This is a genomic window from Streptomyces sp. NPDC027663, assembly GCF_055566415.1.
This window is the reverse complement of record NZ_JBVHSK010000018.1, coordinates 95,593-150,235: the sequence shown is the minus strand read 5'-3', so window position 1 is coordinate 150,235 and position 54,643 is coordinate 95,593. Positions and strand designations below refer to the sequence as shown.

The window sequence follows — 54,643 nt, the reverse complement described above, 5'->3', positions numbered from 1 at the left end:
CGGTCACGCATCTGTGGGCAGAGGGGCCTGACGACGCATCCGCGCAGGCCCTGCTGGACGAGTGGTCGGCGGTCGTGGACAGCGCCGGCCGGTAACATCCGGCGGCTCGGAACGGCAAAAGCCGCTGCACGCGTGCGTGCCGGACAAGTGTCCCCCAAGGGGGCCTGTCCGGCACGCCGGTGGGGCCGTTCGGAGGTAGTGCTCGCGACATGCGACGATGTGCGGCATGCCGCAGCAACCCCCCGTTCGGAGCAGCCCCGCGCGGCCGCAGCGCCCGGACGCCTCCATGTCGTTGATCACCAACGTCATGGACCACAGCCTCGACGACGGGTACGCCGAGGCCGCCGCCCGGAAGAAGGCCCGGGGTGAGGGCGGTCTGCCGAAGACGCTCCGGGCGAAGCTGGGCCTGGCCGCAGGTCTCGTGCTCGCGGCGCTGGTGGTGACCGTCGGAGCGGCGCAGGCACGGGTGGCGGCGCCCGTCGTGGCCAAGGAGCGCCAGGAGCTGATCGACCGCATCGACGGCGAGACCGAGGACGCGGACAAGCTCGAGGGTACGGTCGACGAACTGCGCGACGACGTCGGCGCGCGCCAGCGGGCGGCCCTGAAGGCCAGCGGTGGCGGTGCCGAGGCGGACCTCGTGGGCCTGCTGTCGGGGGCCACCGCGGTGCACGGTCCCGGGGTGAAGCTCGTCGTGAACGACGCCAAGGAGGCCGGCGGCGGGGGTGGCGGCGGCCATCCGCGGGAGACCTCGGGGTTCTCCGACACCGGCCGGGTGCGTGACCGGGACATGCAGCGCGTGGTCAACGGGCTGTGGGCCTCGGGGGCCGAGGCGGTCTCCATCAACGGGCAGCGGCTGACCGCCCTGTCCGCGATCAGGGCCGCGGGTGACGCCATACTGGTCGACAACAGGCCACTGGTGCCGCCGTACACCGTGCTGGCGGTGGGCGACGGGGAGAGGCTGAGCACCAGGTTCCAGAACAGTGCCGACGGCCTGTATCTGCATGCTCTGGAAGAGAACTACGGCATCCGCGCCACCATCTCCGTGGAGGGCGACGTCCGGCTGCCCGCCGCACCCAGTGTGATCGTACGTACAGCACAGCCGAGCACTGAGAAGACCGAGAAGACTGAGAAGGGCACATCGTGATCGCCGTACTGGGCCTCGTCGTGGGAGTCGTGGCCGGCCTGTTGGTCCGGCCCGAGGTTCCGGCGGTCGTCGAGCCTTATCTGCCGATCGCCGTCGTCGCGGCGCTGGACGCCGTCTTCGGCGGTCTGCGTGCCATGCTGGACGGCATCTTCGACGACAAGGTCTTCGTGGTGTCGTTCCTGTCCAACGTGGTCGTGGCCGCGCTGATCGTCTTCCTGGGCGACAAGTTGGGCGTGGGCGCACAGCTGTCCACGGGTGTCGTCGTCGTCCTGGGCATCCGCATCTTCTCCAACGCCGCGGCGATCCGACGGCACGTCTTCCGGGCGTGACACCATGAGCGAGCAGAACGACCGCAACGGCCGGACCGACCAGCCCGAGAACCGGACCGACCAGCCCGAGAACAGGCTGCGCAGGGAACTGCCGGCCGAGGTGTCCCCGCCCGCGCCGGAAGCCGGGCAGACGGCCGGGGAGCAGGTCCAGCCGCCGCTGACCGGCCGGCAGCGGCTGGTCCAGGGCCTGTGGCCGCCCCGCTTCACGCGGGCCCAACTCATCGTCGCGCTGCTGCTGTTCGGCCTGGGCTTCGGCCTGGCCGTACAGGTGGCGTCCAACAGCGACACGGACAGTGCGCTGCGCGGCGCACGTCAGGAAGATCTTGTGCGCATCCTCGATGAACTGGATTCGCGAACTCAGCGTCTTGAGGACGAGAAGCAGGGACTCGAAAAGCAGCGTCAGGAGTTGCAGAGCAGCTCCGACCAAGCCGCGGAGGCGCGCAAGCAGACTGCCGAGAAGGAGAAGCAACTCGGCATCCTGGCGGGCACCGTGGGAGCGCAGGGTCCCGGCATCACCATGACGATCGAGGACACGAAGGGGACGGTCCAGGCGGACATGCTGCTCGACGCGATCCAGGAGTTGCGCGCGGCCGGCGCCGAGGCGATCCAGGTCAATGGGGTCCGGGTGGTGGCAGGCACCTACTTCACCGGCTCCGGCAAGTCTGTGAGCGTCGACGGGAACAAGATCAACGCCCCCTTTCGTTTCAAGGTCATCGGCAAGCCGCAGGACCTCGAACCGGCGCTGAACATCCCAGGAGGCGTGGTGCAGACCTTGGAGAAGGAGCAGGCCACGGTGGCCGTGGAGCGGTCGGACAAGATCGTCGTGGACGCCTTGCGACAGGCGAAGCGGCCTGACTACGCTCGGTCGTCCTCCCGGTGAACCGGCGGTGCATGGGGCCCGTCCGGCAGGGGCATGAGGTTGCGGGGGGTCGGCGCACCGAAGGGGTGGTGCGTGGTGGAAACTGTCTGGTGCATACGGACGTTGTGAGAGTGTCCGGCTCGGCCGGTGTAGGCAATCAGGGTTCGTCCTGCCCCACGGGCGGGTCTGTTTCGGTCAAGGGGAATCGCCCGTGAAGTTGTTTGCGAAGTTGTTCGGCAAGAGCGCGCGAGAGGGTAGCGACAACGCGACCGCTCGCCATCGCGCACAGCCTGACGCGGAGGGCCAGCGCCCGCTGTTCCGGGACCAGGTCGCTGGTCCGGGCGGTGACATTTCCGGTGGTCAGGGCGCGGCGTCTGTTGACCCTGCCCAGTCCGGAGGCATAGGTTTCGGGCAACCGTCAACCTCAGGTACGGGTGGAGGGTTTGCCTCCGGTCCGTACGCGTTCAACGCCCCGGCGGGGCAGCCGCGGCAGGAGGATCCGTCCATGTCGGTCCTGGTGTGTACGAGGTGCGGTAACCGGAATGCGGAGAGCGCCCGGTTCTGCTCCAACTGCGGGGCGCCGCTGCGCCCCGGGGTGGCGCCCGAGCGGGCCTCCGAGACGACGTCCACGATCTCGATCTCCGGCCTCGAGGCCTACGACTCCGAGGTCACCGGGCAGACGCAGATGCCGATGCTGTCGCCGGAGGCGCAGGCCGCGGTGGACGCGCTGCCGATGGGCTCGGCGCTGCTGGTGGTGCGCCGCGGGCCGAACTCGGGCAGCCGCTTCCTGCTGGACAGCGACCTGACCACGGCCGGCCGTCACCCGCAGAGCGACATCTTCCTGGACGACGTGACGGTCTCCCGGCGGCACGTGGAGTTCCGGCGCTCCCCGGACGGCTCCTTCACGGTGGCCGACGTGGGCAGCCTGAACGGCACGTACGTCAACCGCGAGCGCATCGATCAGGTCGCCCTGGCGAACGGTGACGAGGTGCAGATCGGTAAGTACCGGCTGGTGTTCTACGCCAGCCGGCAGGGCATCTGACCCGCCCCCGGACTGCGTCCGGGGGCACCCCCAGGGAAGGTCCATGCTTCAAACACCGAGCGGCGGTGCCGGAAGCGGTACCGCCGCCAGGGACAGTGGGCTGATGAGCATCGGCACGGTGCTGAACGTGCTGCGCGACGAGTTCCCCGAAGTCACCATCTCCAAGATCCGCTTCCTGGAGTCGGAGGGGCTCATCGAGCCGCAGCGGACCCCGTCGGGGTACCGGAAGTTCAGTGCCCGGGACGTCGAGCGCCTCGGCCACGTCCTGCGGATGCAGCGGGACCACTACCTGCCGCTCAAGGTGATCCGCGAGCACCTGGACGCCATGGAGCGGGGTGAGGCCGTCGCGCTGCCCCTGGTCGGGCGCCAGCGCAGCCCGGACGACGTGCCGGCGCCCGTGGAGGGGCCCACGGTGGCCAGAATCGGCAGGGCCGAGCTGCTGGCCGCCGCGGACATCGGCGAGGGTGAGCTGAAAGAGTGGGAGTCCTACGGGCTCGTCGCTCCCCTGGAGGACGGGGCGTACGACGCCGAGGCGGTCACCGTGGCCGCGCTCGTCGCCGAGCTGGGCCGGTTCGGGATCGAGCCGCGCCACCTTCGGGTGATGAAGGCCGCCGCCGACCGTGAGGCAGGGCTGGTCGACCAGGTGGTGGCCCCGCTCAAGCGCCACCGCAACCCGCAGACCAGGGCCTTGGCCGAGGCCCGTACGAAGGAACTGGCGGCGCTCACGGTGAAGCTGCACGCCGCTCTGGTGAAGACCGCTCTGGGCGTGCGGCTGCCCTGACCCGGAAGGTCCCGGAGCGGCCGGATCGGGCACCTGTTCCCGGCCCGACTACCCAAACGTCCCGACCACGGCCTAGGGTTGCTGTGTGAACGAGCTCGATGTCGTAGGTGTCCGGGTCGAAATGCCCTCCAACCAACCGATCGTGCTCCTGCGCGAAGTGGGGGGCGACCGTTACCTCCCCATCTGGATCGGGCCGGGGGAGGCTACGGCGATCGCCTTCGCCCAGCAGGGCATGGCCCCCGCGCGACCGCTGACCCACGACCTGTTCAAGGACGTGCTGGAGGCCGTCGGCCAGGAGCTGACCGAAGTGCGCATCACCGATCTGCGGGAAGGCGTCTTCTACGCGGAGCTGGTGTTCGCCAGCGGGGTCGAGGTCAGTGCCCGGCCCTCCGATGCCATAGCGCTGGCTTTGCGCACCGGAACGCCGATCTACGGCAGTGACACGGTGCTGGACGACGCGGGCATCGCCATTCCGGACGAGCAGGAGGACGAGGTGGAGAAGTTCCGCGAGTTCCTCGACCAGATCTCGCCCGAGGACTTCGGAACCAGCAGCCAGTGAGACGCCGGGCCGGCGCCGCCGCACCCGGCGTTCCGCCGGGACGCGGGCGGCTTCGCGCGGTCCGTTCCCCGGCAATTGCCTCCGGCCAGTGAGAGCGTCCTACGGCCCCCCGCCAGCGCATTCGGCTAGCCTTTCCCCGCGGTGGGACACGGGAAACCACTCCTAGGGTGATTATCACTCGGCGTGCCGAGTGTGGCGATCGTTGACGCACCCCTGGTGACTGCCTACCGTCGAGAAGGCAGGTCAAGGACGGAGGTCGGCGTGAGAACCAGCGGCGACGGTACGGCTGGGGGTGCCCCCGGACGCAGTTTGGGGGAGAGCGGTCCGTACCCGCCCCCGAGTTCTCGGCTGCGCTCGAGCGGGGGAGTCTCCCATCCCGGCGGCGCGGTCGATCGCGCCCCGCAGTTGCCGACAGCGGTGCCGAACGGCGGAGGGGTGGCGTCCATGACGTCCGAGGAGATCGGCTACCGCGGGCCCACCGCCTGCGCGGCTGCCGGCATCACCTACCGGCAGCTCGACTACTGGGCCCGCACCGGCCTCGTGGAGCCCAGTGTGCGGCCCGCCTACGGGTCCGGCACACAGCGTCTGTACAGCTTCCGGGACGTCGTCGTCCTGAAGATCGTGAAGCGCTTCCTGGACACCGGGGTGTCGCTGCAGAACATCCGCACGGCCGTCCAGCACCTCAGGGAACGCGGTTTCCGCGACCTGGAGCGGATGACGCTGATGAGCGACGGTGCCACGGTGTACGAGTGCACCTCGCCGGACGAGGTCCACGCCCTGCTCCAGGGCGGACAGGGCATCTTCGGGATCGCTGTCGGCGTGGTGTGGCGGGACGTGGAAAGCGCCCTCTCCCAGCTGCACGGCGAGCGCATCGACACCGGCGAGACCCTCGTCGGGCACAACCCCGCTGACGAGCTGGCGCGGCGCCGCAACCGGGCGGTCTGACCTCCGGAACCGCTGCGGCGCCCCGCGGCGCCACTGCATTGTCAGTGCCGTGGTGCAGCATCGGAGATGTGAGAAACGCGCCCACGATCCTGCATCTCGACATGGATGCCTTCTTCGCCTCGGTGGAGCAGGCATCCAAGCCGAGCCTGCGCGGCAAGGCGGTCGTCGTGGGCGGGCTCGGACCACGCGGGGTGGTGGCCACCGCGTCGTACGAGGCACGGGTGTTCGGGGTCCACTCGGCGATGCCCATGGCGCAGGCCCGCCGGCTCGCACCCAACGCCGCCTATCTGGTGCCGCGCTTCACCCTGTACCGGGAGATCAGCGAGCAGGTGATGGCGCTGCTGCGGGAGCTGTCACCGCTGGTGGAGCCGCTGAGCCTGGACGAGGCGTTCGTGGACCTGGAGGCCGGGGGGACGGCCTGGGACGAGGAGTCGGCGCGGCAGGCCGGGGTGCGGCTGCGCGCCGACATCCGGGCGGTCACCGGGCTCACCGGGTCGGTGGGGCTCGCCGCCTCCAAGATGCTCGCGAAGATCGCGTCGGAGCAGGCCAAGCCGGATGGCCTGGTGGTGATAGAACCGGGGACCGAGCGGGCGCTGCTGGGGCCGATGTCGGTGCGGACCCTGCCGGGGGTGGGGCCGGCCACCGGGGACCACCTGCGCAGGGCAGGGATCACCACGGTCGAGGAGCTGGCCGAGGCGGGCGAGGACGAACTGGTCCGGCTGCTGGGCAAGGCACACGGGCACGCCCTGTACGCGATGGCTCTGGCGCGGGACGAGCGGCCCGTGGTGGCCGAGCGGGAGGCCAAGTCCGTGTCGGTGGAGGACACGTACGACGTGGACATCCACGACCGGCTGCGGGTCGGTCTGGAGGTACAGCGGCTGGCCGACCGGTGCGTGCGGCGGCTGCGTGGGGCCGGGCTGTCCGGGCGCACCATAGTGCTGAAGGTGCGGCGGTACGACTTCTCGACGCTGACCCGCTCCGAGACGCTCCGGGGGCCCACGGACGATCCGGCGGTCATCCGGGAGGCGGCCGCGCGGTTGCTGGAAGCCGTGGACACCACCGGTGGGGTGCGGCTGCTCGGGGTGGGGGTGTCCGGGCTCGCCGACTACACGCAGGAGGACCTGTTCGCGCAGGCGGCCGGGGAGCGGGCCGCGGATCCGGCCGACGAGGCCGCGCCCGAGGCTCCGGTGGAGCGGCCGGAGCCGGCCGAGCGGCAGTGGCGGGCCGGGCAGGACGTGCGGCACGCCGAGTGGGGCGCTGGGTGGGTGCAGGGGAGCGGGCTGGGGCGGGTCACCGTGCGGTTCGAGACGCCGCAGTCCGAGCCGGGGCGTGTGCGGACGTTCTTCGTCGGCGATCCTGCGCTGGAGTCGGCTGAGCCGTTGCCGTTGGTTGCGGCTGCCGACCTCGCCCACCCACCCACCCGTCTCGGCCCGTCGAACAGTGACCGCCACGGGGCTCCGCCCCGGACCCCGGATGCCTCGGGCGGCCCCCGGGCGGCGGACGTCGACCACCGTCCGCCCGAGGACCGGACCGGGGACCCGGACCAGGAGACGGCCGAGGAGCAGGCCGCCCGCGTAAGGCGGACGGGTGCCGGGGCTGAGGTACCGGAGGAGGACCGAGAGACTGCCGAGGCTGAGGTCACAGACGGGGCCACGGGTCTGTGGAGGCGCCGGTCGCCTGCATAGGCCAGGGAACCGCGGAGGCGCCGGTGGCAGACGCGGGAGACGGGAGGCGGTGGGAGGGGAGGTTGTCGGTGGTGGGAGGGGAGGTTGTCGGTGGTGGGAGGGGAGGTTGTCGGTGGTGGGAGGGGAGGTTGTCGGTGGTGGCCGGGGGGGGGAGGGTCAGGATTCTTCGGAGCCGGCCAGTTTGCCGAAGTCGTGGTCAGGGACCGTGGGGGGTGAGGCCACGTCGAGGCCATAGTGGTGGTAGAGCTGGAGTTCCTGTTCGGGAGAGAGGTGGCGGCCCACGCCGAAGTCGGGGGCGTCCTTGATCAAGGCGCGGTCGAAGGGGACGTGGAGGGTGCCTTCGACGAGTTCGCTGGGTTCCAGAGGGACGAAGGCGTCCCGCGAGAACAGGCCGGTGCGTATGGCCGCCCACTCGGGCACGCCGGTCGCGTCGTCGAGATACACCTCGTCGATGGTGCCGATCTTGGTGCCATTGCGGTCGAACGCCTTGCGGCCGATCAGGTTGCGCGGATCGATGTCGGTCTGCACGGTCCCTCTCCCTCCACGTGGTCGCAACTCATCCGTAAGCACTACAAAAGAGCACATTCAAGGAGGCGGCCACTCGAGGGCCCGGGCGTTGACCTCGCTGGTAGGCTGACAGCGGCTGCTGACCCCGTGCGGGAGAGTCCTCCGATCACCTCGGAGGCGCCGAAGGAGCAAATCCTCCCCGGAATCTCTCAGGCTCACGTACCGCACGGACGAGGTCACTCTGGAAAGCAGAGCGGATGTCGACGGCTTCCGCTCTCACCGACGGTGAAAGCCGGCGCCCGCGGGTGTCCGGTGAAGCTCTCAGGTTGAGATGACAGAGGGGGAGGCCGTCGGGGTATCCGTACCGGGGTGCCCCTCGAAGGTCGCGTCAGACCAGGAGGCCTCCGCAATGACCGCCCATCGCACCCCGCTCTCCGAGCTCGAAGCGGGCATTCCGTTCGAGCAGCGCCACATCGGGCCCGACCAGGAGGCGCGGGCGAAGATGCTCGCCCAGGTCGGTTACGGCTCGCTCGACGAGCTGACCGCCGCCGCCGTCCCGGATGTGATCAAGAACGCCGACGCCCTCGACCTGCCGGGCGCCCGCACCGAGGCCGAGGTGCTCGCCGAGCTGCGCTCGCTCGCCGACCGCAACCAGGTCCTCGGCTCCATGATCGGTCTCGGTTACCACGGCACGTTCACGCCCCCGGTCATCCTGCGCAACGTCATGGAGAACCCGGCCTGGTACACGGCCTACACGCCGTACCAGCCGGAGATCTCCCAGGGGCGGCTCGAAGCCCTGCTGAACTTCCAGACCGTGGTCGCCGACCTCGCCGGTCTGCCCACCTCCGGTGCCTCGCTCCTGGACGAGGGCACGGCCGCGGCCGAGGCGATGGCGCTGTCCCGGCGCATGGGCAAGAACAAGAAGGGCCTGTTCCTGGTCGACGCGGACGCGCTGCCGCAGACCATCGCCGTCATCGAGACGCGAGCCGAGCCGACCGGCGTGGAGGTCGTCGTCGCCGACCTCAGCGACGGCATCCCGGCCGAGGTCGCCGAGCGCGAGATCAACGGTGTGCTGATCCAATACCCGGGCGCCTCCGGTGCCGTCCGGGACATCAAGCCGGTCATCGACCAGGCGCACGAGCTGGGTGCCCTGGTGACGGTCGCCGCCGATCTGCTGGCGCTGACCCTGCTGACCTCCCCGGGGGAGCTGGGTGCCGACATCGCCGTCGGTACGACCCAGCGCTTCGGTGTACCGATGGGCTTCGGCGGTCCGCACGCCGGTTACATGGCCGTGCACGAGAAGTTCGCCCGCAGCCTGCCCGGGCGGCTCGTCGGCGTCTCCGTCGACGCCGACGGGAACAAGGCGTACCGGCTCGCGCTGCAGACCCGTGAGCAGCACATCCGCCGGGAGAAGGCGACCAGCAACATCTGCACCGCGCAGGTGCTGCTCGCCGTGATGGCCGGCATGTACGCCGTCTACCACGGTGCGGAGGGCTTGCGGACCATCGCCCGCCGCACCCACCGCTATGCCACGATCCTCGCCGAGGGCCTGCGGGCCGGTGGCGTCGAGATCGTCCACGGCGCGTTCTTCGACACGGTCACCGCGCGCGTGCCCGGCAAGGCTGCCGAGGTCGTCGCCGCAGCGCGGGAGAACGGGGTCAACCTGCGGCTCGTCGATGCCGACCACGTCTCGGCGGCCTGCGACGAGACCACCAACCGGGCCCAGCTCGAAGCCGTCTTCGCCGCCTTCGGTGTCGAGGGTGACATCGAGGCGCTGGACGCGTCCGCCGCGGACACGCTGCCCGAGGCGCTGCTCCGCTCCGACGAGTACATGACCCACCCGGTCTTCCAGCAGCACCGTTCCGAGACCGCGATGCTGCGCTACCTGCGCAAGCTGGCCGACCGCGACTACGCGCTCGACCGCGGCATGATCCCGCTGGGCTCCTGCACGATGAAGCTCAACGCGACCACGGAGATGGAGCCGGTCACCTGGCCCGAGTTCGGCCAGCTGCACCCGTTCGCGCCCGCCGAGCAGGCCGAGGGCTACCTCACGCTCATCCATGAGCTGGAGGAACGTCTCGCCGAGGCCACCGGCTACGACAAGGTCTCCCTGCAGCCGAACGCCGGTTCGCAGGGCGAGCTGGCCGGTCTGCTGGCCGTCCGCGGCTACCACCGGGCCAACGGTGACGAGCAGCGCACCGTCTGCCTGATCCCGTCCTCCGCGCACGGCACCAACGCGGCCAGCGCCGTGATGGCCGGCATGAAGGTCGTCGTCGTGAAGACCGCCGAGGACGGCGAGATCGACGTCGAGGACCTGCGCGCGAAGATCGAGCAGTACCGCGACGAGCTGGCCGTGCTGATGATCACCTACCCGTCGACGCACGGTGTGTTCGAGGAGCACGTCGCCGACATCTGCGCCCAGGTGCACGACGCCGGCGGCCAGGTGTACGTCGACGGCGCCAACCTGAACGCCCTGGTCGGCCTGGCCAAGCCGGGCCACTTCGGCGGTGACGTCTCCCACCTGAACCTGCACAAGACGTTCTGCATCCCGCACGGCGGTGGCGGTCCGGGCGTCGGGCCGGTGGCCGTACGGTCGCACCTGGCGCCGTACCTGCCGAACCACCCGCTGCAGCCGGAGGCCGGCCCGGAGACGGGCGTCGGCCCGATCTCGGCGGCCCCCTGGGGCTCCGCGGGCATCCTGCCGATCTCGTGGGCGTACGTCCGCCTCATGGGCGGCGAAGGCCTGAAGCGCGCCACGCAGGTGGCCGTGCTGTCGGCGAACTACGTCGCCAAGCGCCTGGAGCCGCACTACCCGGTGCTCTACACCGGCCCCGGCGGCCTGGTCGCGCACGAGTGCATCATCGACCTGCGCCCGCTGACCAAGGCGACCGGCGTGAGCGTGGACGATGTGGCCAAGCGCCTGATCGACTACGGCTTCCACGCGCCGACCATGTCCTTCCCGGTGGCCGGCACGCTGATGATCGAACCGACCGAGTCCGAGGACATCACCGAGCTGGACCGGTTCTGCGACGCGATGATCGCCATCCGCGCGGAGATCGAGAAGGTCGGCGCGGGTGAGTGGCCCGCGGAGGACAACCCGCTGCGCAACGCCCCGCACACCGCCGCCGCGCTCGGTGATGAGTGGAAGCACGCCTACAGCCGCGAGGAGGCCGTCTTCCCGGCCGGTGTCTCGGCCGCCGACAAGTACTGGCCGCCGGTGCGCCGCATCGACCAGGCCTTCGGCGACCGCAACCTGGTGTGTTCCTGCCCGCCGCTGGACGCGTACGAGGACTGAGCGAAGCAGGGCTGAGGGCCCCGTCCGTGCCACGGACGGGGCCCTCAGCCGTTCCCGAAGCGCTGCGTTCCTGCTTCCTACACCGTCGCCAGGGACACCTCGGTCGCCTTGATCAGGGCGATGACGTCGGAGCCCACGAACAGGCCGAGGTCACCGGCCGCGTCCTTGGTGATCACGGCGGTGAGTTCGCCGCCTTCCATGGTGACCTTCACCGAGGCCATGGCCTCGCCGGTGGTGAGGTGGGTGATGGTGCCGGGGAGCTGGTTGCGGATCGACAGGCCCTCGACACGGCTGGTCGCGAGGGAGACCTCGGTCGACTTCACCAGCGCGCGGACGGTGGTGCCGGGAGCGAGGGCGAGCTGCTCGACGGCCTCCCGGGTGACGGCGGCCGTGAGCTCCCGGCCGCCGTCCAGCCGGACCTTGACAGTGGCCATGACTTCGCCGGGATGCACTTCGGTGATGGTGCCGGGGAGCTGGTTGCGGATGCTCAGGGTCATGGGCCCTCACCGTAGTGCGAGGAAAGGGTGAGGCCGGTACGCGCGGGTCCGGGTCGCTCCGGCTTTCGCCCGGAGCGGTGCATCCGGGTCTCTCCGGCTTTCGCCCGGAGTGGTGCAAGTGTTCCGGCGGCGCAGTTCGGCCGGGGGGACGGCGTCCCGTCGGGTCAGGGGCGGTCGATGTGCACGTTGGTGGACTTCACGCGCGCGGTGGCCTCCATGCCGACCTCCAGGCCCAGCTCCTCGACGGCTTCCCGGGTCAGCAGCGAGACCAGCCGGTGCGGGCCGGCCTGGATCTCCACCTGGGCGGCGACGTCACCGAGCTTGATGGCGGTGACGATGCCGGGGAAGGCGTTGCGGACGGAGGTGTGCGAGGCGTCCTCCTCGCCGGCACCTCCCTTGGCCAGCTCGACCGAGAACGCGGCGAGATCCCTGCCGTCGATGAGGCGCCGCCCGGAGTCGTCGCGGTGAGTGGCCACCCGGCCGGCGTCGGCCCAACGGCGGGCGGTGTCGGGGCTGACGCCGAGCAGCCGCGCGGCCTGGCCGATCGTGTAGGACTGCATGCCGGTCACGATAGGGCCATGCTCCGGGAACCGCGGACGCGGGGGCCGCGCAGCGGGCGCGTCTTCACCCGGTGTGCACCCGCGGTCGGCGCGCCGGGTCGGGTTCGGCCTCGCGGAGCACCTCGCGGGTGACCGGGGCGACCTCGCCCTGGCCGAAGAGGAAGAAGCGCAGGAAGTTGGCGAACGGGCTGCCCTCGGTCCACTCGAAGTAGATGTGCGGGGTGCAGCCCGTGACGTCACGGACGTGCAGGAGCAGCGCGGCGAGGGCGTTCGGGATGGAGGCGGACTCCAGGGTCAGTACCCGGTAGCGGCCGTGCATGACCTCGCCGCGTACGGTCAGGCCCGCCTCGAACTCGGACGGGTCGGTGACCGTGACCTCGACGAAGACGAAATCCTCCTGCTCCGGCATGTCGTTGTCGGCGCGGATCTGTTCGAGCTTGTCGCGGTACTCGGCCTTGTCGCGCCGGTCCGGCTCATTGGCGATGAACCGTATCTTCCGGCTGGCCATGTCCCGGATGAATCGTTCCGCCAACGGGTCGAGCGTCACACTGGTCACGCGCAGCTCGAAGGCCCGGGCCAGCCGGGACAGCAGGGAGACCATGATGATGCCCGCGATGAAGCAGGCACCGATCTTCACACCGTCCGGGCGCTCGATCACGTTCACCACGGTCGTGTAGAGGAACACCGCCGAGATGACCGCGAACGCGATGGTCCAGCCGCGCTGCCCCGCCTTGCGCGCGGCGATGGTCACCGCGATCGCGGCCGAGCTGATCAGCACCAGCACACCGGTCGCGTAGGCGCCGCCCTGCTTGTCGACATTGGCGTCGAAGATCCAGGTCACCAGGAACGCGATCAGCGTGAAGACGATGACCATCGGGCGTACCGCGCGCGCCCAGTGCGGTGCCATGCCGTACCGGGGGAGATAGCGCGGCATCAGGTTGAGCAGACCCGCCATGGCGGAGGCGCCCGCGAACCACAGGATGGCGATGGTCGCGACGTCGTACACCGTGCCGAAGATGTTGCCCAGGTACTCGTGCGCGAGGTAGGCGAGCGCACGGCCGTTGGCCTCGCCGCCCGTCTTGAACTCCTTCTCCGGGATCAGCAGCGTGGTGATGAAGCTGGTGGCGATCAGGAAGCAGCTCATGATGAGCGCGGCCGTGGTCAGGAGCTTCTTGGTGTCCCGGATCCGGCCTGCGGGCCGCTCGGCGGTGTCGCCGGGGTCGCCCTGGACGTGCGGCATGACGGCGACACCGGTCTCGAAGCCGGACAGGCCGAGGGCGAGTTTCGGGAAGACGATCAGCGCGACGCCGATCATCACGAAGACGTTCCCGTGCTCCGTGGTCAGGGCACTGCTCCAGTCGGTGATCACGTGCCCGGCCGTGGCGACGTGCCACAGGCCGACGATCACGACGACGAGGTTGAGCGCGAGGTAGATGCCGACCAGCGCGACCGCGACGCCGATCGCCTCCAGGAAGCCCTTGAGGAACACCGCGCCCAGCAGCGCCACGAGGAACAGCGTGATCAGCACCTGCTTGCCGTCCAGGGCTTCCGTCAGGTGCGGGTTCTCCACCAGGTGGGTGGAGGCGTCGGCGGCCGAGAGCGTGATGGTGATCAGGAAGTCGGTCGCCGCGAAGCCCAGCAGGGTGAGTACGAAGAGCTTGCCCTGCCAGAACGACAGCAGCCGTTCCAGCATCGCGATGGAACCCTCGCCGTGCGGGCTCTCGTCGGCCACCCGGCGGTAGACCGGCAGCGCGCCGGCCAGGGTCACGATGACGAGCACGATGGTCGCCACCGGGGAGAGCAGTCCGGCCGCCAGGGCCGCGATGCCCGGCTGGTATCCGAGGGTGGAGAAGTAGTCGACACCGGTCAGGCACATCACTCGCCACCAGCGCTGTCCCTGGTGCGCGGGCTCCGGCTCGGCGTGCGGTCCGGTGTGGCCACCGCCCTTGCCCATGTCGGACAGCCCCTCCAGCATCCAGGCGCGCAGGCGGCTGGTACTGGGAGGGCGCTCGGTCGTGGCCATCGGCGTGCTCCTCGTGATGCGGCTCAGCTCATTTCCGGCCATCACGCGGACGGCCGCACCAGCGTAAGCAGAGTGTGATGCAGGGGCCCATGGATCAGGCTGCCGGAGGCGTCAAGCTTGCGTTAAGAATGGCCCGGAAGGGGACAGGACGCATGAAGAAGCGGAGGCCAGGTGCGGTCGCCCCGAATGCGGGGCCGAACGGGTGACCCGGTGGGGCGCAGGGCATGTGCGCCGGCGGCGGACACCCAGCGTCATCGCGTTCGACCCGAGAGGTCGGCTCACGCCGGTCCCGATGCCCGGAACACGCCCAGGGCCGTCTCCCGGGGACGCCCAGGGCCGTCTCCCCGGGACCGTTCTCGAGGGGACGGCAGCGCTCTCCCGCCGTGGGCCCGCGGCGTCCCTCACAGCCCCCGCGTGTCGATGCGCATATGCCATGCGTTGCGGCGGTGGACGGAGAGCAGTTCGGACTCCAGCGGTGACGGGGGCACCGCCAGGACCGGGCACACGGCGTGGGCCAGGCAGTGCCGGGAGACCCGGCCCGAGAAGGCCCGCTGCAGTCCGCGCCGTCCCGCGCCCACGACCAGGACGTCGCTCTCCCGGTCGGCGGTCGCCACCAGCGCCCGGCCCGGTGCGCCACGGACGACGAAGGCACGCATCGGCACCCCCGGTCCCTCCGCCCCGAAGACCTCGTCCAGCACCGCGGCCAGCCGCTGCCTGGCCAGCCGTTGGCACTCCTCGACCAGCAGGCCGGGTCCGGGGGTGCGGCGTGCCGCGGGATCGCCGCCCGGCGGTTCCCAGGCCAGCACCGGCCACAGCTCGGCTCCCAGCCGGCGGGCCAGCGAGGTGGCCCGCCGCAAGGCGGTGACGCTGCCCAGGGAGCCGCTCACACCGACCACCACGCGCGCGAGCGCCGAGACGTCGTAACCGGACATGACTCCACCCGCTCCGCACGGGCACCGAGGGGGTGACTCCCGCAGGCGTGCCCGTATGCAAGGTCCTCGCTCTCTTCCATCCCACTCCTGCACCGGCGATTCGACCACCGGGACGGCGATGCCGCTGGTCGGGCGCCATGCCCGCGCCTCACTGCGCACCCGGCCGGCCGCGCTCGCGTCCCCCGCACCCGGTCCACGGCACCTTGAAGCTCCCCGCGCCCGCCTGGACGACCCGGCTCCGTCCCGCCGCGGTTCGGTCGGGAAACAGCCGTGCACCTGCACCGTCCCGCCGCGGTCGCCGGTGGGGGAGGCAGCGTGCTGCACGGCAGGGCGTACGGCATCCGTTCGGCGTCGTGATCGGTTCATGGTGCGACAAGGTGCTTGCTTCTCATGAGGGTCCGGGGCGGTTGCGCACCGCCATCCTGAGCGGATTCCGCGATGCCGTCGGGAAGTTGGAGCGCACCGGCGTCAACGGGCGAGGAAGCCCGAGGGCCTTCCGGTCGTCCCGGCCGCCGGAAGGCCCGCGCAGACGACAACGTCGGCACGTGCAGACGCAGTTGCAAGCCGCCACCTGTTGCCGGCTACGAATCGACCAGGAATGTGGGCCCGCCCTGGGCGGAAGGGAAGGTCAGCGGGCTGGTAAGCGATGGGTCGGCGCTCCGCTACCGTTCGCAATCGACCCGGGGTACGCGTCGGGGCCGGTGCGCACCGAGTGTGTGCGGCCGGCCCCTCAGGTCACTGTGCTCCGGTCAGGCGGCGGTCATCACCCTGTCCGTACCGAGCGGGCGGTGCGGAGCGATGATGCGGCCGTCGGGCAGCAGCTCACCGGTGTCCTCGAAGAGCAGGACGCCGTTGCACAGCAGGCTCCACCCCTGCTCCGGGTGGTGCGCCACGAGGCGGGCGGACTCCCGGTCGGCGGACTCGGCTGGCGGGCAGGGCGGCTGGTGCTGGCACATGGGCGGGATCTTTCGGTCTGTCGTGATCATGTCCGTCCCCCGTGGTGATTGAGTCGGTCTGAATCCAGTGTTGTCCTCCGCGGGACATTCCGCAGGGATTTCACAGCACCGCTTCTCACTGGTTCATGACGCGTCACCCGCGCGGACGGTTCAGTCCAACTGCACTGTCCCTTTGGGTGGTTTGCACTGACCGGAAAGGGCTAGTCCGGTCGGTGGGAGTCGGAAGAGATCCTTTGGCATATGCCACGCCGGGACGGTCCCGCTGTCCTCCATAAATGCCCGCGTACCCCGCTTCCCTTCCGGGCGGCGGGGTACGCGGGCATCCGTCAGGCAGGTGAGCCGAGCAGCGGGAGGGGAGTCGCCCGATGGGTCAGCACCGGGAGCAGCTCGGCGACCCGGAACGGACGGTGCGCCGGGATGCCGGGCGGCGCCGGGGCCAGCGGAACGAGCAGATCGGCGGCGGCCGGATGGCCCTCGGTGCCGTCGCCGCCGCACTCGCCGTGCAGCCACAGCGTCAGCATGTAGAGACCGGGCACGGACAGCAATCGTGCCTGGTACGACTGTTGCAGCGCCTCGGCCTGCTGCAGGGCTCGCTCGGTGGAGGCGACGTACGGGCCCTCGAAGAAGTGCGAGAAGGCCCAGCCGTCGGGCGTGAGCATGGTGTCTGCCGCGGCAACCGCCCGATCGCCGCAGCGGATCAGGAAGCGCCAGCCGGCCAGCCGCGTCGCGGTCATGCCTTGCGCGGTTATCCGGTCCAGGACGTGGACCGGCAGCGGGAGCTCTGGTGTCACGGGACCCTGCGCGGCGCGCAGGGAGGGAGTACGCGCCTCACGGACCGCGGTGGGGGAACCGAGGGCGGTGAGGACGGAGCGCAGGGCAGGCGCAGGGGCAGGGGGCACGTGCAGCGGCATGTGGGTCGCCTCTCATTTGACAGGCGCGGCGGCGCGAGAAGGGTGGGGCGGACGGCGCTGTCTGCTCACGGAAGGCCGGAGAGGTGGGGGCCCGGGTCGGGTGTGAACGAGGGTGAGGCTCGGTCTGCCGCCCGTCAACCGGGACGGCAGGAACGCGGCGGGAACCGGGACCTAGGGCGCCAACCTTCTGCCTTGTGGACGAAGTTTATACGACGCGTGTTCGGCCGATGTTTCGTCTATCCCATTCCGGGGGTCCCGGCAAGGCAGAATTCGGTCGTTGATTTGCGGGACTCATCCCGATTTCCGGGCAGGTGCCCCGCCGCTGACCTCGGTGTACGTGCCGGTAGCGGTCGGCCAAATGTCGTCGGCGTTTTTCACGAGGCTCGCGGGGCACCCGAAGATGCGAGGTGCGGCATGCCTCGTGAATGTGCCGCCGGGAACATTCCGACAGGGTAGCGGGCGGAGGGCTCGCGCGGGGACGTTATCGATCGCTTCGGCTGGGCATCATCCCACCTGACTTGGGAGCCCGGCGGCCGGATCGTCGGCCCGCCCATCCGAGGAGGGACACTTAGATGGGGGAGAAGGTCGTCGCAGGGCAGTTCGACCTGTCCGATCGCCAGCGTTACCGTGAAAAGCTCCAGAAGTGCCTCACGGGACTGGAGCGGCTGCTGCGCGAGAAGCGATTCGACCGTCCCAAGAACCTCATGGGAGTCGAGATCGAATTGAATCTCGCGGGGCCCGATGGTATGCCGAAAATGTTGAACGGGCAGGTACTGGAGCGCATCGCGAGCCGGGACTTCCAGACAGAGCTCGCCATGTTCAACCTGGAAGTCAACATCGCCCCGCACCGGCTGGGCGGCCGGGTATTCGACCGGCTCGCCGAAGAACTGCGCACCTCGCTCGCCTACGCCGACCGGAAAGCCGGCGAAGTCGACGCGGGCATCGTGATGATCGGCATCCTGCCCACGCTCGGCCGGGACGATCTGGTCTCCTCCAACCTCTCCGAGGTCGACCGCTACACCCTGCTCAACGACCAGATCGTCGCCGCCCGCGGAGAGGACTTCCGGCTCGACATCGACGGCGTGGAGCACCTGGAGTGCACCTCGAAGTCCATCGTGCCCGAGGCCGCCTGCACCTCCGTACAACTGCACCTGCAGGTCACCCCGGCCCGGTTCGCCGACGTGTGGAACGCGGCCCAGGTGGCGTGTGCCGCGCAGATCGCCGTCGGCGCGAACTCGCCGTTCCTCTTCGGTCACGAGCTGTGGCGGGAGTCCCGGCCCCCGCTGTTCCTGCAGTCCACCGACACCCGGCCGCCGGAGCTGCAGGCGCAGGGCGTGCGGCCACGCACCTGGTTCGGGGAGCGGTGGATCACCTCCGCGTACGAGCTGTTCGAGGAGAACCTGCGCTACTTCCCGGCCCTGCTGCCGATCTGTGACGCCGAGGAACCGCTCGAGGTGCTGGAGTCGGGCGGGGTGCCGCGCCTCGCCGAACTCGTCCTGCACAACGGCACGATCTACCGCTGGAACCGGCCGGTGTACGGCATCGCCGACGGCGTACCGCATCTCAGGGTGGAGAACCGGGTGCTGCCGGCCGGACCGACCATCACCGACGTGATCGCCAACGCGGCCTTCTACTACGGCCTCGTCCGGGCCCTCGCCGAGGAGTCCCGGCCGGTGTGGACCCGGCTGCCGTTCGCCGCGGCCGAGGCCAACTTCGACGCGGCGTGCCGGTACGGCATCGACGCGCGCTTCGTCTGGCCGCGGCGGGGCCGGTACGGCGGAACGGGCGAGGTCGACGCGGTCACGCTGGTGCGTGACGAGTTGCTGCCGCTCGCCTCGGCCGGGCTGGACGCGTGGGGTGTGGAGGCCGCCGACCGGGACCTCTACCTCGGGGTGATCGAGGAACGCTGCCGGCGCCGGGTCAACGGGGCGTCCTGGCAGGCGGCCACGTTCCATCGGGCACTGGAGCAGGGACTGTCCCGGGAAGCGGCGCTCGCGGCCACGACACGGCGGTACGCCGAGCTGATGCATGTGGGGGAGCCGGTGCATACGTGGCCGGTGGGGCTGCCGGAGCCGGCGCGGCTGGGCTGACACCCGGGTGACAACCGGGTGACCGAGCCCTGGGCGGGCTGAGCGGTGGGCCCAGGCTTGCGGGCCGCGGCCCTGGGCCCGTGGATGCCGGGCGTCGTGTGCTCGGTCCGTCCCGCGTGCCGTCCTTGTACGTCCTTCTGCGATCCTTGCCGGGCAAAGGCGGGCCAGGGCCCGTGAGCCGGTTGGAGGCAGGGGTACAGGTGGAGGCTGACTCGGTGGCCGATTCCGCGGCGCGGGAGCGTGACCCGCGGCGGATACTGCGGGACGAGACGCTGCTCGTGCTCGCGCTCTCGCTCGGGGCGAGCGGGGTGTCCGCCCTGATCAGTTTCATCGGCTCGGTCACCAAGCCGGGTGGTCTCAAGGACCAGGCAGCCACCCTCAACGCCTCGGCCGCGCCCGGCCGCCCCTGGCTGGACCTGGCCTGGCAGCTGTTCGGCATCGCCACCGCGCTGGTCCCCGTGGCCCTCGTCGCCCACCTGCTGCTGCGCGAGGGGACGGGCCTGCGGACGCTGGGCTTCGACCGCACCCGTCCCTGGTCCGACCTGGCCCGGGGAGCCGGCACCGCGGCCGTGATCGGCAGTACCGGCATCGCCTTCTACCTGGCCGCCCGTGGACTCGGCTTCAACCTCACCGTCGTACCCGAGGCCCTGCCGGACGTGTGGTGGAAGTACCCCGTGCTGATCCTCTCGGCGATGCAGAACGCGATCCTCGAAGAGGTGATCGTCGTCGGCTATCTGCTGCGCAGGCTGGGCCAGTTGGGCTGGACGCCGGGGACCGCACTGGTGGCCAGCGCGGTCCTGCGGGGCTCGTACCACCTCTATCAGGGCATCGGCGGCTTCATCGGCAACATGGTCATGGGCGTGGTGTTCGTCTGGCTGTACCGCCGCTGGGGCCGGGTCGGCCCCCTGGTCGTCGCCCACTCGCTGCTCGACATCGGCGCGTTCGTCGGCTACGCCCTCCTCGCAGGCAAGGTGGGCTGGCTGCCGACGGCCTGAAGAGGTCGCCTCGTGGCGAAGTGGGCCGGATGTGGGCCGCTTGAGCAGGACGCCTCGCGGCAAGGCAGGCCCGCTGCCGGCCGCTTGAGGAGGTCGCCTTGTGGCGAAGTGGGCCGGCTGTGGGCCCGCTGCCGGCCGGTTGAGCAGTTCGCTTCGCGGCACGGTGGGCCGACAGCCGGCGGTCCGAGAAACCACGTCCCTGGGCCGGCTGCCCGAGGACGCCGTCAGGCGCGCAGCTCGCCCTCGATGACCGTGACCGCGCGGCCGGTGAGCAGCGTGCGCTCGCCGCGCAGGGCGGTGCGGACCAGCCCGGTGCGGCGGGAGGCCTGGAGCCCGGTCAGATCGTCGCGGCCGAGGCGGGCGGCCCAGTGCGGGGCGAGCGCGGTGTGGGCGCTGCCGGTGACCGGATCCTCGTCGATCCCGACGTTGGGGAAGAAGCAGCGGGAGACGAAGTCGTGGCCGCGGGACGGGTCGTCGGCGCGTGCGGTGGCGATGATTCCACGAGAGGAGTAGGCGCCGAGGGCCCTGAGGTCGGGGAAGAGCCCGAGTACGGTCTTCTCGTCCGCCAGCTCCACCAGCAGGTCGCCGACGTCCGGGCCCGTGTCGAACGCGGCGACCGGCTCGGCGCCGAGCGCCTCGGCGACCCCGGCCGGGACCTCGACCGGGGTGAGCGGGGCGGTCGGAAAGTCGAGGGTGACCGAACCGTCCGCGCCGGGTGTGGCGATCAGTACGCCGCTTCGAGTGGCGAACCGCACCGGCCCCTGGTGGGCTCCGGTGGTGTGCAGGACATGGGCCGTGGCGAGCGTGGCGTGCCCGCACATCGCGACCTCTGCGACGGGCGTGAACCAGCGCAGCGCCCAGTCCGCCTCGCCGCCTTCGGGCAGCCGGTGCGCGAAGGCGGTCTCGGCGTGGTTGACTTCCATGGCGACGTTCTGGAGCCAGTCGTCGTCCGGGAAGACGTCGTCGAGGAGCAGGACCCCGGCCGGGTTTCCGGCGAAGGGGCGGTCGGTGAAGGCGTCCACGATTCGAATGCGCATGACCCGACGCTAGTGGCTTCGACGACCCGCGGCCCAAGGCCAATTCACGAGTGCCGGACTGATTCCCGGCCGGCGCCCGCCCGCGTCCGCAGCCACGGCGCGAGCTGGGCCACGCCGAACGACACCTCCACCACGAGGAACGGCCACAGCACCGCCGGCCCGTCGTGCGCCAGCGCATACGCCTGCCAGAGGGCGAACAGTACGCGCGCGATGCCGTCGAGGAGCCCGTGCAGGGGCAGCGGCCGTACGACCCGCAGCAGGGACCAGACCACCACGACCGAGCCCATCAGGTTGGCGTACAAGGTCTGCATGGGGGTGAGCGCGGGCATGGTGCCGAAGCCGGCCGCGTCGCCGCCGGCGGACAGGAGGCGGTGCACCAGCGCGTACGTCCAGGGCGTCGCGAAGCCGGCCGTGACGATCAGGTCGTACCAGCCGCTCGTGCGGACGAGGCGCAGGTACGCGGGGGCAGCAGGGTTCATCGGGACTCCTCGGCAGGGCTCGTTCGGGCGCCGCCCACGCTAGACAGCGGAGTACGCTCCAAGGTCAAGCCGACCGAGCCGCGGGGGAGTCATGCGCATCGGAGAACTGGCCGCACGTACCGGGGTTTCCAAGGACACGCTGCGCTTCTACGAGAGGACCGGCCTGATCGAGGGCGACCGGCTGCCCAACGGCTACCGGGACTTCGCGCCGGAGACGGTGACCTGGCTCGACTACATCCGCACCGCGCAGACGCTCGGTTTCACCCTGGCGGAGATCGCCCGGCACGGGAAGGAACTGCGGGACGCCCCGGACAGCGCCGCGGCCCTGTCCGCGCTGTTCGAGGACAAGATCCGGATCGTCGACGAGCGCATGGCCGAACTGGAGGCGCTCCGCTCGGACCTCACCTCCCGGGTCGGCACCGGCTGCCCCCTCCGCGCGGCCGAGCGCACCGACTGAAGATCCCCACGCCCCACGCCCCACGCCGCATCCCTCAGGCCCCACCCGCATCCCTCAGGCCCCACCCGCACGCCCCAGGCTGCATGCCGCATGCCCGGGGCCCCATGCCGCATGCACAGGGCGACGCCGCACGCCCGGGGCCCGACGCCGCATGCCCGGGGCGCCGTGCAGGTTCCCCCGTGGCGTGAACGGCCGGACGCGGAAGAGGGAGTCGGGCGCCTCCGGGAACCGTCCGGCCGGAGGTCGTGGTGCCGCTCGTCAGCAAGAGCCTGGGCCCTACGGCTGACGTGTGACAGCGAAGATGGGCCGTTTGCCACTGAAGTTGGGCCAACGCTAGATTGTGACAGCGAAGTTGGGCCGCTAGGGGATCGGTCAGACGGGGATGCGGTGGGGGCGTTAGCCCGAGCAGTCGATCAGTCTGCGCTCACAGCCTTTGAGCTGGACTTCTCTCTCGACGGGGTGCGAAAGCGCAGACACGCTCCCGACTACTTTGTCCGGCTCGCCGACGGGCGCGCCCGTGTCGACGATGTCCGTGCTGAGGACGACCTGGACGACGACACCCGGGAGTCGTTCACCGCGACCGAGCGTGCTTGCCGGGCGGTCGGCTGGGAGTTCGACTGGCTGGGGCGGCCCGATCCGGTGTTCATGGCGAACATCCGTTGGCTTGCCCGCTACCGGCGCACCCGTTGCGGCCGGCCTCAAGCGGTGGCCGACCGGTTGCTTGAGGTGTTCCGTGAGCCCAAGGGGCTGTGGGAGGGCGCCGGTTCGGTCGGGGACCGGTTGCAGGTCTTGCCGGTGCTGTTCCATCTGCTGTGGTCCGGCGCCTTGGAAACAGACCTGGTTGGCGGCTTGATGCAGACCGACAGCCTGGTCTGGACGGAGGGAAGCCGTTGAGCTCGCTGAGGCGGCCGCCGGTGTTGGCGGTCGGTCACAAGATCCGCTTCGAGGGCCAGGTCCGGGGGGTTCTCGAGGTCACCGCCCAGGCTGCGGTGGTGGAGGACGCGGAGGGTGAGCACCGGGTGGTCGCCCTGATCGACCTGTTCGAAGCGGCGGATTTCGAGGTCCTGTTCCAGCCCGAGCGGATGCCGCTGCCGACAGTCGGACTGCTGGAAGCGTTCCCGCCCGAAGTCGTGAGACAGGCTCTGTGGTGGGAGGGGCACATTCTGGAGGTCATCCACGGGCTTGCTCCGGACGCTGAGCCGGGTTTGCGTCCGCGGCAGGGCTACGGGCTGGGCTCGTCGGTGACGTCACGGCAGCGGACCAAGGCAGCCGAGCTGACGGCCGCAGGCCACGATGTCGCGGAAACATGATCGGCAACCGGCGTCGCCGCTACCAGGAACAGGGCTTGGTCGGGCTGGCTGACCACCGGCCGGTCCGCAAGCGCACAGAGTTCGGCTCGGTGCCCGAACCGGTCGTCGAAGCGATGCGGAAGGCGATCAAGGAAGGTGTTGACACTTCGACCCGCAACGGGGCCTACCTGATCTGGCGGACCGGGGAGATCCTGCGGGAATCGGACGATGAGCATGTCGAGCTGCCGACCGAGCGGACGCTCTACCGGCTGCTGGCGAAGTTGACGAAGGGCACCCACGCGACCGGTTCGGCGGTCACGCGCCGTTCGAAGGCCCACGGGGCGGCGGCCCCGTTCGGAGAGCTGACGGTGTCGGCTCCCGGCGAGGTCATGCAGATGGACTCCACCCCGATGGACGTGCTGGTCCGTCTCGACAACGGGGTGGTCGGCAAGGTCGAACTGACGGGCATGATCGACGTCGGGACCAGGACGTTGTCGGCGGCGGTTCTGCGGCCGACGACGAAGTTGGTGGACCGGTGACTTCGCATACCGGGCGCAGCCTCGTCGCACGGCTGCCGTTCCAGGTCCGGCCGAAAAGCGGTGAAGGAGCCCGCACGTTCATCACCCGGCACGCCCAAGCTAACTGTCTTCCACCCGCCTACCTGCGGAAATACCTCGCCGAGCCACCCATGCACCGCGGTCTTCCGAGCTGGGACCGGCTCGCCGCAGCCGCTGGACGCGACCCCGGCGAACTACGGCAAATCCTGGAGACCATCCGATGCGAGGAATGCGGCGCCCCGATGCGGCCGATGGGGAGCTTCGGCGTCAAGCCCCTCACCTGCTCAAGATCCGGCCGGCAGAAGCGATACCGCCGGCGCATCCCAGCCGCAGAGTGGACGAAAGTCCCCTGTCGAGTCTGCGGACGCGCGATGAGATTCCGGCTCGGACAGCGCCGCTACAGGAGCTGCTAAAACGCGCTGAACAGCAGAGATGCGGGGGCTGCGGGACCTCGATGGCCCACCGCAAACCCGTCACCGGCCGCATCTGGTGCTCGAGGCCATGCCGCCGGCGGGCAAACCGCTGGAGCCAGGAATTCTGGGACCGAGCTCAGCCAGTAATCAGTGCCGAGGGGTGCTCGGCAGAGCCGCAGCAACCCAGCACACCGGCCTGCCGTGGCTGCCACCGAAGCCACCAGCCTCTCAGGCCCAACCCCTGGTGCTCGGATCAATGCCTGGACCAAGAGATCCTCCGGCGATCTCACCAGCAGGAATACTCGGCCTGCGGCACATCCATGGCCCACCGAAAACCGATCCCCAACCGTAAATGGTGCTCGGGCACCTGCCAGCAAAGAGGATTCCGCTGGCGAGCGGAACTCCGCGACCGCACCGCTCAGACTTTGCGGGAAAGGCCTTAACTTGGGTCGAACGAGATCCAGACGTCGGGCGGCAGGTCCGGCCGATGGCTCACTGGCCTGCGCTCCTCAGTCCATGCATCACCAGCGATCTCCCTGGCAACGCGTCGCCAGAAGTGGACTGCTCCCACGTTGGCGTCTTGAAAGGCGATCTCCCAGGGGCCCTGGTGCCTGGCTATCACCTGCTGAACAGCGTTCAGGCCGATCCCCGCTCTGCGGGCTCCACGAACGACGAAGAAGCTGTTCAGCACGCGCTTCGGACCGGTCAGACCCCGAACGAAGGCAAGACCAGCTGGGCGTGCGTCAATCGTCATCAGGTAGGCCGCCCAGTCGGTGTCAGTGAGAACGACGTTGGGCCGATCGGCATAGAAGGTCCCGTCAGCATCGGGAAGGACTTCATCAAATTCCGACAAGTCGTGGCGGAACATCAGCCATAGCCGCTTCACCACGGGACGGTCGGCGGCATCTGCCAAGCGCACGGATACCTCTGGCATGGGACTCCATTCAATGAGAAACCCGGACAGTCCGGATCTGAACACAAAAAAGAGCCTTTCCGGCGGAGGTTTATCCGGCCGGAAAGGCTCAACTGATGCCGTGGAGCATAGCAGGCACGATCCTGTGACGTCGGCGGCGATGCAAGGGGAGGGGGCGACGCTGTCGCCGGTCAGTCGTTCATCGACCGCCGACACCTATATCTGCCCGTGGAGTGGACCGCCGACCGGGAGTGGTGCCGCGAGGCGGCCGTCCCCCACGAGGTCGCCTTCGCCAAGGGGCGCGACCCGTGCAGGCCGACATCGCTCCAACTTCACTGTCGCAGGTCACCTACGGCGTCCCCCGGCAAGGGCCTTGTCAGGCGATCGGTTCCGATATATCGTTGAGCCATCGCGAACGATGGCGATGCTTACGTGACTGATCGGCGATGGAAATGGAGTGATCGCGATGCGTACCCACGGATTCGAGCGTGGACATCGGCACGAGGGCCCTGACTGCCGGGGCATGGGCGGCTTCGAGGGCCGGCGGGCCGCCTTCGGTCCCTTCGGGCCGGGTGGCCCGGGGTTCGGCCCCGGCGGCGCTGGTTTCGGACCGGGGCACTGGGGGCCGCGAGGGCGAGGTGGTCCCCGAGGACGGGCGCGGCGCGGTGATGTGCGCGCCTCGATCCTGGCCCTGCTCAGGGACCGGTCCATGCACGGCTACGAGATGATCCAGGAGATCGCCGAGCGCAGCGGCGGCGCGTGGAAGCCCAGTCCCGGCTCGGTGTATCCCACCCTGCAGCTGCTGGAGGACGAGGGTCTGATCGCCAGTGAGAGCGAGGGCGGCAAGAAGTTGTTCTCCCTGACCGAGAGCGGCCGCAGTGCCGCCGAGGAGGGTCCCGAGGCGCCCTGGGAGGAGGCCTCGCGCGGGGTCGACTGGGAGGCGCTCGGCGAGATCCGCCAGGCCGGTTTCGGTCTGATGGAGGCCTTCGGTCAGGTCTGGAAGACCGGCACCAAGGAGCAGCGAGAGAAGGCGCTGGCCGTCATCAACGACGCCCGCAAGAAGCTGTACCTGATCCTGGCCGACGAGCACTGACGCTCGTACGACGGCCCGGGCGCCCCGTGCGGTATCCGCGCGGGGCGCCTTCCCGTGTCCCGGCTCAGGCCACCAGGCCGCCCAGTTTGCGCAGCGACTCGTTCAGCGCCGCCGTCGCCGAGTCCTTCAGCTTGCCCGCCATCAGCGACACCGCGGCGCCGGTGAACTCACCGTCGATACGGACCGCCGTGGCGTCCCCGTCGGGCGTGAGTGTGTAGCGGGTGGCGACGGTCACCGCCATCGGGCCCTTACCGCGGATGGCGAACACCCGGGCCGGCTCCAGCTCCTCGATGGTCCAGTCGACCTCCGCCGGGAAGCCCATCAGCTTCATGTTCTCCTGGAACGTGCCGCCCACCGCCAGGGTTTCCGGGCCACCCCGCGGGAAGCTGGTGTGGGTCGCGTTCCATTCTCCGTACGACGGCCAGTCGGTGAGCTGAGCCCACACCTTCTCGGCCGGCGCCTGGATCCGTGCCTCCGCGCTGACTTCGGCCATGGGGCCACCCCTTCGGCTTGGGTGTATCGGGCTACGGTGTCGCGGAACGTAGCGGCAGGGGCGCGAACATTCAATACTGATGAACTGTCAGAAATGGTGGGAGTGCCAGGGGCCCGGAACAGGTCGGGGAGCAGCGCGTCGGGGGGTTGTGTCCGGGGCGTGCGGGAGGGGTGCGCGTGTTCCCTGGTGCGGGATCGGTCAGATCTCCTCCGTAAGGATGAGATTCCCGGTGCCGATGTCCACTCTGTGTGGGACGCGAAGATGGTTCCCCTCGTGGATGACCCACGCCGGTGAGGCTGATGAGCTAGAGGTTGTGCAACCCCGTACTGCTCACCGGACCGCCCACGGCGAGGCGGATCCGCGTATGGACGGCGCTGCCGGACTCGATGCCGAGCCGGCAGCGGTGGTCGCCGGTGCCCGGCGCAGGGCCGTCCGGGACGGGAACCGGCAGACCGACACCGCGCATCTGCTCCACTCCCTGCTGGAGTACGACCCCGAGGTCCGTTCAGCCGTCGGTGGCCCCCCGCAGCTGGCCCGGCTCTTCGGCTACCTCGCGCAGCGCAGCATCGGCTACGGCCTGCGCTGGCAGGGCAGGGTGGAGGAATGCGGGGTGATCCCCGCGATACCCGCTCAGGGCGGCTGCGAAGGGCGGGGCGGGGAGGGCGAGGCCCGAACCGCGAACGTCTCCGCGACCCCGACCGTCTCCGCGACCCCGACCGTCTCCGCGACCCCGACCGTCTCCGCGACCCCGACCGTTTCCGCGACCCCGACCGTTTCCGCGACCCCGGTTGTCTCCGCCGCCCCGACTGCCTCCGCGGCTCCGGCCGTCTCCGCCGCCCCGGCCGTCTCCGACGGTGCCGGCCCCGACGGCGGGCCGGGCAGGGAAGCCGGGGTCTGGTCCCCCGCCGCCGCAGCCGCCCTCGCGGACGCCGGGGCGCGTGCCCGGCGGCGCGGGGCGTCGCGCGTCAGCGGCACCGACCTCCTCGCGGCACTCGTCGCGGACCCCCGGTCCCGTGCCGTCGAGGTCCTCGAGCGCGCCGGCATTTCCCCCGTCGCACTGGCCGCACGGATCGAGGCCGGGACCGGGGAGTACGCCGGCGACGGCGGGGCGGCCTGCTGACTTCCGGCCCGTCCATCAGCTGAGACAGGTGTCAACAGGGGTGACGCTACTGTCGTCGCCTGTCATCATGTGCCGGTGCATACGTCTGTGAGCAGTCAGGGCAGCCCCGCCAAGGGGGTCGGGCTCGGCCTCGCGCTTGGTTCGGCGCTGGCCTTCGGCGGGTCCGGAGTGGCCGCCAAGCCGCTGATCGAGGCGGGACTCGACCCGCTGCACGTGGTGTGGCTGCGGGTGGCGGGCGCCGCCCTGGTGATGCTGCCGATCGCCGTACGGCACCGCGCCCTGCCGCGGCGCCGGCCCGCGCTGCTCGCCGGGTTCGGACTGCTCGCCGTCGCCGGTGTCCAGGCGTGCTACTTCGCCGCGCTCTCCCGTATCCCGGTCGGCGTGGCACTGCTCGTCGAGTACCTGGCTCCCGCGCTGGTGCTCGGCTGGGTGCGGTTCGTGCAGCGGCGGCCCGTGACCCGTGCCGCCGCGCTCGGCGTGGTCCTTGCGGCGGGCGGCCTCGCCTGCGTGGTCGAGGTGTGGTCCGGCCTCGGCTTCGACGCGCTGGGCCTGGTCCTCGCCCTCGGCGCCGCCTGTTGCCAGGTCGGCTACTTCGTCCTGTCCGACCAGGGCAGCGACGCCGGCGACGCGGCGCCGGACCCGCTCGGCGTCATCGCCTACGGCCTGCTCGTCGGCGCCGCCGTGCTGACGGTCGTCGCCCGCCCCTGGAGCATGGACTGGTCGGTGCTGGCCGGCTCCGCGGACCTCAACGGAACCGCCGTACCGGCCGTCGCCCTGCTCGCCTGGATCGTGCTGGTCGCCACGGTCATCGCCTACGTCACCGGGGTGCTGTCGGTGCGGCGGCTGTCGCCGCAGGTCGCCGGTGTCGTCGCCTGCCTGGAGGCGGTCATCGCGACCGTGCTGGCCTGGGTGCTGCTCGGCGAGCACCTGTCCGCGCCGCAGGTCGCCGGTGGCGCGGTCGTGCTCGTCGGCGCGTTCATCGCCCAGTCCTCCACCCCCGCCAAGGGTTCTCCGGAGCCGGTCGCCTCGGGTGGCGCGGAGCGCGAGCTGTCCGCCCGTGGAACCGCCGCCTAGAGCGCTGGTCAGGGAGCCGGACGCACTCGTCCTCCCGCCCCCGGACGCCTGAGGCGGGCCCCGGGACGAGTCCCGCGCCGTTTCGCCGGGCCGGACGGTGTTGCCCGCGGACGGAGTCGGTGCGTCCCGCCGAGGCGGGACGCATCCCGGACTTCCGGACAGCCGGTCCCGGCGTGACCGCCCGGTCCTACCGCGCCACCAGGTAGTCCGGCAGCTCGACGCCGGGCGCCAGGTCGGTCTCGGGGACCGGCGTGTCGTAGCCCTTGCGGAGCGGGACGACCCCGGCCCAGTACGGCAGGGAGAGGTCCTCGGGGTCGTCGCCGGCGCCGCCGCTGCGGACCTTGGCCGAGACCTCGTCCAGGTCCAGGCGGATCACCGCGGTGGCGGCCAGCTCCTTCTTGTTCGCGGGCCGGGAGTCGGCGGCCCGCCCAGGGACGACGTGGTCCACCAGCGCGTCCAGGGCCATCCGCCGCTCCTCGGGGTCGGTGACCTCATGGGCGGTGCCGTGCACCACGACCGAGCGGTAGTTGACCGAGTGGTGGAAGGCGGAGCGGGCCAGCACCAGCCCGTCGACGTGGGTGACCGTCAGGCAGACCGGCAGGCCCGGGTCGGCCTGGCCGGTCATCCGCAGCGGGCGGGAACCGGTGGACCCGTGGATGTAGAGCCGCTCGCCGACCCGGCCGTACAGCGTGGGCAGCACCACCGGAGCGCCGTCCCGCACGAAGCCGAGGTGGCAGAGGTACCCCTCGTCCAATATCGCGTGCACCAGCTCCTTGTCGTACGACGCACGCTCCGCGGCGCGTGTGGGCACGGTCCGGTCGGTCGGCGTGTAGGCGGCGGCCTGCGTTTCCTCGGTCGTGCCCTGCATGACGGTCCTCCTGGCGACAAGTTTTGCACTAGTGCATAATGGTGTTTGTGCTAGGAGAATATCGGATCCAAGGGCGAGGCGCAGCCGAGATCGCGGCCGACGTGGAGCACGCGGTCGGCACCGGAGAGCTGCAGCCCGGGCAGCCCCTGCCTCCCATGCGGGAGTTGGCGGCCCGACTGGGCGTGAACCCGAACACGGTCGCCGCCGCCTACCGGACCTTGCGCGAACGCGGGGTGATCGAGACGGCCGGGCGCCGGGGCAGCCGCATCCGTTCCAAGCCGGCCACCACCGGCCGTGAGCAACTGCGCGTGGAGGTCCCCGCCGGCGGCCGGGACCTGTCCACCGGCAATCCCGACCCCGCCCTGCTGCCCCGGCTGGCCCCGGCGCTCGCCGCGGCGGCGGAGCAGGGCGACCGGCGGCCCGTCCGCTACGGCGACGAGCCCGTCGACGCGGACCTCGCCCGTGTCGCCCGCGCCGAACTCGACGCCGACGGCGTCCCCGCAGGCCCGGTGACCGTCACGTCCGGCTCCCTCGACGCCATCGAACGCATCCTGACCGCACATCTGCGGCCCGGCGACGTGGTCGCCGTCGAGGACCCCGGCTGGGGCAGCCTCCTCGACCTGATCCCCGCCCTGGGCCTGCACCCGGCCCCCGTCGGCGTGGACGACGAGGGCCCACGCGCCGACGACCTGCGCCGCGCCCTGGAGTCCGGAGCCCGCGCCCTGATCGTCACCGACCGCGCGCAGAACCCGACCGGCGCCTCGGTGAGCGCCATGCGCGCGCGTGCCCTGCGCGCGGTGCTGCGGGACCACCCGGGGACCCTGCTGGTCGAGGACGACCACGGCCACGGCATCGTCGACCTGCCGCTGCACCCCCTCGCGGGCGTCACCCGGCACTGGTCCCTCGTCCGCTCGGCAGCCAAGGCCTACGGCCCCGACCTGCGGCTCGCCGTCCTCGCCGGGGATCCCGTCACCGTCGACCGGGTCCGGGGCCGTCTGAGTCTGGGCCCCGGCTGGGTCAGCCTGCTCCTGCAACGGGCCGTGGTCCGCCTCTGGGCGGAAGGTGCGGTGGACCGGGCGGCGGTGGCGCGGTCGTACGGTGCCCGCAGGGACGCCCTGGTCGACGCCCTGGCCGAGCGCGGGGTCACCGCCCACGGCCGCAGCGGCATGAACGTCTGGGTTCCGGTCCCTGACGAGACGGGCGCGGTGGCCCGCCTCCTCCAGGCGGGCTGGGCGGTCGCACCCGGTGCTCGCTTCCGCCTCGCCTCCCGGCAGGGCATCCGCATCACCGTGTCACCGCTCACGGCGGAGGACGTCGCACCTCTGGCGGACGCGGTGGCAGCGGCGGTACGTCCGTCGCCGGCGCGCGTCTACGGCTAGGAGGCTCGCAAAGGGGGCGCGGGTATCTGCGCGATCACCCCACACGACCGGCACTCGCGCAGACACCCCCCACGCCCCACCTCCCCAGACGTCCCTCCGCCGCACCCGCGGTGAGTGTCACGCACCCTGCAATCGCACCCGCCTGGATGTCATGCTTCCCTCCGCCGCACCTGCGTGAGTGTCACGCGTTCCTGCGCCGCACCTGCGTGAGCGCCGCCCCGGCGAGCACGATCACCGCGCCCACCGGCGTGGTCCACCGGAGCGACTCCCCGAGGATCGCCACTCCCGCGGCGGTGGCGATGACGGGGATGAAGTACGTGACCATCTGCGCCGTCGTCGGGCCGACCTCGGCGACCAGTCCGTACTGGATCAGCACCGCCAGCCCGGTGCCCAGAGCGCCCAGCGCGGCGATCGCCAGCAGCGGAACGGGGGAGAGGTGCGTGGGGAAACCGGCGAACAGCGGGGTCACGACGGCCAGCTGCAGCGTCGCCAGGAGCAGTTGCGCCCCCGTCATCGACAGGTGGGAGTTGCCCGTCCCCGCGAGGGTCCGCCGGACGTAGATCCAGCCCACCGGGTAGCTCAGCGAGGCCAGCAGGGCCATCGCCGTCCCCGTGGCGTCCAGTCCGTGGAAGCCCTGCCAGGCACCCAGCACCGTCAGGACCCCGAGGAAGCCCAGACCGAGCCCGGCGACACGGACCCGGGTCGGCCGGTCCTCGGAGAGGGCGACCAGCGACAGGGCCATACCCCACAGCGGCGAGGTGGCGTTGCAGATACCGGCCAGTGTGGACGGGATCGTCAGCTCCGAGTAGGCGAACAGGGAGAACGGCAGGGCGTTCAGGAAGAACGCGGCGACTGCCATATGGCCCCACAGGCGGGTGCCGCGCGGCAGCCGCTCCCGCTTCACGATCATCGCCGCCGCCAGCACCGCCGTACCGAACACGAGCCGTCCGAGCGTCACCTGGAACGGCGCGTACCCGTCGGTCCCCACCTTGATCAGCAGGAAGCTGAAGCCCCATATGAGGGACAGGGCGCCGAAGCGGAGCCGCCAGTCGAGGCGGGCGCGGGGACGGGCGGGGGCGGGGGACCGGGTCGGGGTTGCGGTGACCGTGCTCATGCACTCAACGATGCTGTAGGCAACCTCGTAGGACAATCGATATTTCCCACTCGGTACCTCTTAGAATCACTTACATGTTGCACCTCGAGCGCCTGCGCACACTGGACGCCCTGGCCCGGCACGGCTCCGTCAGTGCCGCCGCCGAGGCGCTGCACGTCACCACCTCCGCGGTCTCGCAGCAGCTGGGCAAGCTGGAGCGGGAGATCGGCCAGCAGCTCCTCGCCAAGAACGGCCGGGGCGTGCGGCTCACGGACGCCGGCCGGCTGCTGTCGGAGCATGCGGCACGCATCCTGTCCCAGGTCGAGCTGGCCGAGTCCGACCTGGAGGCACACCGGGGCCAGGTCGTCGGCGAACTCCGGCTGTCGGCGTTCCCGACCGCCGCCCGCGGCCTCTTCCCCGTCGCGCTCGGCGCCCTGCGGTCCGAGCACCCAGGGCTGCGGGTGCGCTCCAGCGAGCTGGAACCCGAGCAGGGCATCGCCGGGGTCGTCCGCGGCGACCTCGATCTCGCGGTCGTCCTGGACTGGTACAACAAGCCGATGCCCGTGCCCGACGGACTGGTCAAGGCGCCCCTGCTGGACGACCCGGCCGATGTCGCCATGCCCGTGGGGCACCGGCTCGCGGACCGGGACGAGGTGGACCTCACCGAGTTCGCCGAGGACGAGTGGATCACCTGGGGCGAGGGCGAGTTCTGCCACGAGTGGCTGATGTTCACCCTGCGCTCCAAGGGTGTCGAGCCGATCGTCGGCCACCGTGCGGGCGAGAGCCACACCCAGCTGGGGCTGGTGGCCGCCGGGCTGGGCGTCTGCATCGCCCCGCTGCTGGGCCGCCGACCGGTTCCCGAGGGCGTCGTCCTCGTACCGCTCAGCCAGCGCGTGCGCCGCCATGTGTACGTGGTCTGGCGGGCGGACGCGGACCGCCGCCCCTCCATCCGCGCGGCGGTGCAGGCCCTGCGTACGGCTGCCCAGAACCTCGGCTGAGCGTCTGTGCGGGGCGGCTCGGAAGCTCGGCTGAGCGTCCGTGCGGGGCGGGCTCGGAAGCGCGGCCGAGCCCCCTGCTGGGCGACGCTCGGAAGTTCGGCCGCGCCGGGCCGTCCCTGCGCAGGGACGGCCAGACGTTCGCTGTGCGCCGGGCGTCCTACAGCTTCCGGAAGTCCCAGGAGACGATCTTCTCCGGGGTCAGCCGGGCCCAGGCATGCCGGCCGTCGTGGGGCATCTCGTCCAGGCCGAAGTTCTTGCGCGCGAACAGCGTCTCGGCCGTGTCGAGTTCGGCGCACAGCTCACCCGTGCGCGGCACCTCACCCACGAACTTCACCCGGCCGGACAGCTCGACCCCGCGCAGCTGGTCGTACTCCTCCCCGGAGTCGACCACGACGGCCACCCGCGGATCGCGCCGCAACTGCGCCCAACGCCTGCTGCGCACCACGGAGTACAGCCACAGCGAGGTGCCGTCCCAGGCGAACCACAGCGCGCTGACGTGCGGTGTGCCGTCGGCCGACACGGTCGCGACCCGGCAGGTGCGCTGGGTCGTCAGGAACGTGTCCAGCTCGCCGGGCGTCATCATGATCCTCCGGCCCCGGCGCTGCTCAGTGACGGTCATGCGGCCCCCTCTTCTCCCACGTCGTGCCAGAGAACTCCCCTGTGCGGTGATCCTCTGACATCACGTCAGAAAATGGAATGGTCCGGCTTCCGCTCGCCACCGGATGTGGCTACTCTCACCGCCCCGGACCCGGCGAAAGGGTGTGCCATGCCGTCGTACGAGCGACTCGGCGAACTCCTCGATCCCGTGGGCACCGTCCTGCTGACCGTGGAGTGCCAGCAGGGAGTGGTCGGCCCGGACAGCGCCCTGCCCGAACTCGCCGGCGAGGCCCGCTCCTCCGGCGCCCTGGACAACGTGGCCCGGCTGGTCGCCGCCGCCCACGAGAGCGGCGTGCAGGTGATCCACGCGATCGCCGAACGCCGCCCGGACGGCCGGGGCGCCAGCCGCAACGCCCGTCTGTTCCGGGCCGCCGCACGGCTCCCCGTGCAGCAGCTGGCCGGCAGCAAGGCGGTCCGGGTCGCGCCGCCGATCGAGGTCGGCGCGGAGGACATCGTCGTACGCAGGCTGCACGGGCTGTCCCCGGTCCACGGCACCGACGTCGACGCCCTGCTGCGCAACCTCGGCTGCCGCACGCTGATCGTCACCGGTGTCTCGGCGAACGTGGCCGTCCCCAACGCCGTCTTCGACGCCGTCAACCTCGGCTACACCGTCGTCGTGCCGGCCGACGCCATCGCGGGGGTGCCTGCCGAGTACACCCCCGCAATGATCCGCCACACCCTCGCGCTGGTCGCCACGGTCACGACCACCGACGAGGTGCTCGGCTGCCTCGGCCGGGCGTACGGAGGCAGCTGAGCCGGCTCAGGCCAGCTTGATCTCGTCGCCGGAGACGGAGATCTTCGCCGCGGGCAGCGCCTGGGTGGCGGGCCCCTTCTTCACGCTGCCGTCCGTCACGGAGAACTCGCTGTTGTGGCACGGACAGACGATCACGCCGTTCGCCACGCTGCCCACCGCACATCCCTGGTGAGTGCACTTGGACGAGAACGCCTTGTAGGTGCCCGCGGTCGGCTGAGTGACCACCACACCCTGGTCCTTGAAGATCTTGCCGCCGCCCTCCGGGATGTCGGCGGTCTTGGCGAGCGCCGCGCCACCGGCGGAGCCGCCGCCGTCCTGCGCGGACCCGCTGGAACCGGTCGAGCCCGTCGACCCGGCGGAGGCGGACCCGGTGTCGACGGAGTCGGACGAGTCGTCGCCCGAACCGCAGGCGGTCAGCGCGGCGGCTAGCCCCGCCGCTCCGGCCGCCGCCATGACGGTACGGCGGGCCGGTCCAGCTGAGGGCTGGGGCGATGCGCTGGTCATGTGGGTTCCCTTCCGCGGAGCTTCTCGTCATCCGTCATGGGGTACGGCCGCACGGCGGCAGCCGTTCACCCGGGCACCCAGATCCTTGCCGTCCGGTGATGAGGGGCCGTGGGCCACGGCTGTGCCGACTGTCGGCCGGACGCCCGCCGGACGCCAGTAACCTGGGGCGATGCTCAAGGAAGTCACCGCGACCCGCTACATCACGCCCCTGCGTGAGGGCGGCTCGCTGCCGGGGCTCGTCGAGGCCGACGACTTCGGGACGTACGTCATGAAGTTCACCGGCGCCGGACAGGGCCGCAAGACACTGGTCGCCGAGGTGGTGTGCGGCGAACTCGCCCGGCGCCTCGGATTCCGGATGCCCCGGCTGGTCACCGTCCAGCTGGACCCGGTCCTCGGACTCGGCGAGCCCGAGCAGCAGGTGCAGGACCTGCTCCGGGGCAGCGGCGGCACCAACCTCGGGATGGACTTCCTCTCCGGCGCCCTCGGCTACGACCCGCTCGCCTTCCCGGCCGGGTCCGCGGAAGCCGGCCGGATCATCTGGTTCGACGCGCTGATCAACAACGTCGACCGGTCCTGGCGCAACCCCAACCTGCTCGTGCACCAGGGCGAGCTGTGGCTCATCGACCACGGCGCCACCATGATCTGGCACCACAACTGGCCCTCGGCCGAGGCATCGGCCGCCCGCCCCTACGACGCCTCCGACCACGCCCTCGCCCGCTTCGCCCCGGACGTGACGGCAGCCGCCGCCGAGCTGGCACCCCGGATCACCGAGGACCTGCTCGCCGAGGTCACCGCGGAGATCCCCGAGGCCTGGCTCGCCGACGAGCCCGGCTTCGACACCCCGGACGACCTGCGCCGGGCCTACGCCCGGCCGCTGCTCGCGCGGGCGGCCGTCATCGCCGAGCGCATCACCGGCATCGGCGCCGGACAGGAGGAGGGCAAGTGAGCGAGCGGCACATCCACATGGCCGGCCATGTCACCGAGCGGCACATCACCCGGGCGGGCCAGGGCGGTGACCGGGACGTCTTCGAGTACGCGCTGCTGCGGGTCGTACCGCGGGTCGAGCGGGGCGAATGCATCAACGCGGGCGTCGTCGTCTACTGCCGCGCCCGCGGCTACGTCGGCGCCCGCACCCACCTGGACGAGGCGCGGCTGCTCGCGCTGGACCCGGCCGCCGACGTGGCAGGGGTGCGCGCCGCGCTCGGTGCGATCGAACGGCACTGCGCGGGCGGCGAAGAGTCCGGGCAGGCAGCCGGTGACGACGCGGGACGGCGCTACCGCTGGCTGATCGCCCCCCGCTCCACCGTGGTCCAGCCCGGTCCCGTGCACACCGGTCTGACCACCGACCCGGCAGCCGAGACGGAGCGATTGCTGGACCTCCTGGTGAGGTAATGGATCACACCGGCGGGATGTGCCGTTGACACCGGGTGCCATGGCTTCTAGCGTCACGGGTGCTGAAGGTACTAAGCGGTCGCTCACCGCACGAGGGGCTCTCTCCGAGAGCCCCGGCAGTTCTCTCAAGGGCGAGGAGAAGCAGCAATGTCCACCACTGAACAGCGGGTCGCGGTAGTCACCGGCGCGGCGCGGGGTATCGGCTCCGCCACCGCCGTACGCCTGGCCGCCGAGGGTCACGCGGTCGCCGTGATCGACCTGGACGAGGCCGCCTGCAAGGACACCGTCGAGAAGATCACCGCGGCCGGCGGCAAGGCCATCGCGGTCGGCGCCGACGTCTCCGACGAGGCACAGGTCGAGGCGGCCGTCGCCCGGATCGCCGAGGAGCTGGGGGCCCCGACGATCCTGGTCAACAACGCCGGCGTACTGCGCGACAACCTGCTGTTCAAGATGAGCGCCTCGGACTGGGACACCGTCCTCAACGTCCACCTGCGCGGCTCCTTCCTGATGACCAAGGCCGTGCAGAAGCACATGGTCGACGCGGGCTTCGGCCGGATCGTCAACCTCTCCTCCTCCTCGGCCCTCGGCAACCGCGGCCAGGCCAACTACTCCGCCGCCAAGGCCGGTCTGCAGGGCTTCACCAAGACCCTCGCCATCGAACTGGGCAAGTTCGGCATCACCGCCAACGCCGTCGCCCCCGGCTTCATCGCCACCGAGATGACCAAGGCCACCGCCGACCGCGTCGGCATGGGCTTCGACGACTTCAAGAAGGCCGCAGCCACGCAGATCCCGGTGCAGCGCGTCGGCGAGCCGGAGGACATCGCCAACGCCATCGCCTTCTTCACCGGCGAGGCGGCGGGGTTCGTCTCCGGGCAGGTGCTGTACGTCGCCGGCGGACCGCTCGACTAGGGATACAGAGGTAGCACTGACATGACCGAACTCCCCGAACCGTCCGGCAGGGTCGCCCTCGTCACGGGCGCGAGCCGAGGCATCGGCTACGGCGTCGCCGAGGCGCTGGTGGCCCGCGGCGACCGCGTGTGCATCACCGGCCGCAACGAGGACGCCCTGAAGGAAGCCGTCGACAAGCTCGGTGCCGACCGGGTCATCGGCGTCGCCGGCAAGGCCCACGACCTCGGCCACCAGGCCGAGGCCGTCGAGCGCACCATGGAGGCCTTCGGCCGGGTCGACTTCCTGGTCAACAACGCGGGCACCAACCCCGTGTTCGGCCCGATCGCCGACCTCGACCTCGACGTCGCCCGCAAGGTCTTCGAGACCAACGTGATCTCCGCGCTGGGCTTCGCACAGAAGACCTGGCACGCCTGGCAGAAGGACAACGGCGGCGCGATCGTCAACATCGCCTCGGTCGCGGGCCTCGCGCCCTCGCCGTTCATCGGCGCCTACGGCGTGAGCAAGGCCGCGATGATCAACCTGACCCAGCAGCTGGCGCACGAGTTCGCGCCGAAGGTACGGGTCAACGCCATCGCTCCGGCCGTGGTCAAGACCAAGTTCGCGCAGGCCCTGTACGAGGGCCGCGAGGAGGAGGCGGCTTCCGCCTACCCGCTCGGCCGGCTCGGCGTGCCCTCCGACATCGGTGGCGCCGCCGCGTTCCTCACCTCCGGGCAGTCCGACTGGATCACCGGCCAGACGCTCGTCGTCGACGGGGGCATTTTCCTCAACGCCGGCGTGGGCTGAGCATCTCGTCCGGGCGCCGATTTTCGGACGGATCGGCGCCCGGAACGCCGCTGGGCAACCGCTCAGCGGAATGACAACGTCGTCATGGCGAAATCGATCACGAAGCCGTGTTTCCTGGGAGGTCCACGGGCCCGAACGCTGCGGTATGGTCTGCCGACCCTTGGTATGGCAGATCGAGGAGCGTGCGCGTGTTCAACCGGAACCGATTCCTGCGGAGAGTCGCGGCGATCGCGTCCATATCGTTGGTGGCCGGATGCAGTCTGATCTCCGACGGTGACCCCGACAGCCAGGGCCCGATCGTCGTGGGTACCACCAGCGCTCCCAGCACTCTCGACCCGGCCGGCGCCTACGACGGCTCCTGGGAGCTGTACCGGAACATCTTCCAGACGCTCCTCGCCTACCCCAACGGCGCCACCACTCCCCAGCCCGATGCCGCGGAGAGCTGCTCCTTCACCGACTCCAGCAGCCGCACCTACCGCTGCAAGCTGCGCGCCGGCCTGAAGTTCGCCGACGGTGACCCGCTGACCGCCGAAGCCGTCCGGCACTCCATCGACCGCATCCGCACCATCGACGCCCCGGGCGGGCCCGCCGGGCTGCTCGGCAGCCTGGACCGTGTCGAGACCTCCGGCAAGCGCGGCATCGTCTTCCACCTGAACAAGCCCGACGCCACCTTCCCGTTCGTGCTGGCCACCCCCGCCATGTCGATCGTCGACCCGGACGACTACCCCGTGAACTCCCTGCGCAAGGACACGAAGGTCTACGGCTCCGGTCCGTACAAGCTCGAGTCCTACGAGGAGGGCAAGCAGGCAGTCCTCGTCGGAAACGGCAACTATCAAGGCTTCGCGGACCGGCAGAACAGCGCGGTGACCATCCGCTACTTCCAGGACTCCGCCAGCATGGTCAAGGCGCTGCGGGACAAGCAGATCGACGTCACCTACCGTGGCCTGGCCGCCGACGACATCCTCGCCCTGCAGCAGCACGGCAGCGAGGACCTGCAGCTCGTCGACGGCACCGGCACCGACATCAGCTACCTGGTGTTCAACCCCAAGGACCCCTGGGTCAAGCAGCCCGCCGTGCGCAAGGCCGTCGCCCAGATCGTGGACCGGGGCGCGATCGCGCACAAGGTCTACAAGGACACCGTCGACCCGCTGTACTCCATGGTCCCCAAGGGCCTGACCGGGCACACCACCGGCTTCTTCGACGACTACGGCAACCCGAGCGTCGCCAAGGCCCGCAAGATCCTCTCCGACGCGGGCATCACCCGGCCGGTGCCGCTCACCCTCTGGTACACCACCGACCGCTACGGCTCCGAGACGGGCCTGATGTTCAAGGAGCTGAAGCGGCAGCTGGAAGAGTCCGGCCTGTTCAGCGTCACCCTCAAGAGCCGCCCCTGGAAGACCTATGTGGTCGGTTTCCAGAAGGGCGAGTACCCGGTGTTCGGGCGCGGCTGGTTCCCGGACTTCCCGGACGCGGACAACTTCATCGCCCCGTTCGTGGGCGCGCACAACGCGCTCGGCACCCCCTACCCGTCCAAGGAGATCACCGACCGGCTGGTGCCCCACTCGCGCGCGGAGAGTGACCGGGCCAAGACCGTCAAGGACATGGAGGAGGCCCAGCAGATCATGGTGAACGACGCCCGGCTGATCCCGCTCTGGCAGGGCCGGCAGTTCGTCGCGGCCAGCGACGACATCTCCGGCGGCGAGCAGGCCCTGGACCCGTCGACGATCATGACGATGTGGGCGCTGCACCGCAAGACCAGCTGGTGAACCGCCCTCCCGGACGCGATTGTCAGTGGCCGCCTGTAGGTTCTGAATCCTGGAAGTGACCGCAGGCCGTAGTTGATTGACATCGTGAGGACGTAGACGTGACCGACATCGCCATGCTGCCCGAGTCCTGGCGCGGGGTTCTGGGTGACGAACTGCAGCAGCCCTACTTCAAGGAGCTGACCGAGTTCGTCGAGGAGGAGCGGGCGAGGGGTCCCGTCTACCCTCCGCGCGAGGAGGTCTTCGCCGCGCTGGACGCGACGCCGTACGACCAGGTGAAGGTCCTCGTCCTGGGCCAGGACCCGTACCACGGCGAGGGCCAGGGCCACGGCCTGTGCTTCTCGGTGCGTCCCGGCGTGAAGACCCCGCCCTCCTTGAGGAACATCTACAAGGAGATGCAGGATGAGCTGGGCCTGCCCGTGCCGGACAACGGCTATCTGATGCCGTGGGCCCGGCAGGGCGTCCTGCTGCTGAACGCGGTCCTCACCGTCCGGTCCGGCGAGGCCAACTCGCACAAGGGCAAGGGCTGGGAGAAGTTCACCGACGCCGTCATCCGCGCGGTGGCCTCCCGCCCCGACCCGGCCGTCTTCGTCCTGTGGGGCAACTACGCGCAGAAGAAGCTCCCGCTGATCGACGAGACCCGGCACGTGGTGGTCAAGGGCGCACACCCCTCGCCGCTGTCCGCGAAGAAGTTCTTCGGCTCCCGTCCGTTCACGCAGATCAACGAGGCGATCGCCCGCCAGGGCCACGCGCCGGTGGACTGGCGGATCCCGAACCTGGGCTGACGGGTGCGTGGAGCGGGACCGGCGCGGGTGCCCCGCGCCGGCTTCCCACCCACTGCACCACGGCGCCGCCTGACCGGTAATCCCGACGCTGCCGGTTAGCGTCGGGAACGGACACCCGACGACGGCCCGGAGGCACTGTGGCGGAGCGACAGGAGCAGGCGGCACCGGATGCCGTCCTGACGCGGATCGGGCAGGTCGTGATGCTGCACCACGGAGGCGACCGCGAGGAGGCCCGCAGCCGCTTCCTGGACCTGTGGGCGGAGATCGGCGAGAGCGGCGACCCGCTGCACCGCTGCACCCTGGCCCACTACCTGGCCGACACCCAGGACGACCCCGCCGACGAACTGGCCTGGGACCTGCGGGCCTTGTCGGCGGCGGAGGAACTGGCCGACGGCCGTGCGGACGGCGACCCGTCGAGCCTCCGGGGCTTCTTCCCCTCCCTGCACCTCAACCTGGCCGCCGACTACGTCAAGCTGGGCCATGCCGAGGCCGCCCGCAGCCATCTGTGCCGGGCCCGCAGGGCCGCGGTCGCCCTGACCGACGACGGCTACGGCGAGGGGGTCCGGTCCGCGATCAGCCGCCTGGAACTACGGCTGGGGGAGGGCGGCACCCCGCACGACGGGGGCTGGGGGCCGCCGCGGCAGCGGTAGCCGCTCCCGGCGGTGGTGGCCGGTCCGGGCGGTGGCGGCCGGTTCGGGCAGTGGGGGCTGCTCCGGCGGCCGTAGTCGCTCCGGGGCATGGTGGCCGCTCCACGGGGAGCGCCGTGGTCTTCGGGGCCCGCTTCACCGCCCGTACGCCTGCCGGCAGATGCTCGCCTCGGGGCTGTCCTCGTGCCAGCCGCCGTACGTCTTGCCCAGGGCGCACAGGTCCGGGACGCCGGGCAGCGCCGGGAGCGGTCCGGGCGCGTCGGTGTGCGGTCGCCCGGTGCGGCCGGGCGGCGCAGCGGGACGTGGGGCCCCGGACGGAGCCGGGGGCCGGTGTGTGACCGCGGGCGCGGCCGGGAGCCGGCGCCAGGCGGGTGGCGTGGAGTGCTCCGGGTGCCGGGACGGTACGACCATCTCCAACGCCTCCCGGACCGGTGCCTGCACCACGCGCGGCGCCGCGCCGCCCTCCGGCCGGGGCTCCGTCGGCTGTGCGGGCGCGGTGTCCGGCTGCGGCCCCGGTGCCGCCGGGCGCTGCACCGTCACACAGCCGGAGAGGGCCGAGACGGCCACGGTGACCAAGAGCGCTGCGGTGGTCGTCGTTCGATGCACCACGCAACTCTGCTGGGTCTGCCCCGGTTTGGCAGCAGAGAGTGGACGTTGTGGCCCCCGCACGGGTGATCTCGTGCCCCTTGCGAGGGGTTTCCCGGTGCCGAGGGTGACGACCGGCCGCCGGTGGAGCCCTCCGCCGTCTCCTCACCGGAGACCGCGAGGCCGCTTCGGCACCCTCACCGGCCCAGCAGTCCGGCGAGCAGTTCCCGCAGACCCGTGCGGATCTCCTCCGGGCCCGGCATCTGAGCGCTGAAGGAGCCGGCAGCGCACGAGAACATCAGCCCGTCCCCCCAGGCGATCAGGGACAGGACATGGCGGGCCGGATCGGGGGAGCCGGCCGCGGTGAGCAGGGCGGCCGCTTGTTCCTTGAAGACGGCGCCGGTGCGGTCGTAGAAGGCGCGCAGTTCGGGGCGGCGGGTGGCTTCCAGGGCGAGTTCGTAACGGGCGATCAGCAGGTCGCGGTTGTGGGTCATGAGGCGGTGGAGCGCGAGCGCCAGCCCCTCGGCCAGCGCGTCGAGTCCACCGCTCGGATCCGGCATCTCGTCCACCGCCAGCACTCGCGCCTCGCGCTCGGCGTGCCTTCGTACCGCGAGTTCCAGCAGCGCCTGCCGGGTGCGCGCCACGTTCGACGTCGAGCCCTGCGGCAGTCCGGCCGCCTCGTCCACCGCCCGGTGGGTGAGGCCGCGCATACCGCGCTCAGCGAGCAGGGCGAGGGCGGTGTCGGCGACGAGATCGGCGCGGGGGGTGCTGGGCGTGACTGCGTGCATGACCCGACCCTACCCACCTCACTACGGATGTAGTAACGTCATCCTCACTACAGATGTAGTCCTGAGGAGGGGTCATGTCACGGTCGGCGCGTGTGATCGTCATCGGCGGCGGGATCGGAGGTCTGACCGCGGCAGCGGCCCTGCACCAGCGCGGGTGGGCCGTGACCGTGCTGGAGCGCGCCCCCTCCTTGGCCCCCGTCGGCGCGGCCATCTCGCTCGCCCCGAACGCGCTGCGGGCCCTGGACGTCATCGGCGTCGGTGACGAGATCCGCGACCTCGCCGCCTGGCAGGGCGACGGCGGACTGCGCACCCCGCGCGGGCGCTGGCTGTCCCGGGCCGACGCGGAGGCCGCCGCCGCCCGCTTCGGCGGCCCCCTGGTGCTCCTTCCCCGGGCCACCCTCGTGGACCGGCTCGCCGCCCTGCTGCCGCCCGGTGCCGTCCGCACCGGTGCGGACGCGGCCCTGGCCGATCCCGGCGACCGCGCCCGGCCCGCCCGCGTGATTGCCGGCGACGAAGAGTTTGCGGCCGAACTGGTGGTCGGCGCGGACGGCATCAACTCACGGGTACGTGGCGTCCTGTTCCCTGCCCATCCCGGGCCGGCGTACGCGGGGTTCACCACCTGGCGGGTGCTGATCCCGGTGCCCGGCGCGGAATTCGCCTCGCACGAGACCTGGGGCCGGGGGCACATCTGGGGCACACACCCCCTCAAGGACGGCCGGGTCTATGCCTATGCCGGGGCGACCGCGCCGGCGGGGGAGCGCGCGCCGGACGACGAGAAGTCCGAACTCCTGCGCCGCTACGGCGACTGGCACGACCCGGTCCCGGCCGTGCTCGCCGCCGCCCGCCCCGAGGACGTGCTCCGGCACGACGTCCATCACATCGCCCGGCCGCTGCCTGCCTACCACTCGGGCCGGACCGTCCTCCTCGGCGACGCCGCCCACGCCATGCCCCCGACCCTCGGCCAGGGCGGCAACCAGGCCATCGAGGACGCCGTCGTCCTCGCCCACCACGCGGCCGATCTGCCCGCCTACACCGCCGCCCGCCTGCCCCGGACGACCGCCATCGCCCGCCAGGCCGTCCGGGTCGCCCGCCTCAACATGGCCGGCAACCGCGCCACCGCAGCCGTACGCGACGCCGCCGTCACCGCGCTGTCCATGGTCGGGCCGGCGCTCTTCCTGCGCAGCTTCGACGGCATCGCCGACTGGCGGCCCCCGTATGCTTCCGGCAGGCAAACACGCAGGCCGGCGGTAGAGGAGCGCACGTGAAGGTCGGTTGCATCGGGCTCGGGGACATCGCGCAGAAGGCGTACCTGCCGGTGCTCGGCACACAGTCGGGGATCGACCTGCATCTGCAGACCCGCACGCCCGCCACCCTGGACCGGGTCGCCGACACCCTGCGCCTGCCCCCGGAGCAGCGGCACACGACCCTGGACTCGCTGCTCGACGCCGGACTCGACGCGGCCTTCGTGCACGCGCCCACCGCCGTCCACCCGGACATCGTCACCCGGCTGCTGCAGGCCGGCGTCCCGACGTACGTGGACAAGCCGCTCGCCCGCGAACTCGCCGACTCCGAGCGGCTGGTGGCCCTGGCCGAACAGCGCGGTGTCTCGCTGTCCGTCGGTTTCAACCGTCGCTACGCCCCCGGGTACGCGCAGTGCCTGGACCACCCGCGCGAGCTGATCCTCATGCAGAAGAACCGGGTCGGGCTGCCCGAGGAACCGCGCTCGATGATCCTCGACGACTTCATCCACGTCATCGACACCCTGCGCTTCCTGGTGCCCGGCCCGGTCGACGACGTGACCGTGCGCGCCCGCGTCGAGCACGGGCTGCTGCACCACGTCGTGCTCCAGCTCGCCGGCGACGGCTTCACCGCGCTCGGCGTCATGAACCGGCTCAGCGGCTCCAACGAGGAGATCCTGGAGGTCTCCGGGCAGGACACCAAACGTCAGGTGGTCAACCTCGCCGAGGTCATCGACCACAAGGGTCAGCCGACCGTGCGCCGGCGCGGCGACTGGGTGCCGGTGGCCCGCCAGCGCGGCATCGAGCAGGCGGTTCTCGCGTTCCTCGACGCCGTGCGGGCCGGAAAGCTGCTCAGCGCCCGTGACGCGCTGGCGACCCATGAGCTGTGCGAGCGGGTGGTACGAGCGGTTCAGGACCGCTCCGGCGCTGCCTGAGCGCCCGCATCACCTCGGTGACGCCCAGCGCGGCCAGCACCACCAGCGCGCCGTACACCGGCCAGTCGCCGTAGCGGACGTACGGCGTGCTGCCGTGCGCCAGCGGCACGTCGTACACACGCGCGGCGCTCGCGCCCGTGCCGAGCCACGGGCCGAGACGCTCGCCGTCGGGGCCGTAGACCGCCGAGACGCCGGTCAGGGTGGCGTGCACCATCGGGCGGCCGGTCTCCGCGGCGCGCAGCGCGGCCAGCGAGGCGTGCTGCTCCGGCGCCCAGCTGCTCTGGAACGAGGAGGTGGACGACTGGCCGAGCAGGATGTCGGCGCCGTCCTCGGCGAGATGGCGGCTCATGTCGGGAAACGCGGTCTCGAAGCAGATCAGCGGGCCGATCCGCAGCCCGTGCCCGACGTTCATCACGGTCTGTTCCGTGCCGCGGTGCCGGTCCTCACCGGCGGCCCGGCCCACCGAGGTGGCCCAGCCGAGCAGTGAGCGGGCGGGTATGTACTCACCGAACGGGACCAGGCGCATCTTGTCGTACCGGTCGCCGGTCGGGCCGTCCGGGCCGACCAGTACCGAACTCTTGTAGATCCCCGGCTGGTCGGAGCGGCGGGCGTCCACGTTCACCAGCACATCGGCGCCGGTCTCGCGGGACAGGGCGGCGAGCCGCCGGGCCAGGTCGGGACGGTCGCCCAGGTCGAAGCCGACGCTGGACTCACCCCACACCACCAGATCGGCACCCTGCCCGGCGAGCCGCCGGGTCAGCTGCTCCTCCCGGTCGAACCGCCTGTCACCGCTGTCCTGTCCGGCCACCACACCCGGCTGTACGACGGCGACCCGCACCCGCCCGTCGGTGTCCGGGCGTGGCGCCCACGCCCACGCGGCCGAGGTCGCGGCGGCCGCGGCCACCAGCGAGGCCAGGGCGGGCATGCGCGACTCGCGGACGGACACCAGCATGGTCACCGCCACGTTGACCGCCACCACCAGGAAGCTGAGCAGCCAGACCCCGCCCACCGAGGCCAGCCGCAGCGCCGGCCCCACCTGCCACTGGCTGGCGCCCAGCATCCCCCACGGCCCGCCGAGCCCCTGCCAGGAGCGCACCAGCTCCACCAGCAGCCAGCCGGACGGCAGCACCAGCAGCGCGGCGGCACCCCGGCCGGGCGACGGCACCCCGCCCAGGAACCGGCGCACGAGCAGGCCCCACGGCGCCCAGAGCGCGCCCAGCAGCACGGCTATCAGGAAGATGAACACGTGCAGGCTCGGCAGCAGCCAGTGGTGCACGGCCACCAGGAAACCGAAGCCGCCCCACCAGCCGTCGTACGCCGCCCGCCGCGGCGTCGGCGCCGAGCGGGCCAACAGCATCCAGGGGACCAGTGCCACGTACGCGAGCCACCACAGCGAGGGCGCGGGGAATGCGAGCACGGGCAGCGCGCCCGCGAGGGCGGCGGCGCCGGAGCGCGGCCAGGGGTAGGTCAGCCAGCGGTCGATCGTCCTCATAGGGACCCTCCCTACCCAGGACCTGCCTCCAGTGTGCGCCGAAGGGCGGTGCCGGTGCGCCTCGGAGCCGGGGAGGGTGGTGACGGGGCATACGTGGGCGGTGGCGGGGCGCCTGCGGTGGTGATGAGGCGGGTGTGGGGGGAGCGTGGCGGGTATGCGGCGAGGAGCCCGTGCGGTCGGTGTGTGGCGGGTACGGGTGGGGAGCCGGTGCGGGTGGTGTGTGGCGAGCGGGGGGCGAGGAGCCGGTGCGTGGGCGTGTGGCCGGGTGGCGAGGAGCGGTGCGCGGCGCGGGTGGCCGGGTGGTGATGACGCTTGGGCAGGTGGTGTGCGACCGGGCCGTGGTGCCTGGGAGTGGCGTGTGGCCCGGTGCGCGGTTCCCTGCGCCCTTCACGGGGCCGGCGCGTCCTTGGCCCTCAACTCACGCCACTTCTCGTGGACGACGACCTCGCGCAGGCGCCAGCCGTCCGGTGTACGCAGCAACCCGAAGTCGTACCGGCCACCGCACACCAGATCCGGTTCGGCCGAGCCGCCGGGGCCGGCGAAGCGCATGGGGTTGAGGTAGTCGGCCCGGACCCGGGCGGTGTCCCCGGTGTCGTTCTCCAGGAATCCGAACCGCACCTGCCGGTTGACGATCAAGTGCTGGCGCATGGCGAACAGGGCCAGGTTCTCGGCGAGCCAGGCGGCGATCCGCTCCGCGTCGGCCTCGATGCCGCCCGCGGAACGGTAGTCGGCCCGCCCGTCCGCGGTGAACAGCCCTCGGTACGCCGCCCAGTCGCCGTCGTCCACCGCCACCGCATACGCGGTCACCAGGTCGTCCACGGCCAGTCGGTCCCTCACGGTCGCGAACTCCGCACGCTGCGTCATCGGCACAGTGTTGGGCACGAAGAACGCGGAGCCAAGAGGTGTGCGGTGAATATTCGGTGGCGCGGGCACGGCAGGCGGCCGGACCCGTCAGCACGCGGGGGCTCGCCTGCTCGGGACCGAAGCGTTCCCCTGCCCTTGATCGCGGCAAAAGCAACCCCTTTTGGGGTGTGCGGCGGTCTTGCCGGATCCCGAAGACACCTGACTCCCCTGTGCGTCGCGGGGACCACCGTCCCGCTCCCGCTGCGGTCACGAACCGCGGCGCTGCTCGCGGACGGCCTTCATGAGGTCCTCGACGGCGGATTGTGCGGTGTCCTGGTCGCGCCCGTCGTCGATCGCTTCGAGAGCGGCGGCCGCGGCCTCACGCAGGTGATGGGAAAGCCCGTCGGCGGCCGTGAGGTGGTAGGCGGCCTTGCGGCGCGCCATGCGCTCGGCGGTGTCCACGGCGCCGGGGCCGGACAGCGGGAAGACGGAGTCCCGGTACGCGGTGATCCCCAGCACCATCATGTCCGCGATGCCGTCGGCGTATCCGAGCGCGGCGGCCTTCCCCTGGCCCTCCCGGATGGACGCGACCATACGACGGCGGGACAGGACCGTGCCCAGGGCGGCGCCGCCTCCCAGGGACAGGGCGCAGGTGACGGCGAGGAACGGCCCTTCCCAGGCGTAGCCGGTGAATCCTCCGAGGACCGCGAGCGCGACGGTCCATGCGGCCGCTGTCCGGGTGCTTATCTGCTCGGGTGTGGTGTCCATGGGGGCAGTGTTGCAGTCGGTACCCGACGGGAGTGCCCGACCCTCGGGGCGCGGCGGTCATGGATTCCACGAGTACGAGCGCACGCCGCCTGCTCAACCCCCGGCCCGGGCCTGCCGTCATGCGGTCGAGCCGGCCGGAGTCGACGCTCGGCGGAGTGCGGCCGACGGGTCAGGCCGCCTCGATGATCTGCCCGCGGATCGCCGCGGCCCACTCGATCACCAACAGCTCGTACTCCGCGCGCTCCTGGGCCGACAGGGTGCCGCCTGTACGCAGCCACAGCGCCCGGATCTGCTCGTTCACCTCGGCAGCAGACCGCACGGAACCAGGGGGCAGGGAATCGGGGGACATGCGGACAGCCTAGGGGCAAGCACTGACCGTCCGCTACCGGATGGCTACGCAGAAGGTATGGGGTTGGTCACCGGCGACGGGCGGCAGCCCGTTCCTGGCGTCGAACTGCCCGGCGTCCACGGGGTGTTGTGCAGGTCGCGGGCGGGTCGCCGACGGCCGGAAGATGTCCGAAACAAGGGCTGTAGGCGGGTCACCGGCCCGCCATGTGGAGTCGGCCGTCGGCAGCCGGCGTGGGGTCGGCGGCCGGTCCGCCGGGGCGGGTCGGTCGTCAGCCCGCCGACTCCGCCGCGTGCGGGCTCAGGACGCCCGCGCCGACCAGGGCGATGATCACGATGCCGAGAGCGATGCGGTACCAGACGAACGGCATGAAGCTCTTGTTGGAGATCCACTTCATGAACCACGCGATCACTGCGTACCCCGACGCGAACGCGATCACCGTCGCGAACAGGGTGGGCGCCCAGTCGACGTGGCCCTCGCCCAGCGAGTCCTTCACCTCGAAGGCGCCGGAGGCGAGGACGGCCGGGATGGCGAGCAGGAAGGAGTAGCGGGCCGCGGCCTCGCGCTTGTAGCCCATGAACAGGCCGCCGCTGATGGTCGCGCCGGAGCGGGAGACGCCGGGGACGAGGGCGCAGGCCTGGCACAGACCGAAGACCAGACCGTCCTTGACACCGAGGTTCTCCAGTGTCTTGCGCTGCTTGGGCGCCCGGTGCCGGCCGCCGTTCTCGTCGCGGGCCGCCAGCCGGTCGGCGATGCCGATGACCACGCCGACGACGATGAGCATGGTGGCGGTGATCCGCAGATCACGGAACGGCCCCTCGATCTGGTCCTTCAGCGTCACGCCCAGCACCCCGATCGGGATCGAGCCGACGATCACCAGCCAGCCCATCTGCGCGTCGTGGTTCTGCCGCATCGCCTTGTCGAAGAGCGACCGGAACCAGGCCGAGATGATCCGGCCGATGTCCTTGCGGAAGTAGATCAGCACCGCGGTCTCCGTGCCGATCTGTGTGATCGCCGTGAAGGCCGCCCCGGGGTCCTTCCATCCCGAGAACGCCGCGGTCAGCCGCAGGTGCGCGCTGGAGGAGACGGGCAGGAACTCGGTCAGCCCCTGGACGAGTCCGAGGACGAGGGATTCGAACCAAGACATGAAGGTATGACGTCCAAGTGCCGGTGGAAATGGTGATCATGTGACGAGGGCAGCGTAGCGGGCCCGGGTGACAGCGCGGAAACGGGGTCGGGCGGCCCGCTGCGGCCGCGGGCGGCCCGGGGGCGGGTTCCGTCCGCTCGTGCGGCGTCGGGCGGGCTCGTCGGGCCGTTCACGCCGCGTCGGCACGCGGCGCCCGTCGCCGTCCCTTCACGCCGCTCCGGCCGGGCTGCCGCAGGGTCGGCTCACGCCGCGCCGGGCGGGCCGCTGTCGGGTTTGCTCATGCGGCGGTGGGTCCGGTGACCGTCCAGCCCTGGGCCTGCGGGTGGGCCGTCAGGTCCCCGTGCCGTACGGGGTCCCCGCAGGCCCGGCAGGTGACCACCGGCACCAGTTCGTTGCCGCACTCGTGCTCGAGGACCATCGGCAGATCGGTGCCCTTGCGCAGATGGCGGTCGCCCCACTCCTTGAGCGTCCACAGGACCGGCTCCAGCTCCAGTCCCGCCTGCGTGGGCAGGTACTCGAAGCGCTGCGGGCGCTCGCTGTAGAGGCGCTTGGTGAGGATGCCGGACTCCACGAGCCGGCGCAGCCGGGTGGCCAGGATGTCGCGTGGGGCGCCGATGTTGCGCACGAGCTGGTCGAAGCGGCCGTTCCCCAGGCACACCTCGCGCAGGACGAGCAGCGAGTACTTCTCACCGACCAGGGTGAGGGCGTCGGCGATGGAGCAGGGACGCGGGTCCTTCGTGGTGGCCATGCGGCCCAGTCTAGAGGAGGGTTTGATTTTCCAACTCTCGGAGTTATGGTGAGTTCGGATTTCCTACTCACCAGTAGCTCGTCCGATCACGCGGGAGGCCCACCCCATGCGAGACGCAGTCATCGTCGAAGCCGTACGCACCCCCATAGGCAAGGGAAAGCCGACCGGCGCCCTCGCCCACGTCCACCCCGTGCAGCTCCTGGCACACACGCTGCGCACCCTGGTCGAGCGCTCCGGCGTCGACCCCGCGTTGATCGACGACGTCATCGGCGGCACCGTCGACCAGGTCGGCGAGCAGGCCATGAACACCACCCGCTACGCCGTCCTCTCCGCCGGCTTCCCCGAGTCGGTCCCGGCGACCACGGTGGACCGGCAGTGCGGCTCCTCCCAGCAGGCCGTGCACTTCGCCGCACAGGGCGTGATCTCCGGCGCCTACGACCTCGTCGTCGCCTGCGGTGTGGAGTCGATGAGCCGGGTGCCGATGTGGTCCAACGTGCCCGCGGGCAAGGACCCGTTCGGGCCCGGAGTCGCCGAGCGATACCCGGAGGGCCTGGTCCCGCAGGGGATCAGCGCCGAACTCATCGCCGCCAAGTGGTCACTCACCCGCGCGCGGATGGACGAGTTCGCCGTCTCCTCGCACCGGAAGGCCGCCGCCGCGTGGCAGTCCGGGCTGTTCGACGCCGAGGTCGCGCCGCTGGAGGGCGTCGCCCGCGACGAGTGCGTCCGCCCGGACAGCACCCCGGAGATCCTCGCCGGCCTCAAGCCCGCCTATCACGACCCCGGCTTCGCCGAGCGCTTCCCGCAGATCGAGTGGAACGTGACCGCGGGCAACGCGAGCCCCGTCAACGACGGCGCCTCCGCCGTGCTGATCACGTCCAGCGAGACCGCGGCCCGGCTCGGCCTGCGCCCGCTGGCCCGCCTGCACAGCTTCGCCGTGACCGGCTCCGACCCGCTGCTGATGCTCACCGGCGTCATCCCGGCCACCGAGAAGGTGCTGCGCAAGGCCGGTCTGACCATGGCCGACATCGACCTGTTCGAGGTCAACGAGGCCTTCTCCAGCGTGGTGCTCGCCTGGCAGCAGGAGACGGGCGCCGACCTCGCCAAGGTCAACGTGCACGGCGGCGCGATCGCCCTCGGCCACCCGCTCGGGGCCAGCGGCACCCGGCTCACCACGACCCTGGTCCACGCCCTGCGTGAACGCGGCGCCCGTTACGCCCTGCAGACCATGTGCGAGGCGGGCGGACTCGCCAACGCCATGATCCTGGAAGGCGTCTGAGCCGGAACCCCGTCCACCGGGCCGTCAGTCCTCGTCGGCGGCAGGGGCCGGCGGCAGGGAGCGGCGGCAGGGAGCGGCGGCAGGGAGGGGCGGTAGGGACCGGCGGCAGGGACCACCGGCTCACCGGCCGCGCAGCCGGTGGCGCTTGCGCCAGGCCACGACCGCGCCCGCCAGCGCCGGTACGGCGATGCCGGCCATGGCGATCAGGAAGGCGGGTGACGTCGGCGCCGAGGCGCGCGCCCCGGCGACCGCGTAGGCGGCCGTGTTCGGGATGGACCCGAGACCCGTGGCCAGCAGGAACGGCAGCCAGCGCATGCGGGAGACGGCCGCGCAGTAGTTCGCCGCCCAGAACGGCACCCCGGGGAACAGCCGGGCGGCCAGCATGGACCGGAACCCGTGCCGGCTGAGCTGCCCGTCGGCCGCCTTCAGCCAGCGGCCGCGCAGCAGCGGGCGCAGCGCGTCCTGTCCGAGCACCCGGCCCAGCCCGAACGCCACCCCGGCCCCGAGCACCGTGCCCGCGAGCGCCGAGGCCAGCCCGAGCTGCGAACCGAACCACGCGCCGGCGGCCAGGTTCAGCAAGGGGCGCGGTACGAACGCCACGGTGCACGCGCCGTACGCCGCCGCGAAGACGACAGCCGCCGCGGCCCCGCCGAGCTGCGCCGGCCAGCCGTGCGCCAGCAGCCGCTGCGGCTCGAACAACAGCACGCAGCCGGCCGCGCCGGCCAGCAGCGCGAGCAGCAGGGAGAGCCGGGTGTAGGGCGAGAACAGCACACGGGAGCAGCGGGTGGTGCCCGCCGTGCGCTGCAGCGGCGGCACGGGGACGGCAAGCTCCGTGGCGGCGGCCCGGGGAGAGGCCGTGGCGGTGCCAGAGCGGTTGGCATCGAGCATCCGGTGACATTAGCCGACGAACGTGTCTGATCGCCGTATGGTTCGTCTCATGACCGTCACAGGTGCGGCTCCGCCGGACGCGCCGCGCAGCGCTCTCGCCGACACCGTGCTGGAACGGCTGACGGCCGCGTACGGGGCCGCCGCCGACCCGGCGCGGGCTTCCGCGATGCGCGCCTACATGAAGGACGTGGCACCCTTCCTGGGCATCCCCACCGTGGCCCGCCGCGCCCTGTCGCGCACCGTGCTGGCCGGCACCCCGCGCCCGGACGAGGCCGACTGCACGGCGATCGTCCTGCGCTGCTGGGAACTGCCCGAACGCGAGTACCACTACTTCGCCGTCGACTTCCTGCGCCGGCATGCGGGCCGGTGCTCCTCCGGCTTCCTGCCGGTGACCCGGTACCTCGTCAGCACCGTCCCCTGGTGGGACACCGTCGACCTGCTCGCCGCGCACGTGGTCGGGACGCTGGTCGCCGCCGACCCCGAGCTGACCGCCGACATGGACGCGTGGATCACCGACGGCGACCTGTGGGTCGCGCGCACGTCCTTGCTCCACCAGCTCCGCTACAAGGAACGCACCGACGCCGACCGCCTGTTCACCGCCTGCCTGCTCCAGTCCGGCCACCCCGACTTCTTCATCCGCAAGGCGATCGGCTGGGCACTGCGCGAGTACGCCAAGACCGACCCCGAGGCCGTACGGGCGTTCCTGGAACGGGAGCGGGGCCGGTTCGCCCCGCTGACCGTCCGCGAAGCGCTGAAGAACATCGGCGGCTGAACCCGCCCGCCGTCAGGACCCGTTCGCCCGAAAACCATTCGACGCCGGACAAACCGTCGGCGATGATCGACGGCATGTTCCGGTACGCCTTCGTCCTCGCAGCATCCGCCGTCGCGGATGCCCCGAAGGCTGCCGTCCCGCTCCTCGTGGCCGCTGTCGACGGCGCCCGAAGCTGACCCTCTCCGGATCGTCCGGCGGACCCCGCAGGGGGAGGGTCGGCCGGTCCCCGGGGTCCCGCATTCTTCTTCACGGCTGAGAGGCTTCGAGGTACAGCCATGTCCAAAACTGCCTACGTGCGCACCAAGCCGCACCTGAACATCGGCACCATGGGTCATGTCGACCACGGCAAGACCACCCTGACCGCCGCCATCACCAAGGTCCTCGCCGAGCGCGGCACCGGCACCTTCGTGCCGTTCGACCGCATCGACCGCGCCCCGGAGGAGGCCGCCCGCGGCATCACCATCAACATCGCGCACGTCGAGTACGAGACCGACACCCGGCACTACGCCCACGTCGACATGCCGGGACACGCCGACTACATCAAGAACATGGTCACCGGCGCCGCGCAGCTCGACGGGGCGATCCTCGTCGTCTCCGCGCTCGACGGGATCATGCCGCAGACCGCCGAACACGTGCTGCTCGCCCGGCAGGTGGGCGTCGACCACATCGTCGTCGCGCTCAACAAGGCCGACGCGGGGGACGAGGAGCTGACCGACCTCGTCGAGCTGGAGGTACGCGACCTGCTCACCTCCCACGGCTATCCGGGCGACGCCGTACCCGTCGTACGCGTCTCCGGGCTGAAGGCCCTGGAGGGCGACCCGCGCTGGACGGCGTCCGTGGAGGCGCTGCTCGACGCGGTGGACACGTACGTGCCGATGCCCGAGCGGTACCTGGACGCGCCGTTCCTGCTCTCCGTGGAGAACGTGCTGACCATCACCGGGCGGGGCACCGTCGTGACCGGTGCGGTCGAGCGGGGGACGCTCCGCCTCGGGGACCGGGTGTCGGTGCTGGGCGCGGACGTCGAGACCGTGGTCACCGGTGTGGAGACGTTCGGCAAGCCGATGGAGGAGGCGCAGGCCGGGGACAACGTGGCGCTGCTGCTGCGGGGCGTTCCGCGGGACGTGGTCCGGCGGGGGCACGTCGTGGCGGCACCGGGCAGTGTGGTGCCGGCCCGGCGGTTCTCGGCGCGGGTGTATGTGCTGTCCGGGCGCGAGGGCGGCCGTACGACGCCGGTCGTGAGCGGGTACCGG

General features: G+C 71.3%; 57 protein-coding genes, 2 pseudogenes and 1 riboswitch (2 of these 60 running past the window's edge). Of the genes and pseudogenes, 35 read left to right on the top strand and 24 right to left on the bottom strand.

Going from position 1 to position 54,643, the window contains the following annotated elements; translation table 11 throughout:
• The 9 genes and pseudogenes from ACZ4SF_RS33385 to ACZ4SF_RS33345 form a co-directional block, all read left to right on the top strand.
• Positions 1-95, top strand: partial view of a sugar phosphate nucleotidyltransferase gene (locus ACZ4SF_RS33385; RefSeq protein WP_468392028.1) — the 3' portion only. The gene continues 2,401 nt to the left of window position 1, outside the view; the window shows 95 of its 2,496 coding nt (coding positions 2,402-2,496); the start codon falls outside the window, past its left edge; the stop codon is at positions 93-95.
• Positions 96-217: 122 nt separating this feature from the next.
• Entirely contained in the window at positions 218-1,144 is a 927-nt protein-coding gene (locus ACZ4SF_RS33380; protein ID WP_468392026.1) for a DUF881 domain-containing protein, read from the top strand.
• Positions 1,141-1,473, top strand: a complete 333-nt coding sequence (locus ACZ4SF_RS33375) for a small basic family protein (protein WP_003988855.1) — start codon at positions 1,141-1,143, stop codon at positions 1,471-1,473. The genes ACZ4SF_RS33380 and ACZ4SF_RS33375 overlap by 4 nt, the downstream gene beginning before the upstream one ends.
• 4 nt (positions 1,474-1,477) lie before the next feature.
• Complete coding sequence (locus tag ACZ4SF_RS33370) at positions 1,478-2,353, top strand: DUF881 domain-containing protein (protein WP_468392024.1); 876 nt, start codon at positions 1,478-1,480, stop codon at positions 2,351-2,353.
• A 190-nt stretch (positions 2,354-2,543) separates the two neighbouring features.
• Positions 2,544-3,374, top strand: a complete 831-nt coding sequence (locus ACZ4SF_RS33365; RefSeq protein WP_468392022.1) for an FHA domain-containing protein — start codon at positions 2,544-2,546, stop codon at positions 3,372-3,374.
• 43 nt (positions 3,375-3,417) lie between these two features.
• Positions 3,418-4,155: a transcriptional regulator FtsR gene (ftsR, locus tag ACZ4SF_RS33360; RefSeq protein WP_468392020.1), complete on the top strand. Its 738-nt coding sequence runs from the start codon at positions 3,418-3,420 to the stop codon at positions 4,153-4,155.
• 85 nt (positions 4,156-4,240) lie between these two features.
• Positions 4,241-4,714 carry a bifunctional nuclease family protein gene (locus tag ACZ4SF_RS33355; RefSeq protein WP_026253112.1) on the top strand — a complete coding sequence of 158 codons (474 nt, stop codon included), beginning with the start codon at positions 4,241-4,243 and terminating at the stop codon, positions 4,712-4,714.
• 261 nt (positions 4,715-4,975) lie between these two features.
• On the top strand, positions 4,976-5,659 hold the full coding sequence (locus ACZ4SF_RS33350; RefSeq protein ID WP_468392018.1) for a MerR family transcriptional regulator: 684 nt from the start codon (positions 4,976-4,978) through the stop codon (positions 5,657-5,659).
• Between the two features lie 68 nt (positions 5,660-5,727).
• Positions 5,728-7,053: pseudogene (locus ACZ4SF_RS33345) on the top strand (DNA polymerase IV); the annotation flags it as partial.
• Positions 7,054-7,500: 447 nt separating this feature from the next.
• On the opposite strand, the gene ACZ4SF_RS33340 reads toward ACZ4SF_RS33345, so the two are convergent.
• Complete coding sequence (locus ACZ4SF_RS33340; RefSeq protein WP_468392016.1) at positions 7,501-7,872, bottom strand: PRC-barrel domain-containing protein; 372 nt, start codon at positions 7,870-7,872, stop codon at positions 7,501-7,503.
• Positions 7,873-7,991: 119 nt separating this feature from the next.
• Positions 7,992-8,086: riboswitch (glycine riboswitch) on the top strand.
• 174 nt (positions 8,087-8,260) lie between these two features.
• On the opposite strand from ACZ4SF_RS33340, the gene gcvP reads away from it, so the two are divergent.
• Entirely contained in the window at positions 8,261-11,146 is a 2,886-nt protein-coding gene (gcvP, locus tag ACZ4SF_RS33335; protein ID WP_468392014.1) for an aminomethyl-transferring glycine dehydrogenase, read from the top strand.
• Positions 11,147-11,223: 77 nt separating this feature from the next.
• Here gcvP and ACZ4SF_RS33330 read toward each other — a convergent pair whose 3' ends face one another.
• The 6 genes from ACZ4SF_RS33330 to ACZ4SF_RS33305 all read right to left on the bottom strand — a co-directional run bounded on the left by ACZ4SF_RS33330 (position 11,224) and on the right by ACZ4SF_RS33305 (position 17,025).
• Positions 11,224-11,643, bottom strand: a complete 420-nt coding sequence (locus ACZ4SF_RS33330; protein WP_468392012.1) for a TOBE domain-containing protein — start codon at positions 11,641-11,643, stop codon at positions 11,224-11,226.
• Between the two features lie 164 nt (positions 11,644-11,807).
• Positions 11,808-12,203, bottom strand: coding sequence for a TOBE domain-containing protein (locus ACZ4SF_RS33325; protein ID WP_468392010.1), 396 nt, complete (start codon positions 12,201-12,203; stop codon positions 11,808-11,810).
• A 64-nt stretch (positions 12,204-12,267) separates the two neighbouring features.
• Positions 12,268-14,226, bottom strand: coding sequence for an APC family permease (locus ACZ4SF_RS33320; RefSeq protein WP_468392008.1), 1,959 nt, complete (start codon positions 14,224-14,226; stop codon positions 12,268-12,270).
• Positions 14,227-14,627: 401 nt separating this feature from the next.
• Entirely contained in the window at positions 14,628-15,158 is a 531-nt protein-coding gene (locus ACZ4SF_RS33315; RefSeq protein WP_468392006.1) for a universal stress protein, read from the bottom strand.
• Between the two features lie 749 nt (positions 15,159-15,907).
• Positions 15,908-16,114, bottom strand: a complete 207-nt coding sequence (locus ACZ4SF_RS33310) for a DUF5999 family protein (RefSeq protein WP_468392004.1) — start codon at positions 16,112-16,114, stop codon at positions 15,908-15,910.
• Positions 16,115-16,440: 326 nt separating this feature from the next.
• Complete coding sequence (locus ACZ4SF_RS33305) at positions 16,441-17,025, bottom strand: hypothetical protein (RefSeq protein WP_468392002.1); 585 nt, start codon at positions 17,023-17,025, stop codon at positions 16,441-16,443.
• A gap of 572 nt (positions 17,026-17,597) precedes the next feature.
• Here ACZ4SF_RS33305 and ACZ4SF_RS33300 point away from each other — a divergent pair.
• Together ACZ4SF_RS33300 and ACZ4SF_RS33295 are read left to right on the top strand one after the other, a co-directional pair.
• Positions 17,598-19,115, top strand: coding sequence for a glutamate-cysteine ligase family protein (locus ACZ4SF_RS33300; protein ID WP_468392000.1), 1,518 nt, complete (start codon positions 17,598-17,600; stop codon positions 19,113-19,115).
• A gap of 215 nt (positions 19,116-19,330) precedes the next feature.
• Positions 19,331-20,110 (top strand): CPBP family intramembrane glutamic endopeptidase, encoded by a 780-nt coding sequence (locus ACZ4SF_RS33295; RefSeq protein ID WP_468391998.1) that lies wholly within the window; start codon positions 19,331-19,333, stop codon positions 20,108-20,110.
• A 224-nt stretch (positions 20,111-20,334) separates the two neighbouring features.
• Here the strand turns inward: ACZ4SF_RS33295 and ACZ4SF_RS33290 are convergent, their stop codons facing one another.
• Together ACZ4SF_RS33290 and ACZ4SF_RS33285 are read right to left on the bottom strand one after the other, a co-directional pair.
• Positions 20,335-21,147: a PhzF family phenazine biosynthesis protein gene (locus ACZ4SF_RS33290; protein ID WP_468391996.1), complete on the bottom strand. Its 813-nt coding sequence runs from the start codon at positions 21,145-21,147 to the stop codon at positions 20,335-20,337.
• Between the two features lie 44 nt (positions 21,148-21,191).
• The gene (locus ACZ4SF_RS33285) at positions 21,192-21,626 is read right to left on the bottom strand and encodes a hypothetical protein (protein WP_468391994.1); all 435 of its coding nucleotides are present in this window, start codon (positions 21,624-21,626) and stop codon (positions 21,192-21,194) included.
• A gap of 91 nt (positions 21,627-21,717) precedes the next feature.
• Between ACZ4SF_RS33285 and ACZ4SF_RS33280 the strand changes: the two genes are divergently transcribed.
• The 4 genes from ACZ4SF_RS33280 to ACZ4SF_RS33265 all read left to right on the top strand — a co-directional run bounded on the left by ACZ4SF_RS33280 (position 21,718) and on the right by ACZ4SF_RS33265 (position 23,911).
• The gene (locus tag ACZ4SF_RS33280; RefSeq protein ID WP_468391992.1) at positions 21,718-22,083 is read left to right on the top strand and encodes a MerR family transcriptional regulator; all 366 of its coding nucleotides are present in this window, start codon (positions 21,718-21,720) and stop codon (positions 22,081-22,083) included.
• Positions 22,084-22,173: 90 nt separating this feature from the next.
• The gene (locus tag ACZ4SF_RS33275) at positions 22,174-22,977 is read left to right on the top strand and encodes a TnsA-like heteromeric transposase endonuclease subunit (RefSeq protein ID WP_468391990.1); all 804 of its coding nucleotides are present in this window, start codon (positions 22,174-22,176) and stop codon (positions 22,975-22,977) included.
• Positions 22,974-23,393, top strand: a complete 420-nt coding sequence (locus ACZ4SF_RS33270) for a hypothetical protein (RefSeq protein ID WP_468391988.1) — start codon at positions 22,974-22,976, stop codon at positions 23,391-23,393. Before ACZ4SF_RS33275 ends, ACZ4SF_RS33270 begins: the two co-directional genes overlap by 4 nt.
• Positions 23,390-23,911, top strand: a complete 522-nt coding sequence (locus ACZ4SF_RS33265; protein ID WP_468391986.1) for a helix-turn-helix domain-containing protein — start codon at positions 23,390-23,392, stop codon at positions 23,909-23,911. Before ACZ4SF_RS33270 ends, ACZ4SF_RS33265 begins: the two co-directional genes overlap by 4 nt.
• A gap of 870 nt (positions 23,912-24,781) precedes the next feature.
• On the opposite strand, the gene ACZ4SF_RS33260 is transcribed toward ACZ4SF_RS33265, so the two are convergent.
• Positions 24,782-25,276, bottom strand: coding sequence for a GNAT family N-acetyltransferase (locus tag ACZ4SF_RS33260; protein WP_468391984.1), 495 nt, complete (start codon positions 25,274-25,276; stop codon positions 24,782-24,784).
• Positions 25,277-25,721: 445 nt separating this feature from the next.
• On the opposite strand from ACZ4SF_RS33260, the gene ACZ4SF_RS33255 reads away from it, so the two are divergent.
• Complete coding sequence (locus tag ACZ4SF_RS33255) at positions 25,722-26,348, top strand: PadR family transcriptional regulator (RefSeq protein ID WP_468391982.1); 627 nt, start codon at positions 25,722-25,724, stop codon at positions 26,346-26,348.
• A gap of 64 nt (positions 26,349-26,412) precedes the next feature.
• Here ACZ4SF_RS33255 and ACZ4SF_RS33250 read toward each other — a convergent pair whose 3' ends face one another.
• Positions 26,413-26,841: a type II toxin-antitoxin system Rv0910 family toxin gene (locus tag ACZ4SF_RS33250; RefSeq protein ID WP_468391980.1), complete on the bottom strand. Its 429-nt coding sequence runs from the start codon at positions 26,839-26,841 to the stop codon at positions 26,413-26,415.
• Positions 26,842-27,205: 364 nt separating this feature from the next.
• Here ACZ4SF_RS33250 and ACZ4SF_RS33245 point away from each other — a divergent pair.
• The 3 genes and pseudogenes from ACZ4SF_RS33245 to ACZ4SF_RS33235 form a co-directional block, all read left to right on the top strand.
• Positions 27,206-27,466 (top strand): annotated as a pseudogene (locus ACZ4SF_RS33245) (Clp protease N-terminal domain-containing protein); the annotation flags it as partial.
• Positions 27,452-27,961 carry a Clp protease N-terminal domain-containing protein gene (locus tag ACZ4SF_RS33240; protein WP_468392038.1) on the top strand — a complete coding sequence of 170 codons (510 nt, stop codon included), beginning with the start codon at positions 27,452-27,454 and terminating at the stop codon, positions 27,959-27,961. The pseudogene ACZ4SF_RS33245 and the gene ACZ4SF_RS33240, both read left to right, overlap by 15 nt.
• Before the next feature lie 69 nt (positions 27,962-28,030).
• Positions 28,031-29,035 (top strand): EamA family transporter, encoded by a 1,005-nt coding sequence (locus ACZ4SF_RS33235; protein ID WP_468391978.1) that lies wholly within the window; start codon positions 28,031-28,033, stop codon positions 29,033-29,035.
• A gap of 187 nt (positions 29,036-29,222) precedes the next feature.
• Here the strand turns inward: ACZ4SF_RS33235 and ACZ4SF_RS33230 are convergent, their stop codons facing one another.
• On the bottom strand, positions 29,223-29,903 hold the full coding sequence (locus ACZ4SF_RS33230; RefSeq protein ID WP_468391976.1) for a pyridoxamine 5'-phosphate oxidase family protein: 681 nt from the start codon (positions 29,901-29,903) through the stop codon (positions 29,223-29,225).
• A gap of 47 nt (positions 29,904-29,950) precedes the next feature.
• Between ACZ4SF_RS33230 and ACZ4SF_RS33225 the strand changes: the two genes are divergently transcribed.
• Positions 29,951-31,282 (top strand): aminotransferase class I/II-fold pyridoxal phosphate-dependent enzyme, encoded by a 1,332-nt coding sequence (locus ACZ4SF_RS33225; RefSeq protein WP_468391974.1) that lies wholly within the window; start codon positions 29,951-29,953, stop codon positions 31,280-31,282.
• A 181-nt stretch (positions 31,283-31,463) separates the two neighbouring features.
• On the opposite strand, the gene ACZ4SF_RS33220 is transcribed toward ACZ4SF_RS33225, so the two are convergent.
• On the bottom strand, positions 31,464-32,396 hold the full coding sequence (locus ACZ4SF_RS33220) for a DMT family transporter (protein ID WP_468391972.1): 933 nt from the start codon (positions 32,394-32,396) through the stop codon (positions 31,464-31,466).
• Between the two features lie 74 nt (positions 32,397-32,470).
• On the opposite strand from ACZ4SF_RS33220, the gene ACZ4SF_RS33215 reads away from it, so the two are divergent.
• Positions 32,471-33,373, top strand: coding sequence for a LysR family transcriptional regulator (locus tag ACZ4SF_RS33215; RefSeq protein WP_468391970.1), 903 nt, complete (start codon positions 32,471-32,473; stop codon positions 33,371-33,373).
• Positions 33,374-33,530: 157 nt separating this feature from the next.
• Here ACZ4SF_RS33215 and ACZ4SF_RS33210 read toward each other — a convergent pair whose 3' ends face one another.
• Positions 33,531-33,992, bottom strand: coding sequence for a pyridoxamine 5'-phosphate oxidase family protein (locus tag ACZ4SF_RS33210; protein ID WP_468391968.1), 462 nt, complete (start codon positions 33,990-33,992; stop codon positions 33,531-33,533).
• 147 nt (positions 33,993-34,139) lie between these two features.
• On the opposite strand from ACZ4SF_RS33210, the gene ACZ4SF_RS33205 reads away from it, so the two are divergent.
• Complete coding sequence (locus ACZ4SF_RS33205; RefSeq protein ID WP_468391966.1) at positions 34,140-34,784, top strand: cysteine hydrolase family protein; 645 nt, start codon at positions 34,140-34,142, stop codon at positions 34,782-34,784.
• A gap of 6 nt (positions 34,785-34,790) precedes the next feature.
• Here the strand turns inward: ACZ4SF_RS33205 and ACZ4SF_RS33200 are convergent, their stop codons facing one another.
• Positions 34,791-35,288, bottom strand: coding sequence for a Rieske (2Fe-2S) protein (locus ACZ4SF_RS33200; RefSeq protein WP_468391964.1), 498 nt, complete (start codon positions 35,286-35,288; stop codon positions 34,791-34,793).
• Positions 35,289-35,457: 169 nt separating this feature from the next.
• Here ACZ4SF_RS33200 and ACZ4SF_RS33195 point away from each other — a divergent pair, with 169 nt between their 5' ends.
• The 7 genes from ACZ4SF_RS33195 (at position 35,458) to ACZ4SF_RS33165 (ending at position 41,570) form a co-directional block, all read left to right on the top strand.
• A complete protein-coding gene (locus tag ACZ4SF_RS33195) occupies positions 35,458-36,234 on the top strand; it encodes a HipA family kinase (protein WP_468391962.1) in 777 nt (258 codons plus the stop codon).
• Entirely contained in the window at positions 36,231-36,680 is a 450-nt protein-coding gene (locus ACZ4SF_RS33190) for a DUF3037 domain-containing protein (protein WP_468391960.1), read from the top strand. The genes ACZ4SF_RS33195 and ACZ4SF_RS33190 overlap by 4 nt, the downstream gene beginning before the upstream one ends.
• 147 nt (positions 36,681-36,827) lie before the next feature.
• The gene (fabG, locus tag ACZ4SF_RS33185) at positions 36,828-37,589 is read left to right on the top strand and encodes a 3-oxoacyl-ACP reductase FabG (RefSeq protein ID WP_468391958.1); all 762 of its coding nucleotides are present in this window, start codon (positions 36,828-36,830) and stop codon (positions 37,587-37,589) included.
• 21 nt (positions 37,590-37,610) lie between these two features.
• Complete coding sequence (locus tag ACZ4SF_RS33180; protein WP_468391956.1) at positions 37,611-38,372, top strand: SDR family oxidoreductase; 762 nt, start codon at positions 37,611-37,613, stop codon at positions 38,370-38,372.
• 188 nt (positions 38,373-38,560) lie between these two features.
• A complete protein-coding gene (locus ACZ4SF_RS33175; RefSeq protein ID WP_468391954.1) occupies positions 38,561-40,138 on the top strand; it encodes an ABC transporter substrate-binding protein in 1,578 nt (525 codons plus the stop codon).
• 98 nt (positions 40,139-40,236) lie between these two features.
• Entirely contained in the window at positions 40,237-40,920 is a 684-nt protein-coding gene (ung, locus tag ACZ4SF_RS33170) for a uracil-DNA glycosylase (RefSeq protein ID WP_468391952.1), read from the top strand.
• A gap of 137 nt (positions 40,921-41,057) precedes the next feature.
• The gene (locus tag ACZ4SF_RS33165; RefSeq protein WP_468391950.1) at positions 41,058-41,570 is read left to right on the top strand and encodes a hypothetical protein; all 513 of its coding nucleotides are present in this window, start codon (positions 41,058-41,060) and stop codon (positions 41,568-41,570) included.
• A gap of 132 nt (positions 41,571-41,702) precedes the next feature.
• On the opposite strand, the gene ACZ4SF_RS33160 is transcribed toward ACZ4SF_RS33165, so the two are convergent.
• Complete coding sequence (locus ACZ4SF_RS33160) at positions 41,703-42,173, bottom strand: hypothetical protein (RefSeq protein WP_468391948.1); 471 nt, start codon at positions 42,171-42,173, stop codon at positions 41,703-41,705.
• 176 nt (positions 42,174-42,349) lie between these two features.
• Positions 42,350-42,940, bottom strand: coding sequence for a TetR/AcrR family transcriptional regulator (locus ACZ4SF_RS33155; protein ID WP_468391946.1), 591 nt, complete (start codon positions 42,938-42,940; stop codon positions 42,350-42,352).
• 74 nt (positions 42,941-43,014) lie between these two features.
• Between ACZ4SF_RS33155 and ACZ4SF_RS33150 the strand changes: the two genes are divergently transcribed.
• Both ACZ4SF_RS33150 and ACZ4SF_RS33145 read left to right on the top strand, forming a co-directional pair.
• Positions 43,015-44,205: an FAD-dependent monooxygenase gene (locus ACZ4SF_RS33150; protein WP_468391944.1), complete on the top strand. Its 1,191-nt coding sequence runs from the start codon at positions 43,015-43,017 to the stop codon at positions 44,203-44,205.
• Positions 44,202-45,113, top strand: a complete 912-nt coding sequence (locus ACZ4SF_RS33145) for a Gfo/Idh/MocA family protein (protein ID WP_468391942.1) — start codon at positions 44,202-44,204, stop codon at positions 45,111-45,113. Before ACZ4SF_RS33150 ends, ACZ4SF_RS33145 begins: the two co-directional genes overlap by 4 nt.
• Here ACZ4SF_RS33145 and lnt read toward each other — a convergent pair.
• The 6 genes from lnt to ACZ4SF_RS33115 form a co-directional block, all read right to left on the bottom strand.
• Positions 45,031-46,605: an apolipoprotein N-acyltransferase gene (gene lnt / locus ACZ4SF_RS33140; RefSeq protein WP_468391940.1), complete on the bottom strand. Its 1,575-nt coding sequence runs from the start codon at positions 46,603-46,605 to the stop codon at positions 45,031-45,033. The two genes, ACZ4SF_RS33145 and lnt, sit on opposite strands and share 83 nt — an antisense overlap.
• 387 nt (positions 46,606-46,992) lie before the next feature.
• Complete coding sequence (locus tag ACZ4SF_RS33135; RefSeq protein ID WP_468391938.1) at positions 46,993-47,469, bottom strand: nuclear transport factor 2 family protein; 477 nt, start codon at positions 47,467-47,469, stop codon at positions 46,993-46,995.
• 246 nt (positions 47,470-47,715) lie between these two features.
• Positions 47,716-48,216: a hypothetical protein gene (locus ACZ4SF_RS33130; RefSeq protein ID WP_468391936.1), complete on the bottom strand. Its 501-nt coding sequence runs from the start codon at positions 48,214-48,216 to the stop codon at positions 47,716-47,718.
• Between the two features lie 169 nt (positions 48,217-48,385).
• A complete protein-coding gene (locus ACZ4SF_RS33125) occupies positions 48,386-48,565 on the bottom strand; it encodes a hypothetical protein (RefSeq protein WP_468391934.1) in 180 nt (59 codons plus the stop codon).
• Positions 48,566-48,833: 268 nt separating this feature from the next.
• Entirely contained in the window at positions 48,834-49,709 is an 876-nt protein-coding gene (locus ACZ4SF_RS33120; RefSeq protein ID WP_468391932.1) for an undecaprenyl-diphosphate phosphatase, read from the bottom strand.
• A 277-nt stretch (positions 49,710-49,986) separates the two neighbouring features.
• A complete protein-coding gene (locus tag ACZ4SF_RS33115; protein WP_468391930.1) occupies positions 49,987-50,457 on the bottom strand; it encodes a winged helix-turn-helix transcriptional regulator in 471 nt (156 codons plus the stop codon).
• Between the two features lie 106 nt (positions 50,458-50,563).
• Between ACZ4SF_RS33115 and ACZ4SF_RS33110 the strand changes: the two genes are divergently transcribed.
• On the top strand, positions 50,564-51,733 hold the full coding sequence (locus ACZ4SF_RS33110; protein WP_468391928.1) for a thiolase family protein: 1,170 nt from the start codon (positions 50,564-50,566) through the stop codon (positions 51,731-51,733).
• Between the two features lie 120 nt (positions 51,734-51,853).
• Here the strand turns inward: ACZ4SF_RS33110 and ACZ4SF_RS33105 are convergent, their stop codons facing one another.
• Positions 51,854-52,621 (bottom strand): TVP38/TMEM64 family protein, encoded by a 768-nt coding sequence (locus ACZ4SF_RS33105; RefSeq protein ID WP_468391926.1) that lies wholly within the window; start codon positions 52,619-52,621, stop codon positions 51,854-51,856.
• Between the two features lie 49 nt (positions 52,622-52,670).
• Between ACZ4SF_RS33105 and ACZ4SF_RS33100 the strand changes: the two genes are divergently transcribed.
• Both ACZ4SF_RS33100 and tuf read left to right on the top strand, forming a co-directional pair.
• Positions 52,671-53,393: a DNA alkylation repair protein gene (locus ACZ4SF_RS33100; protein WP_468391924.1), complete on the top strand. Its 723-nt coding sequence runs from the start codon at positions 52,671-52,673 to the stop codon at positions 53,391-53,393.
• 275 nt (positions 53,394-53,668) lie between these two features.
• Positions 53,669-54,643 carry the 5' portion of an elongation factor Tu gene (gene tuf / locus ACZ4SF_RS33095; protein WP_468391922.1) on the top strand. 195 nt of this gene lie beyond the right edge of the window, so the window shows 975 of its 1,170 coding nt (coding positions 1-975); its start codon is at positions 53,669-53,671; its stop codon lies beyond the right edge, outside the window.

What these genes read in the sequence shown, in the direction of transcription:
- ACZ4SF_RS33380 (WP_468392026.1), top strand. Translation starts at nt 218, where the DNA reads ATGTGCGGCATGCCGCAGCAACCCCCCGTTCGGAGCAGCCCCGCGCGG.
- ACZ4SF_RS33370 (WP_468392024.1), top strand. Translation starts at nt 1,478, where the DNA reads ATGAGCGAGCAGAACGACCGCAACGGCCGGACCGACCAGCCCGAGAAC.
- ftsR (WP_468392020.1), top strand. Translation starts at nt 3,418, where the DNA reads ATGCTTCAAACACCGAGCGGCGGTGCCGGAAGCGGTACCGCCGCCAGG.
- gcvP (WP_468392014.1), top strand. Translation starts at nt 8,261, where the DNA reads ATGACCGCCCATCGCACCCCGCTCTCCGAGCTCGAAGCGGGCATTCCG.
- ACZ4SF_RS33330 (WP_468392012.1), bottom strand. Translation starts at nt 11,643, where the DNA reads ATGACCCTGAGCATCCGCAACCAGCTCCCCGGCACCATCACCGAAGTG.
- ACZ4SF_RS33325 (WP_468392010.1), bottom strand. Translation starts at nt 12,203, where the DNA reads ATGCAGTCCTACACGATCGGCCAGGCCGCGCGGCTGCTCGGCGTCAGC.
- ACZ4SF_RS33320 (WP_468392008.1), bottom strand. Translation starts at nt 14,226, where the DNA reads ATGGCCACGACCGAGCGCCCTCCCAGTACCAGCCGCCTGCGCGCCTGG.
- ACZ4SF_RS33315 (WP_468392006.1), bottom strand. Translation starts at nt 15,158, where the DNA reads ATGTCCGGTTACGACGTCTCGGCGCTCGCGCGCGTGGTGGTCGGTGTG.
- ACZ4SF_RS33310 (WP_468392004.1), bottom strand. Translation starts at nt 16,114, where the DNA reads ATGTGCCAGCACCAGCCGCCCTGCCCGCCAGCCGAGTCCGCCGACCGG.
- ACZ4SF_RS33305 (WP_468392002.1), bottom strand. Translation starts at nt 17,025, where the DNA reads ATGCCGCTGCACGTGCCCCCTGCCCCTGCGCCTGCCCTGCGCTCCGTC.
- ACZ4SF_RS33300 (WP_468392000.1), top strand. Translation starts at nt 17,598, where the DNA reads ATGGGGGAGAAGGTCGTCGCAGGGCAGTTCGACCTGTCCGATCGCCAG.
- ACZ4SF_RS33290 (WP_468391996.1), bottom strand. Translation starts at nt 21,147, where the DNA reads ATGCGCATTCGAATCGTGGACGCCTTCACCGACCGCCCCTTCGCCGGA.
- ACZ4SF_RS33285 (WP_468391994.1), bottom strand. Translation starts at nt 21,626, where the DNA reads ATGAACCCTGCTGCCCCCGCGTACCTGCGCCTCGTCCGCACGAGCGGC.
- ACZ4SF_RS33280 (WP_468391992.1), top strand. Translation starts at nt 21,718, where the DNA reads ATGCGCATCGGAGAACTGGCCGCACGTACCGGGGTTTCCAAGGACACG.
- ACZ4SF_RS33275 (WP_468391990.1), top strand. Translation starts at nt 22,174, where the DNA reads ATGCCCGGGGCCCCATGCCGCATGCACAGGGCGACGCCGCACGCCCGG.
- ACZ4SF_RS33265 (WP_468391986.1), top strand. Translation starts at nt 23,390, where the DNA reads ATGATCGGCAACCGGCGTCGCCGCTACCAGGAACAGGGCTTGGTCGGG.
- ACZ4SF_RS33260 (WP_468391984.1), bottom strand. Translation starts at nt 25,276, where the DNA reads ATGCCAGAGGTATCCGTGCGCTTGGCAGATGCCGCCGACCGTCCCGTG.
- ACZ4SF_RS33255 (WP_468391982.1), top strand. Translation starts at nt 25,722, where the DNA reads ATGCGTACCCACGGATTCGAGCGTGGACATCGGCACGAGGGCCCTGAC.
- ACZ4SF_RS33250 (WP_468391980.1), bottom strand. Translation starts at nt 26,841, where the DNA reads ATGGCCGAAGTCAGCGCGGAGGCACGGATCCAGGCGCCGGCCGAGAAG.
- ACZ4SF_RS33230 (WP_468391976.1), bottom strand. Translation starts at nt 29,903, where the DNA reads ATGCAGGGCACGACCGAGGAAACGCAGGCCGCCGCCTACACGCCGACC.
- ACZ4SF_RS33220 (WP_468391972.1), bottom strand. Translation starts at nt 32,396, where the DNA reads ATGAGCACGGTCACCGCAACCCCGACCCGGTCCCCCGCCCCCGCCCGT.
- ACZ4SF_RS33215 (WP_468391970.1), top strand. Translation starts at nt 32,471, where the DNA reads ATGTTGCACCTCGAGCGCCTGCGCACACTGGACGCCCTGGCCCGGCAC.
- ACZ4SF_RS33210 (WP_468391968.1), bottom strand. Translation starts at nt 33,992, where the DNA reads ATGACCGTCACTGAGCAGCGCCGGGGCCGGAGGATCATGATGACGCCC.
- ACZ4SF_RS33205 (WP_468391966.1), top strand. Translation starts at nt 34,140, where the DNA reads ATGCCGTCGTACGAGCGACTCGGCGAACTCCTCGATCCCGTGGGCACC.
- ACZ4SF_RS33200 (WP_468391964.1), bottom strand. Translation starts at nt 35,288, where the DNA reads ATGACCAGCGCATCGCCCCAGCCCTCAGCTGGACCGGCCCGCCGTACC.
- ACZ4SF_RS33195 (WP_468391962.1), top strand. Translation starts at nt 35,458, where the DNA reads ATGCTCAAGGAAGTCACCGCGACCCGCTACATCACGCCCCTGCGTGAG.
- fabG (WP_468391958.1), top strand. Translation starts at nt 36,828, where the DNA reads ATGTCCACCACTGAACAGCGGGTCGCGGTAGTCACCGGCGCGGCGCGG.
- ACZ4SF_RS33180 (WP_468391956.1), top strand. Translation starts at nt 37,611, where the DNA reads ATGACCGAACTCCCCGAACCGTCCGGCAGGGTCGCCCTCGTCACGGGC.
- ACZ4SF_RS33155 (WP_468391946.1), bottom strand. Translation starts at nt 42,940, where the DNA reads ATGCACGCAGTCACGCCCAGCACCCCCCGCGCCGATCTCGTCGCCGAC.
- ACZ4SF_RS33150 (WP_468391944.1), top strand. Translation starts at nt 43,015, where the DNA reads ATGTCACGGTCGGCGCGTGTGATCGTCATCGGCGGCGGGATCGGAGGT.
- lnt (WP_468391940.1), bottom strand. Translation starts at nt 46,605, where the DNA reads ATGAGGACGATCGACCGCTGGCTGACCTACCCCTGGCCGCGCTCCGGC.
- ACZ4SF_RS33135 (WP_468391938.1), bottom strand. Translation starts at nt 47,469, where the DNA reads ATGACGCAGCGTGCGGAGTTCGCGACCGTGAGGGACCGACTGGCCGTG.
- ACZ4SF_RS33130 (WP_468391936.1), bottom strand. Translation starts at nt 48,216, where the DNA reads ATGGACACCACACCCGAGCAGATAAGCACCCGGACAGCGGCCGCATGG.
- ACZ4SF_RS33125 (WP_468391934.1), bottom strand. Translation starts at nt 48,565, where the DNA reads ATGTCCCCCGATTCCCTGCCCCCTGGTTCCGTGCGGTCTGCTGCCGAG.
- ACZ4SF_RS33120 (WP_468391932.1), bottom strand. Translation starts at nt 49,709, where the DNA reads ATGTCTTGGTTCGAATCCCTCGTCCTCGGACTCGTCCAGGGGCTGACC.
- ACZ4SF_RS33115 (WP_468391930.1), bottom strand. Translation starts at nt 50,457, where the DNA reads ATGGCCACCACGAAGGACCCGCGTCCCTGCTCCATCGCCGACGCCCTC.
- ACZ4SF_RS33110 (WP_468391928.1), top strand. Translation starts at nt 50,564, where the DNA reads ATGCGAGACGCAGTCATCGTCGAAGCCGTACGCACCCCCATAGGCAAG.
- ACZ4SF_RS33105 (WP_468391926.1), bottom strand. Translation starts at nt 52,621, where the DNA reads ATGCTCGATGCCAACCGCTCTGGCACCGCCACGGCCTCTCCCCGGGCC.
- ACZ4SF_RS33100 (WP_468391924.1), top strand. Translation starts at nt 52,671, where the DNA reads ATGACCGTCACAGGTGCGGCTCCGCCGGACGCGCCGCGCAGCGCTCTC.